The organism is Chryseobacterium sp. FR048, assembly GCF_056844665.1.
In genome coordinates, this window is record NZ_JBXDSE010000001.1 from 288,358 (window position 1) to 346,028 (window position 57,671).

56 protein-coding genes and 1 riboswitch (2 of these 57 only partly in view) are annotated in these 57,671 nt (G+C 37.3%); of the genes, 22 read left to right on the forward strand and 34 right to left on the reverse strand.

Going from position 1 to position 57,671, the window contains the following annotated elements; translation table 11 throughout:
• From AC106K_RS01270 to AC106K_RS01285, 4 genes are all read right to left on the reverse strand, one after another.
• Positions 1-525 carry the beginning of a glycoside hydrolase family 97 protein gene (locus AC106K_RS01270; RefSeq protein WP_482443004.1) on the reverse strand. The gene continues 1,632 nt to the left of window position 1, outside the view, so 525 of the gene's 2,157 nt are visible here — the first part of the coding sequence; the start codon lies at positions 523-525; the stop codon falls past the left edge of the window.
• A gap of 78 nt (positions 526-603) precedes the next feature.
• Complete coding sequence (locus AC106K_RS01275) at positions 604-1,725, reverse strand: SusE domain-containing protein (RefSeq protein WP_482443005.1); 1,122 nt, start codon at positions 1,723-1,725, stop codon at positions 604-606.
• 16 nt (positions 1,726-1,741) lie between these two features.
• Positions 1,742-3,310, reverse strand: a complete 1,569-nt coding sequence (locus AC106K_RS01280) for a RagB/SusD family nutrient uptake outer membrane protein (protein WP_482443007.1) — start codon at positions 3,308-3,310, stop codon at positions 1,742-1,744.
• A 19-nt stretch (positions 3,311-3,329) separates the two neighbouring features.
• Positions 3,330-6,173: a SusC/RagA family TonB-linked outer membrane protein gene (locus AC106K_RS01285; protein ID WP_482443008.1), complete on the reverse strand. Its 2,844-nt coding sequence runs from the start codon at positions 6,171-6,173 to the stop codon at positions 3,330-3,332.
• 330 nt (positions 6,174-6,503) lie between these two features.
• Between AC106K_RS01285 and metG the strand changes: the two genes are divergently transcribed.
• Complete coding sequence (metG, locus tag AC106K_RS01290) at positions 6,504-8,540, forward strand: methionine--tRNA ligase (RefSeq protein WP_482443009.1); 2,037 nt, start codon at positions 6,504-6,506, stop codon at positions 8,538-8,540.
• Between the two features lie 61 nt (positions 8,541-8,601).
• The gene (locus AC106K_RS01295) at positions 8,602-9,264 is read left to right on the forward strand and encodes a hypothetical protein (RefSeq protein ID WP_482443011.1); all 663 of its coding nucleotides are present in this window, start codon (positions 8,602-8,604) and stop codon (positions 9,262-9,264) included.
• A 210-nt stretch (positions 9,265-9,474) separates the two neighbouring features.
• On the opposite strand, the gene AC106K_RS01300 is transcribed toward AC106K_RS01295, so the two are convergent.
• The 7 genes from AC106K_RS01300 to AC106K_RS01330 all read right to left on the reverse strand — a co-directional run bounded on the left by AC106K_RS01300 (position 9,475) and on the right by AC106K_RS01330 (position 19,128).
• Positions 9,475-10,179: a class I SAM-dependent methyltransferase gene (locus tag AC106K_RS01300; RefSeq protein ID WP_482443013.1), complete on the reverse strand. Its 705-nt coding sequence runs from the start codon at positions 10,177-10,179 to the stop codon at positions 9,475-9,477.
• A 370-nt stretch (positions 10,180-10,549) separates the two neighbouring features.
• Entirely contained in the window at positions 10,550-11,362 is an 813-nt protein-coding gene (locus AC106K_RS01305) for a siderophore-interacting protein (RefSeq protein WP_482443014.1), read from the reverse strand.
• 114 nt (positions 11,363-11,476) lie between these two features.
• Complete coding sequence (locus tag AC106K_RS01310; protein ID WP_482443016.1) at positions 11,477-13,687, reverse strand: TonB-dependent receptor; 2,211 nt, start codon at positions 13,685-13,687, stop codon at positions 11,477-11,479.
• A gap of 330 nt (positions 13,688-14,017) precedes the next feature.
• Positions 14,018-15,610 (reverse strand): MFS transporter, encoded by a 1,593-nt coding sequence (locus AC106K_RS01315; RefSeq protein ID WP_482443018.1) that lies wholly within the window; start codon positions 15,608-15,610, stop codon positions 14,018-14,020.
• Positions 15,611-15,739: 129 nt separating this feature from the next.
• Complete coding sequence (locus AC106K_RS01320) at positions 15,740-16,858, reverse strand: HlyD family secretion protein (protein ID WP_482443019.1); 1,119 nt, start codon at positions 16,856-16,858, stop codon at positions 15,740-15,742.
• A gap of 24 nt (positions 16,859-16,882) precedes the next feature.
• Positions 16,883-18,193 carry a TolC family protein gene (locus AC106K_RS01325; protein ID WP_482443020.1) on the reverse strand — a complete coding sequence of 437 codons (1,311 nt, stop codon included), beginning with the start codon at positions 18,191-18,193 and terminating at the stop codon, positions 16,883-16,885.
• A gap of 89 nt (positions 18,194-18,282) precedes the next feature.
• Entirely contained in the window at positions 18,283-19,128 is an 846-nt protein-coding gene (locus tag AC106K_RS01330; protein WP_482443021.1) for a helix-turn-helix domain-containing protein, read from the reverse strand.
• Positions 19,129-19,201: 73 nt separating this feature from the next.
• On the opposite strand from AC106K_RS01330, the gene AC106K_RS01335 reads away from it, so the two are divergent.
• On the forward strand, positions 19,202-19,675 hold the full coding sequence (locus AC106K_RS01335) for an Mpo1 family 2-hydroxy fatty acid dioxygenase (RefSeq protein WP_482443022.1): 474 nt from the start codon (positions 19,202-19,204) through the stop codon (positions 19,673-19,675).
• A gap of 16 nt (positions 19,676-19,691) precedes the next feature.
• Here AC106K_RS01335 and AC106K_RS01340 read toward each other — a convergent pair whose 3' ends face one another.
• From AC106K_RS01340 to dnaA, 6 genes are all read right to left on the reverse strand, one after another.
• Positions 19,692-20,714 carry a hypothetical protein gene (locus AC106K_RS01340; RefSeq protein WP_482443024.1) on the reverse strand — a complete coding sequence of 341 codons (1,023 nt, stop codon included), beginning with the start codon at positions 20,712-20,714 and terminating at the stop codon, positions 19,692-19,694.
• Positions 20,715-20,717: 3 nt separating this feature from the next.
• A complete protein-coding gene (locus AC106K_RS01345) occupies positions 20,718-21,008 on the reverse strand; it encodes a hypothetical protein (RefSeq protein WP_482443026.1) in 291 nt (96 codons plus the stop codon).
• 6 nt (positions 21,009-21,014) lie between these two features.
• A complete protein-coding gene (locus AC106K_RS01350) occupies positions 21,015-21,713 on the reverse strand; it encodes an SAM-dependent methyltransferase (RefSeq protein WP_482443027.1) in 699 nt (232 codons plus the stop codon).
• 4 nt (positions 21,714-21,717) lie between these two features.
• On the reverse strand, positions 21,718-22,218 hold the full coding sequence (locus tag AC106K_RS01355; protein WP_482443029.1) for a Cif family virulence factor: 501 nt from the start codon (positions 22,216-22,218) through the stop codon (positions 21,718-21,720).
• Positions 22,219-22,222: 4 nt separating this feature from the next.
• Entirely contained in the window at positions 22,223-22,672 is a 450-nt protein-coding gene (locus AC106K_RS01360; protein ID WP_482443030.1) for a low molecular weight protein-tyrosine-phosphatase, read from the reverse strand.
• A gap of 126 nt (positions 22,673-22,798) precedes the next feature.
• Positions 22,799-24,253 (reverse strand): chromosomal replication initiator protein DnaA, encoded by a 1,455-nt coding sequence (gene dnaA / locus AC106K_RS01365; protein WP_047095010.1) that lies wholly within the window; start codon positions 24,251-24,253, stop codon positions 22,799-22,801.
• Positions 24,254-24,389: 136 nt separating this feature from the next.
• Here dnaA and AC106K_RS01370 point away from each other — a divergent pair, with 136 nt between their 5' ends.
• From AC106K_RS01370 to AC106K_RS01390, 5 genes are all read left to right on the forward strand, one after another.
• Positions 24,390-24,800 carry an acyl-CoA thioesterase gene (locus AC106K_RS01370; protein ID WP_482443538.1) on the forward strand — a complete coding sequence of 137 codons (411 nt, stop codon included), beginning with the start codon at positions 24,390-24,392 and terminating at the stop codon, positions 24,798-24,800.
• A gap of 226 nt (positions 24,801-25,026) precedes the next feature.
• A complete protein-coding gene (gene pheA / locus AC106K_RS01375; RefSeq protein ID WP_482443032.1) occupies positions 25,027-25,875 on the forward strand; it encodes a prephenate dehydratase in 849 nt (282 codons plus the stop codon).
• A 365-nt stretch (positions 25,876-26,240) separates the two neighbouring features.
• Positions 26,241-26,942, forward strand: coding sequence for a hypothetical protein (locus AC106K_RS01380; RefSeq protein WP_482443034.1), 702 nt, complete (start codon positions 26,241-26,243; stop codon positions 26,940-26,942).
• Between the two features lie 111 nt (positions 26,943-27,053).
• Positions 27,054-29,282: a DUF2339 domain-containing protein gene (locus tag AC106K_RS01385; protein ID WP_482443035.1), complete on the forward strand. Its 2,229-nt coding sequence runs from the start codon at positions 27,054-27,056 to the stop codon at positions 29,280-29,282.
• Between the two features lie 116 nt (positions 29,283-29,398).
• Complete coding sequence (locus tag AC106K_RS01390) at positions 29,399-29,839, forward strand: hypothetical protein (RefSeq protein WP_047095015.1); 441 nt, start codon at positions 29,399-29,401, stop codon at positions 29,837-29,839.
• A gap of 54 nt (positions 29,840-29,893) precedes the next feature.
• Here the strand turns inward: AC106K_RS01390 and AC106K_RS01395 are convergent, their stop codons facing one another.
• A complete protein-coding gene (locus AC106K_RS01395; protein ID WP_047095016.1) occupies positions 29,894-31,171 on the reverse strand; it encodes a replication-associated recombination protein A in 1,278 nt (425 codons plus the stop codon).
• Positions 31,172-31,272: 101 nt separating this feature from the next.
• Between AC106K_RS01395 and yidD the strand changes: the two genes are divergently transcribed.
• Both yidD and lgt read left to right on the forward strand, forming a co-directional pair.
• Complete coding sequence (gene yidD / locus AC106K_RS01400) at positions 31,273-31,524, forward strand: membrane protein insertion efficiency factor YidD (protein WP_482443037.1); 252 nt, start codon at positions 31,273-31,275, stop codon at positions 31,522-31,524.
• A 432-nt stretch (positions 31,525-31,956) separates the two neighbouring features.
• On the forward strand, positions 31,957-32,823 hold the full coding sequence (gene lgt / locus AC106K_RS01405) for a prolipoprotein diacylglyceryl transferase (RefSeq protein ID WP_482443539.1): 867 nt from the start codon (positions 31,957-31,959) through the stop codon (positions 32,821-32,823).
• A gap of 240 nt (positions 32,824-33,063) precedes the next feature.
• Here the strand turns inward: lgt and AC106K_RS01410 are convergent, their stop codons facing one another.
• Positions 33,064-34,581, reverse strand: a complete 1,518-nt coding sequence (locus AC106K_RS01410) for an NAD(P)H-hydrate dehydratase (RefSeq protein WP_482443039.1) — start codon at positions 34,579-34,581, stop codon at positions 33,064-33,066.
• A gap of 247 nt (positions 34,582-34,828) precedes the next feature.
• On the opposite strand from AC106K_RS01410, the gene mscL reads away from it, so the two are divergent.
• Entirely contained in the window at positions 34,829-35,209 is a 381-nt protein-coding gene (gene mscL / locus AC106K_RS01415; protein WP_047095018.1) for a large conductance mechanosensitive channel protein MscL, read from the forward strand.
• Positions 35,210-35,281: 72 nt separating this feature from the next.
• On the opposite strand, the gene AC106K_RS01420 is transcribed toward mscL, so the two are convergent.
• Both AC106K_RS01420 and AC106K_RS01425 read right to left on the reverse strand, forming a co-directional pair.
• Positions 35,282-36,241, reverse strand: coding sequence for a D-2-hydroxyacid dehydrogenase (locus tag AC106K_RS01420; protein WP_482443041.1), 960 nt, complete (start codon positions 36,239-36,241; stop codon positions 35,282-35,284).
• An 85-nt stretch (positions 36,242-36,326) separates the two neighbouring features.
• Complete coding sequence (locus AC106K_RS01425) at positions 36,327-36,737, reverse strand: LNS2 domain-containing protein (RefSeq protein ID WP_047095020.1); 411 nt, start codon at positions 36,735-36,737, stop codon at positions 36,327-36,329.
• Positions 36,738-37,226: 489 nt separating this feature from the next.
• Here AC106K_RS01425 and idi point away from each other — a divergent pair, with 489 nt between their 5' ends.
• From idi to AC106K_RS01445, 4 genes are all read left to right on the forward strand, one after another.
• Positions 37,227-37,736, forward strand: coding sequence for an isopentenyl-diphosphate Delta-isomerase (gene idi, locus AC106K_RS01430; RefSeq protein WP_482443042.1), 510 nt, complete (start codon positions 37,227-37,229; stop codon positions 37,734-37,736).
• Positions 37,737-37,738: 2 nt separating this feature from the next.
• Positions 37,739-38,209, forward strand: a complete 471-nt coding sequence (locus AC106K_RS01435; RefSeq protein WP_482443043.1) for a hypothetical protein — start codon at positions 37,739-37,741, stop codon at positions 38,207-38,209.
• A gap of 9 nt (positions 38,210-38,218) precedes the next feature.
• Positions 38,219-39,295: a glycine cleavage system aminomethyltransferase GcvT gene (gene gcvT, locus AC106K_RS01440; protein WP_482443044.1), complete on the forward strand. Its 1,077-nt coding sequence runs from the start codon at positions 38,219-38,221 to the stop codon at positions 39,293-39,295.
• A gap of 160 nt (positions 39,296-39,455) precedes the next feature.
• Entirely contained in the window at positions 39,456-40,073 is a 618-nt protein-coding gene (locus AC106K_RS01445) for a hypothetical protein (RefSeq protein ID WP_482443045.1), read from the forward strand.
• 62 nt (positions 40,074-40,135) lie between these two features.
• Here AC106K_RS01445 and AC106K_RS01450 read toward each other — a convergent pair whose 3' ends face one another.
• Positions 40,136-40,492, reverse strand: a complete 357-nt coding sequence (locus tag AC106K_RS01450) for an arsenate reductase family protein (protein ID WP_185287973.1) — start codon at positions 40,490-40,492, stop codon at positions 40,136-40,138.
• Between the two features lie 120 nt (positions 40,493-40,612).
• Here AC106K_RS01450 and AC106K_RS01455 point away from each other — a divergent pair, with 120 nt between their 5' ends.
• The 5 genes from AC106K_RS01455 (at position 40,613) to AC106K_RS01475 (ending at position 46,314) form a co-directional block, all read left to right on the forward strand.
• Entirely contained in the window at positions 40,613-41,080 is a 468-nt protein-coding gene (locus AC106K_RS01455) for an acyl-CoA thioesterase (protein ID WP_065397256.1), read from the forward strand.
• 191 nt (positions 41,081-41,271) lie between these two features.
• On the forward strand, positions 41,272-42,111 hold the full coding sequence (locus AC106K_RS01460) for a GLPGLI family protein (RefSeq protein ID WP_482443047.1): 840 nt from the start codon (positions 41,272-41,274) through the stop codon (positions 42,109-42,111).
• Between the two features lie 346 nt (positions 42,112-42,457).
• Positions 42,458-42,525: riboswitch (Fluoride riboswitch) on the forward strand.
• A 31-nt stretch (positions 42,526-42,556) separates the two neighbouring features.
• Positions 42,557-43,864: a voltage-gated chloride channel family protein gene (locus AC106K_RS01465; protein ID WP_482443048.1), complete on the forward strand. Its 1,308-nt coding sequence runs from the start codon at positions 42,557-42,559 to the stop codon at positions 43,862-43,864.
• Between the two features lie 258 nt (positions 43,865-44,122).
• Positions 44,123-44,998 (forward strand): LysR substrate-binding domain-containing protein, encoded by an 876-nt coding sequence (locus AC106K_RS01470; RefSeq protein ID WP_482443049.1) that lies wholly within the window; start codon positions 44,123-44,125, stop codon positions 44,996-44,998.
• A 380-nt stretch (positions 44,999-45,378) separates the two neighbouring features.
• A complete protein-coding gene (locus tag AC106K_RS01475) occupies positions 45,379-46,314 on the forward strand; it encodes a YeiH family protein (protein ID WP_482443050.1) in 936 nt (311 codons plus the stop codon).
• A gap of 76 nt (positions 46,315-46,390) precedes the next feature.
• Here AC106K_RS01475 and AC106K_RS01480 read toward each other — a convergent pair whose 3' ends face one another.
• From AC106K_RS01480 to AC106K_RS01520, 9 genes are all read right to left on the reverse strand, one after another.
• The gene (locus tag AC106K_RS01480) at positions 46,391-46,591 is read right to left on the reverse strand and encodes a hypothetical protein (RefSeq protein ID WP_482443052.1); all 201 of its coding nucleotides are present in this window, start codon (positions 46,589-46,591) and stop codon (positions 46,391-46,393) included.
• Between the two features lie 353 nt (positions 46,592-46,944).
• Positions 46,945-47,130, reverse strand: coding sequence for a hypothetical protein (locus AC106K_RS01485; protein ID WP_482443053.1), 186 nt, complete (start codon positions 47,128-47,130; stop codon positions 46,945-46,947).
• A gap of 80 nt (positions 47,131-47,210) precedes the next feature.
• Complete coding sequence (locus tag AC106K_RS01490) at positions 47,211-48,452, reverse strand: MFS transporter (RefSeq protein ID WP_482443055.1); 1,242 nt, start codon at positions 48,450-48,452, stop codon at positions 47,211-47,213.
• A gap of 73 nt (positions 48,453-48,525) precedes the next feature.
• Positions 48,526-50,091 carry a ribonuclease Y gene (gene rny / locus AC106K_RS01495; RefSeq protein ID WP_482443057.1) on the reverse strand — a complete coding sequence of 522 codons (1,566 nt, stop codon included), beginning with the start codon at positions 50,089-50,091 and terminating at the stop codon, positions 48,526-48,528.
• Positions 50,092-50,321: 230 nt separating this feature from the next.
• Entirely contained in the window at positions 50,322-50,609 is a 288-nt protein-coding gene (locus AC106K_RS01500) for a cell division protein ZapA (RefSeq protein ID WP_045495179.1), read from the reverse strand.
• Entirely contained in the window at positions 50,609-50,911 is a 303-nt protein-coding gene (locus AC106K_RS01505) for a hypothetical protein (RefSeq protein WP_047096899.1), read from the reverse strand. The genes AC106K_RS01500 and AC106K_RS01505 overlap by 1 nt, the downstream gene beginning before the upstream one ends.
• Positions 50,912-51,050: 139 nt before the next feature.
• Entirely contained in the window at positions 51,051-51,833 is a 783-nt protein-coding gene (gene porT, locus AC106K_RS01510) for a type IX secretion/gliding motility protein PorT/SprT (protein WP_185287966.1), read from the reverse strand.
• Positions 51,834-51,836: 3 nt separating this feature from the next.
• Entirely contained in the window at positions 51,837-52,568 is a 732-nt protein-coding gene (gene ubiE / locus AC106K_RS01515) for a bifunctional demethylmenaquinone methyltransferase/2-methoxy-6-polyprenyl-1,4-benzoquinol methylase UbiE (RefSeq protein ID WP_047096897.1), read from the reverse strand.
• Positions 52,569-52,571: 3 nt separating this feature from the next.
• Entirely contained in the window at positions 52,572-53,141 is a 570-nt protein-coding gene (locus tag AC106K_RS01520) for a hypothetical protein (protein ID WP_482443060.1), read from the reverse strand.
• 101 nt (positions 53,142-53,242) lie between these two features.
• Here AC106K_RS01520 and AC106K_RS01525 point away from each other — a divergent pair, with 101 nt between their 5' ends.
• Both AC106K_RS01525 and AC106K_RS01530 read left to right on the forward strand, forming a co-directional pair.
• Entirely contained in the window at positions 53,243-54,316 is a 1,074-nt protein-coding gene (locus tag AC106K_RS01525) for a 3-oxoacyl-ACP synthase III family protein (RefSeq protein ID WP_482443062.1), read from the forward strand.
• A 64-nt stretch (positions 54,317-54,380) separates the two neighbouring features.
• Positions 54,381-55,586 (forward strand): metallophosphoesterase, encoded by a 1,206-nt coding sequence (locus AC106K_RS01530; RefSeq protein ID WP_482443064.1) that lies wholly within the window; start codon positions 54,381-54,383, stop codon positions 55,584-55,586.
• 32 nt (positions 55,587-55,618) lie between these two features.
• Here the strand turns inward: AC106K_RS01530 and AC106K_RS01535 are convergent, their stop codons facing one another.
• From AC106K_RS01535 to AC106K_RS01545, 3 genes are all read right to left on the reverse strand, one after another.
• The gene (locus tag AC106K_RS01535) at positions 55,619-56,254 is read right to left on the reverse strand and encodes a hypothetical protein (RefSeq protein WP_482443065.1); all 636 of its coding nucleotides are present in this window, start codon (positions 56,252-56,254) and stop codon (positions 55,619-55,621) included.
• Complete coding sequence (locus AC106K_RS01540; RefSeq protein ID WP_482443067.1) at positions 56,254-57,006, reverse strand: polysaccharide deacetylase family protein; 753 nt, start codon at positions 57,004-57,006, stop codon at positions 56,254-56,256. Before AC106K_RS01540 ends, AC106K_RS01535 begins: the two co-directional genes overlap by 1 nt.
• A gap of 84 nt (positions 57,007-57,090) precedes the next feature.
• Positions 57,091-57,671, reverse strand: the 3' portion of a protein-coding gene (locus AC106K_RS01545) for an NAD-dependent epimerase/dehydratase family protein (protein WP_482443068.1). 385 nt of this gene lie beyond the right edge of the window; 581 of the gene's 966 nt are visible here — the last part of the coding sequence; the start codon falls outside the window, past its right edge; it ends in the stop codon at positions 57,091-57,093.

The window sequence follows — 57,671 nt, forward strand, 5'->3', positions numbered from 1 at the left end:
AGCCTTCATATCGGTTGGAAAATCAATTTCAGAATCTTCTTCTCTAATTACGAAATAATTAAGATTTTTCTGTTGTGGAAACTCATATCTGAATCCAAGACCATCATTAAACAATCTGAATTTTACTACAATACTTCTGTCTGTAGAAGCCTGATTAAGCGTAACGGCTAACTCGTTGTAGTTGTTGATATAATTTTTCTTTTCTCCAAGAACCGGCTGCCAGGTCTCATTCTTAGAGTCTCTTTTTTCATCTACCTTTGCAAAACCGTTGTTCAGGTCGTATTTTGCATCTTCCGGTTTGGCAATTTCGGAAGCAAATTTTATGGCTGTGTCTTTAAATAATCTCAATCCCAATTTAGAATCTTCAACCACTACTGCCCCATTGTATTTCAGGTTATAATAGGGTACTCCTTCTTTCAATTGAAAGTTCATTTCAAACTTCCCATCCGGAGATTTTAAAGATTGGGCTTTTACCCCCGCAAACATCATTGAGAGCAAAAGCGCTCCAACTGTAATTTTCTTCATAATGACTATTTATTAACTTAAAAAAATAAATAAAGTGCTGCGGTAAAGCAGCACTTTGCTTTTATAAACTTAATGTTCTTACAACTTTGTAATGGTTAACTTATAATATGCTGAATTATGTAAATCTAATTCGATTTTATAGTTTCCTGATTCCAGAACTTTATATCCCGGATCTCCAGTTACTGTATTTTCAGCGTTGAAATACGTTTGTACTGATTTTCCTGAAGCTAAAGCCTGATCGTCTTGCTTAGGCTGGAACTTCAATGCCCAATCATCATTTGCTCTGAATTTAAACACTCCTGTATTCGACAAAGCAATTGAATTAATCACATAAGTTTTAGTTGATGGGCTATATACAAAATCAGTATCTGATCCCCAGCCTGTAGGTGTGGCATCTCCAATAATACCAAAGTTGGCAATCACGGAAGAATAAGTATTGGCTGCCCAATCTGCCTTAATATAATAGGTTCCTGCAGCAGGAGCTTTTATATTGTCGCCATCAGCTTTTAATTTCCCTGTATGAGTTCCATCATCCCCTTTATTTCCTGGCCAATCCTGACTTATAGTAAATTTATATTTTCCATCTTCAGCACCTGCAACAGTATTGATCCATATAAATCCTCTGTATTTATCATTTTTCTCAGGCGAAAATAAGTTAGGGGAATTACCTGGTGCCCAATCTGCATATCCTGCTGCTCCGGCATAGCTCCCAGGAACATTTATTTTAGGATAAATAAGATCTGGATTTGGAGTATAGCCCGTCATATTTACCGTAATTACATTTGAATAATAGAATGTAGTACTGTTTAAAGCTGTTCTCATTCTTATTTCAATAGGTTTAGCCGTATCAGGAGCCACATTCAGCTGTGCTAAGATATTATTCAACTGTAAATGGGTAAGAGAAAAGTTCTTTTGATCTGAAGGTAAATCCTGTAATACGTTTGCAGAAAAATTGGTTCCTGCTACTGCAAATTGCAAAGCATTCGTAAATCCCACATTCGGATTAAAAGTTGGGTTCTCCCAAGTAAAAGTTAGTACGTTTTGGGTTGCTTTTGTTTCATCAAGCACTACTGAGTTTTTATCAGCAGCTATTTTTGCCTGTGAAATATTTTTTAACTCTATTTTATCCTCCTCTTTTGAACATGAGATAAGGTATAAACCAACCAGAGTAACTAATAAAACATTAAATATCTTTTTCATTTCTTAGTTTTTAAGATTAATAACCTGGATTTTGAGTTAAATTAGGGTTTGCCTGTAAAGCAGTTGTAGGAACCGGGAACACTTTATAATTGTCCGAAATAGAAGTTCCGTTTTTGACACCGCCTTTCCAAGGCCATAAATAAGACGCCCCAGTAAACAGTCCATATCTGATCAGATCCTGTCTTCTTACTCCTTCCAGGTTTAATTCACGTGCTCTTTCATCAAGAACAGACTGTAATGTGATTGAACCGACAGCGGCCGCTCCGGCTCTCGCTCTAACTTGATTTACATACGCTAACCCCTGTACGGTGTTCGCAGATGCAGCACCTCTAAGAGCACATTCAGCATAAATTAAGTAAGCCTCACTTAATCTGAATAAAGGAAAATCTGTTGATGAAAAAGCAGTAGCCCCACCTGTTCCATCAGAATTTTTATTCCAGAATTTATCTGAAGGGAAACCATTATTCCATGTTTTATAATCATCCATTTCCCATTGATGCCCCTGAGTCCAGAATAGTTTAGCCCTCGCGTCAGTACTTGCTTGAAGATCGGCAGCGCTATTACCAAATAGGCCATACCATGCTTTTGTAGCTCTGTGTCCAGCCCAGCCATCTGTTGCTCCAAAATCTGCAAGAACCATTGTTTCTGTACTTAAGCTTCCATTTACAAGATAAGTTGTATTCCCATAACTCTGACTTGAAACAGCGTCTGCAATTAATGGGAAAATAATCTCTTTTGAAGTATTATTATCTGCAGAGAAATTCTTTCTGTAATTAGATTCTAACTGATACCCTCCTTCATTAATTACTTTGCTTACATAAATAGCAGCATCATTATATCTTGCTGTCCCTGTATAGACTTCGGCATTTAAATATAATTTTGCCAATAACATTCTTACGACAGATTTGTTAGCTCTACCATATGAATTTGTTTGAGGAAGCTGATTTTCAATTGCCAAAAGTTCACTTTCCACATAATTGAATAAATCCTTTCTTGAAGCTTCCGGTAAAGGAACACTAGAATTAAAATTATCATCATTTACCAAAGGACCTTTTCCAAACAAATCTACCAGATAATAATAAGAAAGAGCTCTTAGGAATCTCAGTTCGTTGATAACCTGATCCTTATTAGCATAGTTTATATTACCATTTTTCATGATAAGAATAAGATTGGTAGCCTGAGGAACTGTATAATAAATTCTATCATATACATATTTGAAAAACTTATTATTACTGGTCCAGTTTGTAGTGGTAGTTAGCTGATCCAGTCCATTATCACCCCATCTGTTCTTCATTCCGTCAGCAGTGAAATCATTCAGGTTTACAATTCCTCTGATAAAAGGAGATTCTCCTGCATTGGCTCCCTGTAGATCAGACTTATCCGGTCCTTCAACACTGGAAAGAGCAAAACTTGCATATAGTCTTGAAAGTAATCCTTCAACTGCTTTTGGATCTTGTTGCAATAAATTTTCAAGAGTCAAATCATATTTTGGCTCCGTATCCAAATCATTAAGGCAAGATGTCGTTGCAAAAATCATCATAGAGGCAATTGCAATGAACTTTATTTTAAATTTAATATTTTTCATTTTCTTCTAATTTTAAATTTTAGAAATTAAAATTGAAACCAACTGTGTAGATTCTTGGTCTTGGATAAAAATTGTTATCAATGGCATTGAAGTTCTCAGGATCCTGTCCTTTATACTTGGTGATAACAAACGCATTGCTCACAGAACCATAGATTCTAACATTGGTACTGCCAAACATATTTTTAACAAGGTATCCAATTGTAGCATTATCCAGCCTTAAGAAAGATGCATCTTCCAAAAAGAAATCAGAAAAATAGGTATTGTCTGTCAAATTTATAAAAGGTGACGTAGAAGCATAGTTCAGTACATTATTTAATCCAACGTCATTTTGCGGAACGGCATATTGTTTAAAACCTTGAGCCAATTTTCTGGAATTAAACACCTTCCCTCCAATCTGTCCTCTGAAGTTAGCACTAAAATCCCAATTTTTATAATTTAATGAAGTACTGAAACCATAGGTCCAGTTAGGTCTTAAAGCTGTATAATATCTATCATCATTGTTAATTTTCCCATCTCCATTTCTATCAACATACACATCAGGCAAAGGGTTTCCATTACTATCATATACTTGTTGGAATACCCATGCAGAATAAGGCTGATAGCCCTGTACATGATAAGCTAACTGAGTTCCCGTTCCTACCGGAAGTCCTCCGTCTTGGGCTGAGATCACAGATTCCAGTTTAGTTACTTTTCCTTTATTATACCCCATATTCCCTGAAATACTCCAAGTAAAATTTTCTTGTTTTATTGGAGTTAGAGTTAAGTTTAATTCAACCCCTCTATTATTCATTTCTCCAACATTATCAATAAAATCATTAGTCAGACCCTGACCAGGTGGAATCGTTCTCTGGGCTAATAGGTTTGTCGTTTTTCTATCATAAATATCAAAACTACCTGTTAACAAGTTATTTCTAAATAATGTAAAATCTAATCCTCCATTAACGGTAGTAGTCGTTTCCCAAGTTAAACCATCATTAAAAGGACGGGCACTATAGGTACCAATTGCGGGAAAATATTGAGAGTTAGCACTTCCTATCTGGAAAAGAGGTCTCGAAGGATAGAATCCTGCGATTCCTGTTATATCTTGCTGCCCTGTTTTACCCCAGCCAAGTCTAAGCTTAAGTTCTTTTACCTGAGAAACATCTTTTAGGAAATTCTCTTCACTCATTTTCCATGCAAATCCTACTGCAGGAAAATACCCCCATCTATTCTCTTTTTTGAATAATGATGATGCATCTGCTCTGAATGTAACTGTAAATAAATATTTATTTAAAATATCTACATTCGAACGGGCTATAAATGATTGTAAATTTAAACTGTTGAAATACTTTTCTTCAGGGTTCAGCGGAGATTTAAGAGTAGGAACCCTTAATCCGGAAGCATCATCATATCTATAAGTATCTTTATCCCCTTCGTTTCTGAAGTTCTGATAAGAATATCCACCTTGAATCAGGAAATTAGAAATAAAACCTGAAAGCTTTTTATTATAGACCAAATAAGCATCCATCGTTTTATTCAAAATATTCTGCTTTTCACGATAATCAATACCAGGATTGAAAACATAGTGTGCAGAACCGTCTGTAGGAAGTTTGTAAGTCTGTATTGCATTATTACCAAAAACAGTCTTAAGATCTGACTCTGATGACTCAAGTCCTAAATTTAAAACAGCTCTAAGATCCGGTAAAAAATGCATTTTATAATCGAACTCTACATTCCCCAAAAACTTTTTTACTTTTTGAGGCGAAGTACGCTGCATCAAAGCTGCCATAGGATTGTCCTGTCCAATCTTTTTATATGGGTTTTTGTTGGTGTCAATATTTTGATAATACCCTCCAAAATCAACACCATAAGGAATGTTATTTGAATAAATTGGTAAAGTAGGATTAATATTGACAGCTCCTCCAATTGCAGCTCCTGCATCAATAGCATTTAGATCCGAGATAATACCTTTGGCATTAATATCCACTTTTAAATGGTTATCAAAGAAAGTAGGCGTTAATTTTAACGATCCGGAAAATCTTTCATAATCACTGGTTCGTACAACACCTTCTGTTCTGTTATATCCTAGTGATAACCTGATAGGAAGCTTTTTAAATAAATTCCCGGAAATACTTAAATTATTATCACTGGAAACCGATGTTCTATAGATCGCTTTTTGCCAATCAGTATCATAAATCTGACCAGGAATTGTAGGATTGTTTACATCTCCACCGACTCCCAATCTGTAATTATATTGAGGATAAAAAGTATTAATATAGTTTACAAAGTCTGAAGACTTCATCACATCCATATATTTAGTCACTTCTCCTACGGAAACATTGGTACTTAAATTGATCTTCAATTTACCACCTCCTTTTTTGGTAGTAATAATGATAACCCCATTTGAAGCTCTGGAACCATAGATAGCAGTAGCGGATGCGTCTTTCAATATTGCAAATGATTCAATATCATTCGGGTTGACAAGGTTAAGTGGGTTACCAACTCCAGCAGGATTACTTGAGTCCAAAGGAACGCCATCAATTACAATTAATGGATTATTTTGTGCATTCAGGGATGCACCACCTCTGATCCTTATATTGGGCTTCGAGTCAGGAGATCCTCCGTCATTGGTAATCCTCACCCCCGGAGCTTTACCATTGATCAGCTGGTCTGCCGAGACAATAGCACCTTTGTTAAAGTCCTTTTCAGAAACCGCAGTGATAGATCCTGTAAGGTCAGACTTCTTTTTAGCACCATACCCTATCAGTACCACCTCCTCAATCTTCTTCTCCTTGGTGACAGAGTCTTTAGTCTGCGCGTGCATTACTGTACTGGCCAGTAAAAAAGCGGGCGCAATTTTTAATACTGTTGTAAAATTCTTCACAATCTTATTTTTATAGTTTCGTTTCAGTCATATTCTGGCGTGAAGCCAGTTTTGCAATTTAAAAAAAAATTAGAATTATTATAAATTTAATATAATTTATGATAAAATTATGTATATTACGAAACCACTTTTAGTTAGTTATTTACCTATCAATAATTTACACGAAGTTATGCAATGCATACTATTTATTTTACATTAACAAAAAGTTAAACAAATGTTTAACTTAATTTCATATTCAACACCTGAAAAAGCGTTAAAACGTTTAAGAATTCCTCTAATAGTGGAATTCGGGAGATAATCCTTATCTTTGCAGTCAAAACTTTACTATAAATGTCAAACAGAAAGATGATTACGGCAGCTTTGCCTTATGCAAACGGGCCTGTTCATATAGGACATTTGGCAGGTGTTTATATTCCTGCGGATGTTTACGCAAGATTTCAGAGAAGATTAGGAAAAGATGTAGCGTTTATCTGTGGTTCAGATGAACATGGGATTCCTATTACCATAAGAGCCAAAAAAGAAGGAGTTACTCCTCAGGACATCGTTGATAAGTATCACGGAATCATCAAGAAATCTTTTTCTGACCTTGGAATTTCATTCGATGAATATTCCAGAACCACGTCTAAGAACCATTATGAAACCAGCCAGGACTTCTTCAAGGTTTTATATGAAAAAGGAAAATTCACAGAAGAAGTTTCCGAACAGTATTTTGATGAGCAGGCAGGAGAATTCCTTGCGGACCGCTATATTGTAGGAACCTGTCCGAACTGTGGTAACGAAAATGCTTATGGTGACCAGTGTGAGAAGTGCGGTTCTACCCTTTCTCCATCTGAGCTGATCAATCCGAAGTCAATGCTAAGCGGAAATGTTCCTATCCTTAAAGATACCAAAAACTGGTATCTGCCTTTGAATGAGTATGAAGACTTCTTAAATGAGTGGATCATTGAAGGTCATAAAGACGATTGGAAACCAAATGTTTATGGCCAGGTAAAATCATGGTTAAACGATGGTCTGAAGCCACGTGCGATGACCAGAGACCTGAACTGGGGTGTTCCTGTTCCTCTGCCTAATGCAGAAGGAAAAGTACTTTACGTATGGTTTGATGCACCCATCGGGTATATTTCATTCACCAAAGAATGGGCTGAGAAAAACGGAAAAGACTGGAAAGATTACTGGCAAAGTGAAGACAGTGACCTGGTACACTTTATCGGAAAAGATAATATTGTATTCCACTGTATCATCTTCCCGGCGATGATGAAAGCTCACGGAGATTACATCATGCCTAAAAATGTCCCTGCTTTTGAGTTCCTGAACCTTGAGAATGATAAAATCTCAACATCAAGAAACTGGGCAGTATGGGCGCATGAATATGTGGAAGATTTCCCTGGTCAGCAGGATGTTTTAAGATATGCTTTGCTTTCGTCAGCTCCTGAAACTAAGGATAATAACTTTACGTGGAAAGATTTCCAGACAAAGAATAATTCTGAGTTGGTAGGGATCTTCGGAAACTTTATCAATAGAGTGGCTGTACTTATCCATAAATATTATGACGGTGTTGTTCCGCAAGGTGATGTAAACAGTCCAGAGCTACAGGAAATCAATAAAGCAGCAAAAGAAATTTCAGGATTCCTTGAAAATTACGAATTCAGAAATGCTTTATCTGCATTAATGAATCTTGCACGTTTTGGAAACCAGTATCTTCAGACTGAAGAACCTTGGAAAACTATAAAAGACAGCCCTGAAAAAGCAGCCCAATCTTTATTTGTGGGAGCTCAGATTGCTGTTGCTTTAGCTCAGCTATGTGAACCGTTTATGCCTTTCAGTTCAGAAAAGCTATTGAATATGTTCAATGTAGAAAGAGTAAGCTGGAGTGATGTAGAAAACAAATCTGTTTTAATTGAAACAGGTCATAAGATCAATGAAGCCTCTCTTCTTTTCTCAAAGATCGAAGACAACGTAATCGAAGCTCAGATCCAAAAACTTGAAGACACAAAACAAAACAATAAAAAAACAAACCCTAACGCCAAACCTATGAAAGAAGAGATCACATTTGATGATTTTACTAAAATAGACCTTAGAACTGCAACCATTTTAGAAGCTGAAAAAGTAGAAAAAGCAGATAAATTACTGAAACTTACTGTAGATACAGGGGTAGATGTAAGAACGGTTGTTTCAGGAATTGCAGAAAGCTTCACTCCTGAAGAGGTAATCGGTAAACAGGTAATGATCCTGTTGAACCTTGCTCCTAGAAAAATCAGAGGAATCGAATCTCAGGGAATGTTATTATTAACAACAAAACCAGACGGAAAATTATCTTTCGTTACTCCGGACGACAGCAATGTTGAAAACGGTATTGAGATCGGATAATTAACATCATGATAAAGATAACAGGCTGTTTCATCCGAAGCAGCCTTTCTTATATATATTTATGGTCAATAGAAGTGTTTTAAGAAAACTTTCCAATCGTGAATTGGAAAATTACCTGCAGGAAGGAAACCGTTTTGTTCCCAAGGCCGTTCAAATAGCTTTTGAAATATTACTTGAAAGAGGACGTATTTTCACAGAACAGGAGAAAGTGGACATTCAGCGGTTAATTCAGCATAAAAAAGACGAGGAAGAAGCCAAAAAGAAGGAAGAAACAGAAGCATGGCAAGACCATGTTACAGATGATCCTCATGCTGTAAAGCTTTATTCCAGAACTGCGATCCTTGTGATCAGCATTTTCTTCAGTACAATTCCTGCATCCATTCTACTTTCTCTGAATCTTATAAAATTAAAAAAATATCCGGCTGCCATCCTTATATTGGTTTATGGATTTCTGTTCTTCATCCTTCAGAAATATATTCTGTTGTCCAATTTTGATTTCACCGGTCCTTCAAGGTTTAGCCCGGAAATAGGCATTATTGCTGCGGGAGCTATTGGGCTGATATTTCTATGGGTAACAACTGTTCCTAAAAAGCTTCCTTACCGTCCTGAATCTTACCTGCTCCCTGTCATCTTGTGTGCTGTAACTGCTGTCTTAATGTATCTATACTTTGAGGAATGGTTTTCCTATTATCCGTTTGCACAAGTAATCCGTCTTTTAAGATAAAGGAGCTTATTCCCGCTATCCACTTTTACTCCTCACGCCAATGCTTTCCCACTCACAAACCCTTATGCTCCCCAATCCATGCTGCGGGGTAACCGTTTCTATCGGGGCTAGGAAGAAGTACAAAATAAAAATTGTCACTCGGTTTACAGAATGACAATATATATGACTTGTTGAGCTTGCTTCTCTTTCGGTCAGCAATACTTCTAAGATTTATTTTTTGATCAGTTTTGCCAGATAAGAATCCTCATCCTTCATCACTTTCTCTATTTTGAATCCATTATTTTCAGCTGCATTTTTCAGTGTATTGAAATCAAGGTATAGCCAGGTGATTGGTTCCTCAGATTCTCCTTTATAATGAACTACATAATCCAGTTCACCATAATATCCGCCAGCCGGAATGTACACCCCGCCATCCTTATCACGGTCAAACATATAAAGAATATCCGTACTGTCTATTAAAATCTGTCCATCATCATTCAGTAAAGTATGCAGTTTTTGAAGATAGGTATCAATTTTCGCAAGGCTTTCAAAAACTCCGGTACCATTCATCAATAATAAAATGGTATCAAAACTTTCTCCTGAGAAATCAAGCATATTTTCACAAACCGCTTTTTTGATGCCTCTTAGCTTGCAAACCTCAATAGATTTCGGAGAAATATCTAATGCTAAAACATCCAGACCTCTTTCATTCTGAAGATATAAAGCATGAGAACCGGCCCCGGCACCAATATCCAGGACTTTTCCTTTGGATAGCTCCAGTGCTTTTTGCTCAATATCGTTCATTTCATCAAAATCTCTGAATAAATAATCTACCGGAAGTTCATCCAGTTCAGAAATTGACGTTTCAGTCTGCAGATCTTCAGGATTTTCATTGTGATAATAATCCCAGATCGCTCTGCCCATTAAATCTTTCATAGTGGCAAAGATACGGCTTCGGAGGGTAAAATTCAAAGTTTGAGATCCGGATTTTCGGGTGGTAGGATTTGCGTCGTTTTCGTTATTGTCTTATTTCAGAGATTCACTTTCTCTATCTATAGTTATATCAGCCTCGGTTTGGAATATTCTTTTTAATACTTTGTTTATGATATTATTATAACGCAACAGATCGCAAGATTTTTGTGGATACTTAATACGATCGCAAAGGCGTTTCACTCAGCAATCAAACAGCAATTGTCTTAGCTAAATGAAATGCCTTTGCGAACAAAATTATTGTCAAGTCTGATTAAAAAACTTTTGCGACCACAGCGTTAAAAATACTTGAGAATTTTCTTAACCCCAACCCAGGCTATGCTATCGATTCTTTTTCTTCACGTCTGTCTTCCTGTGATTCATTTTCGGCTTTACCTGCTTTCCAGTAAGAATAAGCATATAATTCCTGGGAGGTCCAGTTTTTCTCTTTTCGGAGATAGGTACGGATCTCTTTCACACTGGAGAATTCACAAGCTACGTACCCGAATTTCGAACCTTCCGGGATCTCTATACTTTTTACAGCATTTGAAATTTCACTGCTGATTTGTGGCTCAGCATTAAAAATCCATTTAAATTCAATATCAGCCTTCGTTTCAAGTTTCTGAACATCTTCTTTACCGTGAACCTCAATGATACAGACTCCTTTGGCGGTGGCCGGAAGGGTTTCCAGAATAGCACTCAAAACCGGAATGGCTGTAGCATCACCTACCAACAGATACCAATCTGCTGCAGGATAAAACTCTTTCCCATCCAGGCGCATCATGACTCCCAATTTTGAACCAACTTTGGCATTCCTCACCCATTGAGAAGCGGGGCCACCGTCTCCATGGTCTACAAAATCTATCATCAGTTCACTTTTCTCAAGATCAATTCCCCTGTGAGTATAGGTCCTGATGGCGGGAGCCACTTCTTTTGGGGGATACACCCATTCGTGATTTTCATCCAGTGTCGGAAAATGAACTTCATTCAGACCTGTAGGCGGAACAGCAATTTTATTATTGTCCCCCACAGTTGTATTGCTGAACTGCTGTACTTCAGGAGAATAAAGATAAACCCTGATAAAATGATCAGTGATGTATTCTTTTCTGGTCACTTCGGCAACAATCTGCCCTGTTGGAATTTTAGCCATAACTGAAATGTATTTTAAAATTAAAATCCGGTTTCCGATCAACATCAGAAACCGGATTTGTAGAAAGTATTGATTGCAGATTAAGACATTGGTTTCAATATCCTAATCCTGTTTTTAAAATTCAAATGTATAAGACATATTAAAGGTTCTTCCCCGTCCTTTATAATTAAACAGTTCCGGAAGTCCATACGTGGAATAAAGAACCTGAGAACGCTTGCTCCATATTGTCTGATAATCTGTATTAAACAAATTCTGAATTCCTAGGTTGAATTTACCCCAACTTAAACGATAACCTATCATCAAATCCGAAGTATTGTACCCTTCAATCACATTATTAAGCTCGTCCTTCTGTTTGAAATTCTGCAAAGACTGGAACCTGAACGACCAATTCTGCACATGATAACCGATATAGGTTACTAATTTTGAAGGAGAAGCATTTGAAATATCCTGTTTCTTCCATTCTCCTTTATTATCTACTTCAGACTTAATCAGCAGCCCGCTTGCTCCGAAATAGACTCCATTGTTTAAAGAATAGGAAACTTCAGCTTCGATTCCCATATTTCTTAATTTCAAATCATTAACCAAGATCTGGAATGTCTTCCTGTCAACGGTAACCGATTTATCTGAAGTACTTAAAAATCCGGCAATCTGAGCTCTCAATCCGCCTCTGTTGACACGGTATCCCACTTCAAACTGATTGGTTTTGATGGCCTGTAAAGGCTGGTCTTTTACATTGATGCTTGAAACGACATCCCAATTGGTCCCATTTAGTTTATAAGTACCGATTCCGTAGTATTTGGCAGGATCTGCAAGACTTACCCCTTGAGAGAATGTCCCCCAGGCCTGATGCTGCTCATTAAATTTATATAATAATCCAGCATTGGCTAAAGTAACGTTATAAGAGCTTTCACCTCCGGGAATTGCAGAAGCAGACTGTCCATAGCCCATTGCGATTTGCGTTTGTTGTTCTGACCCTACAAAATCATCTACTTTTACCTTAATGTTCTGATAACGAACCCCTCCGTTGATCTGTAATTTGGGAAGAATATTGTATTTTGCCTGAACATATCCCGCATAACTTTGGGAATGATTGACAGGGTATCTTCCTAAACGATATTTTGTTTCATTGGTCAATCCTCCGCTTGACATCGTCTTTGAAATATCATAAACTGACTGATTTCCTTCAAATTTTTCAAGGTCTACATCTACTCCGTAGGTTACATTCAAGCCTCTCCATGATTTTGATAATAAAGCCTTAAGCCCTGAATAATAGGTGTCCTGCTGTGAGGAAGACATGTAGGCAATACTGCTTTTCTCCAACTTTAAATTTCCGGGAAAAGGATAGAATCCCAGCTTCTCACCACGGGTAGCCAACTGTACATACAGATCCTGACCTCCAAGAATATCGTTTCCTGTATACGTGACTGTTCCCATATAACGTTCTGTCCCGATATTTTTATCAGAAGAGAATCCGTCTCTCATCTCAAGAAGTCCACCGTTCTTTTTAGTAAAAGCGCCTAAATTTTCACCCAGGAATAAACTTCTGTCCCCATTGAACTTAGAATTGTAATATTGTAATGAAGCTGTTATTTTATGTTTATTGTTGAATTGATACCCTCCTGTAGCCAGAACGTCTATCGACTGGTTATATTGAAGGTCGGTTTGTGTAATGTCTGTAAAAAGCTGTTTCTGGTCTGCTCCATACACTCCGCCGTTCTGCTGGTAGGCAACTCCCAGTCTTCCGAAGAATTTCTCACCTTTTCCGGCAATGGATTGTGCTGCACGGAAATCATGGTCATCTTTCCCCATAAATCCTGTACGTACCCCTAATTCGGTTTCACCACTGATTCCTTTTTTGGAAGGTGTTTTAGTGATAATATTGATGATCCCGCCGGTAGCATTTCCGCCATAGATTGAGCTCGCTCCGGAAAGTACTTCAATTCTTTCAATATTGAAAGCATCGATTGCATCCAGCTGACGGCTGATCGCACGGATACTGTTCAGAGAAACCCCATCGATCATTACTAAAGCTGAACGTCCTCTCATATTCTGTCCGTAGTTGGTTCTTCCCTGCGGGCCAATATCCATACTCGGAATCAAAATTGAAAGCATTTCTTTAATAGGTACCCCGTTTTTGGCCTGTTCCTGAATTTTTTCTTTCTGTACTACCCAAACTGTACCTGGAATTTCAGAGATCTTGGTAGGCTTTCGGGAAGCTACGATCACTACATCTTCAATACCTTTAGCGACTACAGAGTCTTTAGCAGTCTGGGAAAACAGTAGTCCAGATGCCATCAGACCTATGAATGCATATTGCTTTTTCATTCTATCTAATCAAAGTTTTTATAATCCTGCAAAAATAATTTTTATTTAGAAATAATAAAAATAAGAAAAGGTGAAATTTTTCATCTTTTTTATTTAAAGGTTGGAAGTGGGAAGAAGGAAGCTGGGAGTTATGGTTGTCGGTTAACAGCTATTGCTAAGTGTAAGAAATTTTACATAAAAGAAATTATGACAACTTCTATTTGTACTAATGACATCAATAACTTCCATCTTCCAGCTCCCTTTTTCCCAATTCCTTCCTCTATCCCTTAAAAAACGTAAGATCCCAATCCAACAAAGGACCAGGATCTCACTGTGAAAAACAAGGTATCTTCAGATCGCAGGCCCAGCTGCGTCTTTTATTTCTTCTAATAATTTTTTTCGTTCACGAAGTCTTCTTCTGGCAATAACGGATTTACCACCGAGAACTCTCACAAATCTGAAATACTGGAATCGTTTTGCTCCGAAATGGTGAGTCAACACATACAATAAGACTCCGAAACCAACCAAAATAATATACCCGAATATCTTTTTGGTCGCTATAATGATTGCATTAAGCTGAATTGCTTTCATATTGGCAGCAACATTCTGAGGGCTCACCGTCATTCCATCCATATAAACTGCAAGATCTCCTATCGCAGTAACCTGAAAACGATACTGGAACCACGCATATAGGGTTGAAAAGATCCCTACCGCAAGGAAAGTTCTCCAGACCAGCACAAGTCCTATGGCAGCAAGCATTTCATCCATTTCAAGCTTATCCAGGGTATAAAACCACACAGAAATGAAAAGAGAACACATTCCATAGCCTTTTAAAAACATAGGAAGATACCAGTTGTCATAGCTGAATTCCAATACCATAGAAAAATACATGATGATTGCATATCCCAACATTCCTGCGAATCCTGAGAAAATATACATTTTCAACGGTTTTTCTTTTTTGAACCAGAATATGGCGATCACACCGGCTACAATAATTCCCGGAATCATCAGTACGCTAAGTCTGGCATTCGTCACCTGGTCATATCCCAGTACTCCTACCGAAAAGGTATTCTGAATAGAAGCTGTTCCTAAAAACATTCCCAGCCAGAACAACATAAACAAACCATGCTGCACATTGTTCTTGGTAAAGATCTTGAATGAAAGATAAGGTCTCTTTAAAGTCAACTGGCGAATGCTGAGCAATGCAAAACTTACAAAAGCCGCTATACTGGCATTAATGATATTCTGTGAATTCCACCAATCCTGCTGTCTTCCGAATGAATATACATACGCTGAAAACATAAAGGTAGATATGAAAAGCAGAATACTCAGCCAATCGATATAATGTAGTGGAACTTTCAGAGCAAAATACTTATTATGCATAAAAATCCAATGGATCAATGCCAGGATAAGACACAGCACTGAAGTAAAAAGGTAATATTGCTGCCAGTTGTAAAGCAATGAAAACTCAGCGGAATAATACACCGCCACCTGATTCATCACCAGAACAAATGTATAGAACGCTCCATAGAATATCCCCCGATTCCCGATCATTACCATCAATGGGAGAAACAGTTCTATGGTGATCATCATTTTCATAAATCCGATCAGCAAAGAGGTAAATACGAAGATCATGGGCTGTAAAGTCGTGGCATTGATATACCCCATCAAGCCCAACAGTACTAATAAAAGCACCATCTTGTCTCTTACTTTGAATCTCATTTTGATTCTGAGAACAACAGGCATACAAGCCCCCATCCCTATTGTGGTCGCATAATTGGCCCACATAAAATATTCTGTCAACGCTCCGGTACCACTTACCAAATGGCTTATATTTCCCGTATACACCCCACCGAGAGGCATTACTACTGCAAGCAGCAATACGATCAGCAGCAGCTGTACAGGTTTGGGTACCCAGTCGCTATATAATCCTTTATTGTACATGATTTTTCAGATAATAGACTTTAGATAATAGATGTCAGATAATAGACATCAGATTTCAGATGGCAGACCTTCAACATTCGGGCTTAGCTTTCTTCGGCATAATGTCTGGAATCTGATACCTTTCATCTTTTAGTCTTTATTTATGTTCACGTTCATATTCATCCCTGCACTCAGCTTATCCAAATTTTCTTTTTTGTTGGAAGCGGTAAATTCTATTCTTACCGGGATTCTTTGCTGTACTTTGATGAAGTTTCCGGTAGAGTTATCTGTTGGTACACTTGAATATCTTGATCCTGTAGCAGCAGAAACGGCAGTTACTACTCCTTCAAATTTTTGTCCGCCCAATGCATCGGCTGTCATCGTTATTTTCTCACCAACTTTAATATTCGGCATCTGGCTTTCCAGGAAATTGGCCGTTACCCATTTCTGACCATTCAAAACAATGGTTGCCACCTGTTGCCCCGGCTGAATCAGCTGCCCTTCAGAAATCGTCCTCCTTCCCATTACTCCGTCATAAGGAGCTGTAATTACAGTATAAGAAAGGTTGATTCTTGCCATATCAAGAGCTGATTTTGTTCTTTTGATCTCAGCATCATTGATTCCTAATCTGCTTTTCACTTCGGTAGTTGAAAGATTAGCAGACTGCTTTTGATTCACCAGAGTTTCATAAGCCGCCTTTTGAGCATCATATTCAGTTTTTACCTGGTCATATTGCTGTCTTGTCACTGCTTCTGCAGCCAAAAGATTTTTATATCGGTTCAGATTCTGTTCTGCATTCCAAAGTCTTGCTTTAGCTCCTGCAATATTCGACTGCATTACATTGATATTGTTTGAAACGGTATTTACTGAAGAGCTGGTTGCTGTTTTCTGAGCCATTGCATTTTGATAAGCCGCTTCAGCCTGTCCCAGCTGTGTAAGAATTTCACGTTCATCCAGAATGACCAGAGTATCTCCCTTTTTTACTCTCTGGTGTTCAATAAATTTAATTTCTTTAATATACGCTGAAACCCTTGTATTGATCGGGTTGATAAATTCTTCTACCTGCGCTGCCTCCGTATACGTCTTATTTCCGATGTGGAAATATTCACGGATCAGCCAGAATAATCCGAAGCCAATCACCAGAAAAACTACGATATTGGAAATGATTGCCCGAACCTTATTTGTTTTATTTTTCTTTTTGTTGCCGTCTCCGCTTGGTCTTGCCGGAGTGGATGCTGTATTTTGAGTAGTTTGTTCCTTGTTTTCCATTGTGTTGATTTTCAGTTTAAAAAATTAAAGTGTTCCTGTAGATTTCAAAAGGTTATAGTATTGATACAAAACGTTGATTTCAGCGTTGGCGTAATCAAGCTCTGACTGCAGTTTCTGGTTTTGTGCGTCAATCATCTCCGCCTGCACTGCCAGTTGATTCAGATACTTGGCTTCTGTGATTTTGTAGTTTTCTTCAGCCAGTCGCTTGGAGTCATTCAGAATATCTGCCTGCTGAATCGCTTCCTGATATTTTGTATAGGCTGCATTTACTCCCATATCTACATTCTGACGAACCAGGGTCATTGCATCATTGGCCTGCGTCTTTTGCAGTTCACCTACTTTTACTTTTTCCTTTGTTCTATACAGATTATCTATATTGTAACTAAGAGAAACACCCGTCTGCCATCCTCCTGAATACATATCTAAGACAGGGTTTCTCGTAGTAATAGGTCTTTGTAAGGTATATCCACCAAATCCTGCCACTGTGGGCATATTATCTGTCTTGATGATTTCGATATTTTTATCGGCTACATCAATGTTCTTTTTAGCAGATTTCAGCAAAGGATTGCTTTCATGGGCAAGATCTGTGTAATACTCCATCCCTATTCCAGCTTCTTTGTTCTCAAGACTTTCAGTTGGGACGATCTCTGTATCAGCAGATAAGCCTAAAGCGACATTTAAATTATAATTAAGAATCTTTTTGTTGTTGGAAAGGGTAAGAATTCCCTGATCCAGGTTTTTGATGGCCAGCTCACCACGAATTACTTCATTTCTGGTCACCATCCCCTGCTGATAAAATTTCTGGATATTTTTAAGCCGTTCCTGAGCAAGTTTTCTGTTGTTCTGAAACACTTCTTCCTGATTCATGATTTTATACACGTCCAGATAGTTTGAAATCACTAAAAATTTCACATCCTGTTTATTTTTCTCAAGATCGAGTTCAGACAATTGCTCACGAAGTCCTGCCATTTCTATAGACTTACTCACCAATCCTCCCTTAAAGATCAGCTGGGTAGCCTGTACAGCATAAGAACTTCCGTAATGTGGCATCGGAACTTTTGTAGAATTTGAAAAATCTTTATCAATTGCTACTGCATCCCCCAAATAGAACTGGCTTGTAGAAGCCGTAATGGTAGGCAGTTTCTGAAGCTTGGCAACATTGATATTCTGTTTGGCAATATCAATATTCTGGGCAGAAACCTTCAGCTGCTGGTGATTCTGAACGGCCAGTTCGGCCACTTCACCTGCAGTCATCTGTTTGATCTGTTGGGAAAAAAACAGCGCAGGAAAAGCTGCTATCAAAACTGATAGTGCTGTTTTTATTTTCTTTGTCATTTTACCTTGTTTTACAGATGCAAAGTTAGGAGAACAACAAAATCAATCAAATGTTTGATTTTTGGAAAAAGATGTTCAAATGTAAGATTTTAGTTTTCGAACTGATGTCTGTATTGTCTTGGACTTACTTCCAGATGTTTTTTAAAAAAATGGGAAAATGCATATTGATCGCTAAAACCAAGGATTGAAGAAACCTCAGACACCGGTTTATTAGAAGAGTTTAAAAGCACCTTCGCTTCATTGATGACGATCAAAGCTATGATATGGCTTGCTGTTTTCCCTGTCACCTCCTTCACTACCGACGAAAGATGTCTGGTTGTAATCGATTGCCTTTCGGCATAAAACTCTACTGTTCTTTCCGTAAGATGATGTTCTGCAAGATCGGTAAGAAACACAAATACGATTTCTTCCTGTCTGGACATCTGGTTCATAGAATTGTTATCTTCTTTGGAAATAATCCCGGCCATCTGATAGCAGAAAACAGAGAAAAGATGTTCCACCATTTCTTTTTTATACAGCATTTCAGTCTCAGAATCCAGAATATATTTAAGAAAATTGACACTTTTCCAGACTACTTCCATTTCATTTTCAGGAAAAGGAACTCCTCTATTCATCTGTTGTCTGAAATAACGATATGTAATCAGCCTATTGAATTTCAAGGACAATGCGGAAATAAATTCTCTTTTATAGGAAACCATTCTGGACTGAAAATCATCAGTTACTGATATTACTTCATAAATGGTCTGCGGATCGGTGACCATAAACATATTGGCAGAAACCTCCAGATCACTGAAATGCTGACGAAGTTTTATGGTTCCGGATTTAATAAATATAAAAGCTGGGTTTTCGGGACGAAAAGGCTTGTCCACGGCAATTCTTTCGAAAATATTGCGTTCCGTAAAAATATCGACTCCAAATTTTTCCAGGGCAGACATAGCACAAATGTAAGCAATCTTATCACTGATTACAAAATTTTATTATTTTAGCGTTTATCAAATTCATGCTCCTATGAGAAAGGTTGATTTATTATTTGCAGAGTATAGCAAAAGCCATAGAAACGCAACCAACAAATTGATTCACTGGATCTGTGTTCCGCTGATCTTCTGGACAATTCTCGGATTTGTTTCTCTTATTCCGTCTCCTCATCTATGCGTCTCCTACTTCGGCTGTATCAGTATTGTAAGTATCATAGCCATCTTTCTTATCACTTTTTTCTATTTAAGGCTATCATTACGCATCAGTGTTATTATGCTCATTCTCACATTAGCGGCAGAACATTTCATCTATCTTACCAATATTTATTTTGAAAAACAATCCTGGATGGTTTATCTCTCAATTTTCATTATTACATGGATTTTGCAGTTTATAGGGCATAAAATCGAAGGGAAAAAGCCTACGTTTCTTAAAGATCTTCAGTTCTTACTGGTTGGCCCTATCTGGTTGTTAGGTTTTATTCTGAAAAAGACTGGAATCAGGTATTAATGGTAAGAATATATTTTTATTCTATTGGGCATTTTATATAAGACATCTTTATAGGAGTCGTCGGGTTAATATTCTTTAACTTAATCGTTTTACCAGCTTTAGATATTTCAGCTTTTGGAAAAGCATTTTTAAATATTTTAAAAGTTATGACTGCAGGTTCATTGCTCTTTATCTTATCAAGATCTTTAAAAGCGTCCAAGATTTCCTGACCGTCAAAAGTACAAAAGCTGTGATAATGTTGTTCATTTCCCCATTCAACCGCAACACTTTTCGGAATATTTCTTAACAGAGCATTTTCAAGGGGCGCATTTTCCGGTCCGATTGATTCGCTTTCAAAAGTATAGGCTAAACTCTCTAAAATTTTCTCAGAGCCTTCAATTTTTATTTTCCATACATATTTTTGAGTAATAATATCTGAATAATCAGACACCCTCCTTAGCAAAGAAAGGTCATAATCTTCCTCATTTAAACGTCCTGCATCGACCAGCATTTTTAATGTTCCCGTAATTTCTTTTGCCTGAAAACTCAGTATTAATTTTGGTCCAATTTTTTCAGATTCCGGTTGTTCAATTTTCAAAGAAATCTTTCCGCCCGATTGAATCTCTATCTTCAAATCTGTTTCGAACTCCTTATTTTCTAAAGAATTATCTATTTTTTCCAAAGGAAGCTTTGCATTTAATTGATAAAACTTATTTTCTTCAACAGAAAAATATTTAATCGTTAAAGAATCTGGTAAGAGTTCATTTTGTTTCCCAAAAAAAGCAGACTCCGATCCCTCTTTGGAAAAAATGGATTTAGGAGAATAAGGGTCTAATCTGGTTACAGTCTGATTAAAGCTATTGATTAAACCAGCATCAAGAATTTTCAGCATTCCGGATTGTTCATCTACCGAATTAGGCTTCACACTGATGATTTTTGCCGACCAGTAGAATTTATCAAGTTTCTTTTTTTGAAGTAAGGTAACTCCATAGAAAATAAGGCCTGCTATAAAAATACCCGCCAAACAAAAATTAAGATAATCTATGACCTTTTTTTTCATGCTTTAATGTTGATAAGCCCTTCCTAAATCTCCTAAATAAGACAATGTTACAAACGCCAGAAGGGAAGCTATTACAATAAAAAAAGTAAAATATCTGAATGATTTTTTATACATGGATTCTCCGATAAACCTATTAAGAATAACAGAGATGGCTGGAATAAAAAAGCAAACAAAAGCAAGATATAAGCCCTGTGCCATCTCAAACTCAAAGTCCAGATAATCCATATATTTCATAAGCAGCACCTGAATACAAAACAATAGAAAAACAGTAAGAAATGGGTTGTTCTTCATCATTATTTTTTATTTACCCAGTACAAATACAGCAGGTACTTTATGAAGTTCAGGTTTTTGTTTCTGCCAGTCCTTTATTGTTTTTGTTTTGATAAACTCATGTTCAGGATCATTAATATTGACAGCAATACAAAGCTTGGTATTGGGTGATAAAAACCTGGTCAAATCTTCAATAAGCTGGTTATTTCTGTAAGGCGTTTCCATAAAGATCTGAGAATAGCCGGTTTTCTGAACCAGACTTTCCAACTGTTGAATCTGCTTCTTTTTCTCTCCTTTGTCAATAGGAAGGTAACCATTAAAAGTAAATTCCTGTCCATTGAATCCGCTGGAAATTAATGCCAGAATAATAGATGAAGGTCCTGAAATAGGAATGACTCTGATATTCTTTTCATGGCACCATTTTACCATCAGGTTTCCCGGATCTGCAATACAAGGCAATCCTGCTTCTGACAGCAATCCGAAATCCTGCCCTTTCAACATCAGCTGTTGTGCTTCTTTAATATCTGCGTTTTCGGTATACTTATCCAATAAAAAGAGTTTCAAATCGGCCTGTTTTTTTTCAGGAGCAAAGAATTTAACTACCTTTCTGGCTGTTTTCTCATTTTCTACAAAGAAGTAATCCGTTTGCATAATATATTCCTTGATAACGGGTGCAAAATGAGTAATAGAGGTATTTTCTGATAAGTAGGCAGGGAGTAAAAAAAGCATTGTATTATTTTTTAGTTCTTTCGTTTAATGAAGGTTGTGGATTGTATTTTGCCAGGTCCATAGAAAAGGTAACGGAAGTGATCTTCCAGATACCGTTGATCTTCATAAGTGTCCAGATCTCTTTTCCCCAGTTTTCCATTTTACCATCATACCAAAAACTGTAATCGAAATTGGCAGAGGCTATGGCTCCGTCTTCAATGATTTTAATATTGTCGAATTTTTCTTCAGATTTATCGTCTTTAAAACTTTTGATAAAGGCTTTATAGTCATCTGAGAAGTAATGTTCCGCCTTAGGATTTTTCTCCAGGCGCTTAGCCTGTGTTCTGTCTTTGTAAATACCTGTCCAGAGTACAGGTTCCTGAAACAGAGATAAGAATTTCGCTTCATCTCTGGTTTTGATACATCCCATAAAGTCATCCATCACTTTACGGATCTCAGCTTCATCTTTGGTTTGGGCAAACGAAAAGTTAAAGCTTAATAAAAGCAGTAGCAGTAGTCTTTTCATAAGATTATTTTTGCAGTTGATTTTTAATGGCATTACATCCTTTATCCAATAGCTGGAAAACCTTTTCAAAATCACTCATATCACCCCAGTACGGATCCGGTACTTCAGTAGTTCCGTTGTCGCCTAAAGCTTCTAAGAATAATGATACTTTTTGTCGTTCCGTTTCATTTTTGGTTTTGGAGATCACATCTGTAAGAACGTTGGCATCCATACAGTATATTTTATCAAACGTCTCAAAATCTGCTCTTGTGATAGGTCTTGATCTTTGACGGGAAATATCGATGTTATGATTACCAGCAGTTTTAATTGCTCTTCTGTCAGGATGCTCACCTTCATGCATAGAAATTGTTCCTGCAGAATCCACCGTGAAGCTTTCCGGTAATTTTGTTTTCATGATTCCTTCTGCTAAAGGACTTCTGCATATATTCCCAAGACAGACCATCAATATTTTCATTTTCTTTTATTTAAGGATTGACAAGACCAAAATATAAAACTTCTCCTGTTTTATGTGACAAAACTAAATAAAAAATGAAGAATACATCGATTCTTCATTTTAATTTTATTTCAGCTTAGCAGTGATCTATTGTTTGATTCTCTCTGTAAGGTCTTTTACGTATTTTTTGATCTCTTTATCAATCTTGGATACATCCTTGATGGTATCGCAGGCATACATTACCGTTGAGTGATCTTTCCCACCCATTTCTTCACCGATTTTCGTAAATGTAGAATTGGTGAATGCTTTGGAGAAATACATAGCAAGTTGTCTTGGCAGTGCAATCTCTCTTTTTCTGGTCTTGGATAGCAACTGTTCTTTTTTGATCCCGAAATAATCGCACACCACATCCTGAATATAAGGAATGTTGATTACTTTTTTCTGGTTGGCTGCAATTCTGTTGATCGTTTCTTTCAGCAATTCAAGGCTGAGATCTCTCTTATATACTGTAGAGTAAGCAATCACAGAGTTGATCACCCCGATCAGTTCTCTTACATTGGTTTTGGCTTCAGCAGCTAAGAAATCAAGCATATCATCAGGAAGTGCAATTCCGTCTCTGCTTAGTTTATCTTCAATGATTTGTCTTCTTGTAGAAAGGTCCGGAGATTTGATCTCTGCAGAAAGTCCCCATTTGAAACGGGAAACAATCCTGTCCTGAATATCCATAATATCCGCCGGAGCTTTATCTGAAGTAAGGATAATCTGCTTTCCGTTTTGATGCAGGTGATCAAAAATATGGAAGAAGCTGTCCTGTGTTGCAGATTTTCCAGAAAGGAATTGAATATCATCGATTATCAATACATCCACCATCTGGTAGAAGTTTGCAAACTCTGTCTGCTTGTGAGCTTTCGCAGCAGAAATAAACTGCTGAATAAACTTTTCTGAAGACAGATAAAGAACCACTTTATCCGGAAACTGATTTTTCACTTCAAGACCTACGGCCTGGCCTAAGTGGGTTTTTCCAACTCCGTAACCTCCATATAAGAACAATGGGTTGAAAGCTGTCGCTCCCGGTCTTTTCGCTATGGATCTTGCTACAGTAGCTGCAAATTTATTACTTTCTCCTTCTACATAACTATCAAATGAATAGTCAGGCTTCAGGTTAGAATCTATGTTTACTTTTCTAATCCCAGGAACCACGAAAGGGTTTACAATATTGGCTGAGAATCCTTGTGGCATTGTTTCCTGTGTTTTAGGAGTAGGAACGCTTTGTCCCTTCATATTCATGGTAACCGGTTTTTCTTCCCCTTTTGGTCTGTTTTCCATTACGGAATACCATAGTTTCACTCCTTTTCCTATATTTTTCTTCAGGGCAGCAGAAAGTAAGGACAGGTAGTTGTCCTCTATATATTCCTTGTAAAAATCGCTCGGTACGATAAGTGTAAGGTTATTAGCTACTAATGAAAGTGGCTGCACCTTATCAAATAACATATCGAAAGATTTTTCAAGTTTTTTCAGGTCAGAATTATCTTCAGCCGCGTTCAGATTATCGCGCATAAACTGAAGGCATTTCTGCCATATCATCATTAAATTGTCATCCATTATTATGCCCTGATTATTCTTTTGTTTGTACTGTTTTTAGAAGGGAGACAAAGGTCCAATTTTTTCTTTTTAAAAAAAAATATTGCAGGTATTGATTATTTAAAAATATATTTGTATGTATAATTTAGCACTTAGAATGATACATACAACACACTCAATACGAGTACGTTACGCAGAAACAGATCCTATGAAATATGTCTACTACGGCAACTATGCCACATACTTCGAAGTAGGCCGCGTGGAGCTCTTCAGAAGCATAGGAATTTCATACGATGAAATTGAAAACCAAGGAATTTGGCTACCGGTTTCTGACTACAAAATTAAGTATATCCGGCCAGCTTTGTATGACCAAAAATTAGAAATTCATACATATGTAAAAAAAATTCCGGGGGTGAGAATTGAGTTTGAATATGAAATTTACAATGAGGAGCATATTAAAATAACGGAAGCTTCCACTACCCTATTCTTTCTGGATGCAAACACCAATAAGATTATCAAATGTCCGGATTTTCTGATGGAAATGATTGAAGCTAACTGGAAAGAATAGGTAATAGGTAACAGGTCGCAGATAACAGGGATTAGGAAAAACATTCTATGGAATGGTAAAAAGAATCATTGTCTTTGATTGAGGGGTTTATTATCCAAAAGAACTATTTCCTGTACAAACATAACTACCAATTATTAACCAGGAACTCTTTAAGTATTGAGCCGCATTTGTGAATTAATTCGCACCTTTGTACTTTATTGATCATACCTTATATATACTATTATTTATGAAGATTGCTTTTTTGGGGCCTCATGCCAGCTTTACACAGCTTGCCGCTGCACAGCTTTTTCCGGATGATGAACTTTTGCCACAGGCCAGTATCCTGGATTGTTTTAATGCAGTGGAAAGCGGAGAAGCGCTGAAGGCTGTTGTTCCTTTGGAAAATTCTATAGAAGGAACAGTCTCTATGACGTTGGACTATTTATATAAGACCCCGTCTATTAAAATTGAAGCAGAAGCTGTAATGCCTATCGCCCACCATCTGATGATTCATCCTGATAATTCTATAGAGGATATAGAAAGAATATACTCTCACCCTCAGGCCCTGGCGCAGAGTTTTCATTTTCTGGATACGCATTATAAGGAAATTCCTAAACAGGATTTTTCTTCTACTGCAGCGGCAGCCAAATATGTTTCGGAAAACAAGGAAACCAAAATAGCTGCTGTAGCCAATCAGTTTGCAGCCAATTTATATGGATTGAAGATCATCAACCGTAATATCCAGGATTTCGAACAAAACCACACCCGGTTTATTATTATCTCGAAGCAGCAGAATAAATATGACAACAGCCGACTTGAAACTTTAGGAGAAAAGTCAGGAATGCTGATCACTCTTCCGGAAGACCATCCGGGTGGACTGCATCAGGTATTGTCTGTCTTTGCATGGAGAAAGATGAACCTCAGCAAGATTGAGTCCAGAACTTTAAAAACAGGATTGGGTAATTATTTCTTCTTTATCAATGTCGTGGGACCATGGGAAGAGATTTTGCATGGAAATGCTCTCAAAGAGCTTGAATCGATCAATGCCGATGTTGATTTTCTCGGAAATTATAAGGAATTTCTTCTGGAAAGCTAAAGAAACCGGAAGTATTTTCACTCAAAAAACCAACACTGTCTCTATGGCAGTGTTTTTTTATGGAAAATTTTCTACAAAATCGCACTCATTTCACCCCAATAAACACCTCGCTTACAACAGCTTATAACTCATAAAAAATAACCCACACAAAAGGGATAATTATTTCTCATAAGCCCTTCTAATCCATAGGTTTACAAAGAAAACAATAATAATAACTCGTAAATTGATTATGTAGATATATCCACTAAAATATAAACATATGTTTAGAAATATCATACCATAATAACGTTAAAATTAAAAATTTCACAATGTAGAGTATAATTTTTATTGTATATTTGCTTAGCAACTAATTAAAAATCTTGATCATGAAAACTAAAATCTACAGCGTACTTTTAGCTTGTGCAGCTTTACCATTGTTTTCGCAAGTTGGTATTAACACCAGCACCCCAACAGCCACTCTGGATGTAAACGGAACTTTAAAAGTTCGTGACACCCCTGCCGCTACAGTAGTGACAGGATACCAAATTCTGGCACAAGACAATACTACTGCCGAAGTTTATAAAATGGATCCTCAGTTACTGATAGCATCCCCGGGGGTAAACAACACCGTATTTGCCGCTAAAAAGTCAACTACTCTCAGCGTTTTAACTGTATCATTTCCAGGAGGTTTCAAAGCAATGAACTTTAAAGCAGCTGATAGAAGCATAGGTAATGGCACTTTATTTGACGATAGCGAAAGTGCTTATGTTATCCCATCAGCAGGGGTATATGCCATTGGATTTACATTTAAATATTCAACAGGACTAGTAGCCTCCTTATTATCAGACGGTGGTATGGGAATAGCCAGAACCAGAGGTGGAACAAGTACCCTCATAGACAGTCGTATGTTCAGTGGTATTAATGTATTAGGAATTGGTTTATCAATAGCAGACACCACTATCAATTCACTATATTCTTTCCAGACAGGAGACAAAATTAATTTTGGAACCATAGAAACAGGTTTAGTTTCATTAGGAGCATTAAGCTCAAGTATTGCTTCATTCTATATCTACAAAGTATCCAACTAAGAAGAACATATTGTTAGTTATCTATACCGTTAGCCCATCACTTCCCTTGTGATGGGTTAATTTTTTACCGTATTTCAGCCACATTTCTTTATATTTGATAAAAACTATGAAATGAATGAATATCTTGCTGTCATATTAGTCGTAGTGATCATCATCGTTTTCAATACCCTGAATAACAAAATAAGGAAACTTGAGAAAGAAGTATCTGACCTTCATGCTAAAATCAATAAGGCCTCATCTCCGACTGAAACAGTTAGCGAAAAAATTCAGACAGAAGAAAATAAAGTTCCGCAACAGGTACAGTCTCATGAAGCTGACACCCCAAATGCACAACCTCAACAACGCAGGGAAACCACCCCATCTGTAGAAAAGGACTGGCTTGCTCCTGTATTTGATTTTCTGAAACAGAATGCACTTACCATTATCGGTATTTTCACCCTCGTTCTCGGAATCGGTTATTTTGTAAAATACGCCATTGATAAAAACTGGATCGGAGAAACAGCAAGAGCCGCAATAGGATTCTGTACCGGAGCCGGGATTATCCTGATCGGTCATTTTCTCAGAAAAAACTATGCAACATTTGCTTCTATTATAACAGGAGGCGGAATTGCCGTTCTGTATTTTACCGCAACCATCGCCTTTCGGGAATATCATCTTTTCTCTCAGAATACTGCTTTTGCTATAACAACCCTCGTCACTGCCGCATCAATCGTTCTCTCATATTATTACAAAAGTGAGGTTTTGATCATTTTCTCATTGATAGGTGGTTTTTCTGCTCCTTTAATGATCAGTACGGGACAGAGCAATTATCTTTTCCTGTTTATTTATCTAAGTCTTTTAAATGCCGGAATGCTTGCCGCCGCCTTTCTTAAACACTGGAAAAGCGTGGGATGGACAGCTTATATTTTCACCAGCCTTTATCTTTTTTCATGGACAGCCGATCGACCGGAACTTCTAAGTATTACCTTCTATATCGTCAGCTACATCATCTTCTATATTTTTGCGCTGCTTGATTATTTTAGGAAAAACACGCTTTCCACTTCAGATATTTTAATGCTTGCATTTATTAATCTTTCAAGCATTATCGGACTGGTTTACACCTTCAATCAATTACAATATGAACCGACCATTATTTTCCCGCTTATTTTCGCTGTAATCAATTCTATTTTCTTTTTTAAAGAATATGGAAGAAAAAACTTCGGAATTCCTTATTCTGTTTTTGCGGGGATAACAACCAGTCTTATCACCATTGCGGTAGCCTTACAGTTCCAAGCTCACCTCATCACCAGTGTTTGGGCTATAGAAGCAACCTTACTTCTCTTTATCTGGAAAAAGACAGGCCATAAGATTTTCAAAACTTTTTTCTTTGTACTTTTCCCTCTGGTAATGATCGCACAAACCATTACCTGGACTGAATATTTTGATACTGAAAAGCTAAGCGTTATATTTAATCCTGTATTTCTAACGAGCCTGGTAACCATAGCAACGACCATCATTAATTTATACCTATTAAAAAACAACGGACAGGAAACAGAGAGAAAGGCAAACAGCTTTTTTGAAAACTTTATTACAGTGATCAGCTATGGGGTAATATATACCGCTCTCCTGCTTGAGATCACTTACCACCTCTCCGATATGCCTTGGGCAGCCATTACCAATGTAGGATTGTTATTCAGTATCTATTACATTTTCATATTATTGCTATTCGGAAAAAAACTGAGCATCAATCATGATATTCAAACCGTATTAATCTATCTGTTCCTCTTTCTGTTGATGATCAATATCTCGGTTTCTACCTCATCGATGGTTACCGCTGTTTTATCAAAAAAAATACATTCCAGCTTTTATTGGCTGCACCTGCTTCAATGGATTCCTTTTGCTTATATAGGTTTCAGGATTATTCCAACCTCAGTATTCCACAGAAATACAATTTCATACTGGATGGTGTCTCTGACACTCGTTACTTCTGTAAGCTGTGAACTGCATCATTCATATGTTTTCATCGCTTCTCATGATGTTGCCCATTCTTATGAAATAAAAGAACACTTCAATATTCTTTATTTACCTATAATATGGACCATTCTTGCCAGTATTTTTATTTATACCGGTCTAAAAAAGAGCATTCCGGAGTATAGCAAGATCGGGTTTGCCCTGATTGGTCTTATGGTTTTAAAACTCTATACCTATGATGTATGGCAAATGGACAATATCTCAAGGATCAGTGCCTTTATTGCTCTGGGAATTATTCTGTTGTTCAGTTCTTTTGCTTTCCAGCGTCTGAAAAATATCATTAAAAATATGGTTGACAAAAAGGAGGAAACCACAGAAAATACGGACTAATTTTCAGATAAAAACTTTTTATTTATAAATAAAACTCAAAACAATTCAATATTTCATTCACATTTTATAAAAAATAACTATATTTATCACGTTTTTAATATTTACATATTCTGATTATGAAAAAATTACTCTACTCTTTTTTAATACTATCCTCTGCAACTTTATTTGCACAGCAAAAAAATCCTGCTGTGAAGTTTGCAGTAGCTGACAACGTAATTGGAACAGTTGACTTTTTCAATTCGAAAAAAAATATACTGCAGGTTTCAAAAGTATACAATACGGCTGCAAGTCTACCTACCGCTTTAAAGAAATACAGTTCGGTTTTCACCAAAGGAATAACTGAATACAAATTCAAAAACGGAGAGAACGGATTTGACAAAATGTCTCTGGCAGAAGTCAATGTTCAGAACAGTCTTCCGGCTGAAAACCCGGTATTGATAGAAGGATATGAATTTAACGATCCAAAAAGCACACAAATCTATCCACAAATCAACAAAAGATCAGAAATCAAAGATTACAACGGCAAGAAAACATTGTTTATCTACACTACCGAATAATATTTGTTACCATATAAAAAAGGATACCGTGATCACGGTATCCTTTTTTTATATCTAATATTTATTGTTCCATTTTTTCTTCAGCTCTTCATAGATTTTTTTCTCTGTGGCATTATTCCCAGGCTCATAGAACTTTACCTCTTTAATCTCCTCAGGCAGAAAATCCTGTTCTACAAAATTCCCCTGATAGGAATGAGCATATTTATATTCTTTCCCGTAATCCAGATCTTTCATCAGCTTTGTAGGAGCATTTCTTAAATGAAGAGGTACAGGCAGATTTCCGGTTTGCTTCACCAGCGCCAAAGCTTCATTGATAGCCATATACGCAGAATTACTCTTTGGAGATACCGCCAGATACACCGCTGTTTCACTTAATATGATCCGGGCCTCAGGATTCCCTATTACATTAACCGCCTGAAAGCAGTTGTTGGCAATCACCAATGCATTAGGATTGGCCAGTCCTATATCTTCAGCAGCCAAAATAAGCATTCTTCTTGCAATAAATTTAATATCTTCTCCTCCGGCAATCATCCTCGCCAGCCAATATACAGCTCCATTCGGGTCACTCCCCCGCATAGATTTGATAAAAGCAGAAATAATATCATAATGCTGCTCTCCGTTCTTATCATAAAGAGCCATTGTTTCCTGAAGCACCTCAAGAACATCTGTATTGATGATTTCAGTAGTATTTGAATTTTTATACTGATTCAAAACCAATTCCACAGAATTGATCAGCTTCCTGGCATCTCCACCTGAATATTGGATGAAAGCTTCTTTCTCAAGGATCTTAAAATGGGTTCCTTCATCTTTATTATACCTTTCGGAAGCAATATCGATAAGTTCCTCCAGTTTTTCATAGCTTAGGGCTTTTAAAACATACACCTGGCTTCTCGAAAGCAGAGCAGAAACCACTTCAAAGCTTGGATTTTCTGTAGTAGCCCCTATTAAAACAATCCAACCCTTTTCTACAGCATGCAACAGCGAGTCCTGTTGAGACTTATTGAAACGGTGAATCTCGTCGATAAACAGGATCGGTGATTTTCCTGAAAACAAATTCTGTTTCTTGGCATCATCAATGACGTCCCGTACATCTTTCACCCCTGATGACACTGCCGAAAGTTTATAAAACTTCCTCCCGGACTGCTCAGAGATGATTTCCGCCAATGTAGTTTTCCCTGTACCCGGAGGGCCCCAAAAGATCAGCGAATTCAGGGTATTGTTCTCGATCATTTTTCTGATCGTCCCTTTTTCGCCGGTAAGGTGCTCCTGCCCCAGTACTTCAGCCAGGGTTTTCGGTCTTAATTTTTCAGCTAATGGAATATTTTGATTCAAGTTAATTCTATTTTTTAGGTCAATATTTCAGATTTCCGATGTCTGAAACTTCTAACAAAATTAAACTAATTTTCATTTTTTTACCCTATTTTTGCATTGTTTTGAAACTTACATTCAATAAAATCATTACATTTCCTTTGGTAATTTTGATAAAATTTTACCAGTGGTTTATTTCGCCCTTACTTCCTAAAAATTGCCGTTACGAACCCACCTGCTCTCATTATATGCTGGAGTCACTTCGGGTACACGGTTTATTTAAAGGTTTCTGGATGGGATTTAAAAGAATCTTAAGATGCCATCCCTGGGGAGGAAGCGGTTATGATCCGGTTCCGCCCAAACATAATAATCACTAAACAAACGATTAAATCAATAAAAAAATGAGTAATATTTTTTTCAGAATTTACCTTGTCTTATTTGCCGTGATCACCCAGTGCCTTTTTGCACAGGAATATCCCGGCGGGCTCTCAGACGGTACTTTAGATGTCAACGGAAATAATGTTCCGGTAAAGATCTATTCTACTACAGAATTAGGAGATCTTGCCGCTTTTCCGGACAGAGACACGGATAAGAACCTTTCTTTTCTGGTAATCCTGAATGAATCCAATTTTGAGCCTGCTTATTACAACTATGGCGCCTCAACTTTAGCAAAATACAGAGATTCAAAATACCAGTTCTTTGATAAAAACTTTAAACTGATTGATACTCCTGTTACCAAGGAGAATATTACTACCTTCAAATATGCTGTAAAAGCAACAAAACCAATCACTGATTCAGATAAAGTGGAATTGAAAACCTCTTTTAAAATCTGGGATCCGTCAAAAGGAATTCAGCTTGGTCCTGTAACCCTGCATTTTTACAGTCTGATGTTTGTATTTGCATTTGGATTCGGATACCTGCTGATGACCAGAATTTTCAAAATAGATAACGTTAATCAAAAATACCTGGAACCTCTTTTCACATGGACTTTGATAGGAACAATTCTGGGTGCAAGATTAGGTCACGTTATTTTTTACCAGCCGGAGCTCTTCAAGGAAGATTTCTGGAGCGTATTTTTACCAATCAGTACCAAAAACGGTTTTAAATTCACAGGATTCTCAGGTTTAGCCAGCCATGGAGCTACCATTGCCCTGATTTTCACAACGCTTTATTACTCATTTAAGATCATCAAAAAAAATCCTTTCTGGGTATATGACCGATTGGGTATTGTAGTTGCTTTAGGAGGAGCTTTTGTAAGAATGGGTAACTTTTTCAATTCTGAAATTGTAGGTAAGCCGGCAGATCCTAATTCTCCGTTTGCTTTACTTTTCCCTCAGCAAAGCAGTGAATACGGACTTACTGTACCTCGCTATCCAAGTCAGCTATTCGAAGCTGTAGGTTATGTTGCCTTATTCATTTTATTATGGATCCTGTACAGAAAAACAAATAAAAAATACCAACAGGGATGGTTATTCGGACTATTCTTCATCATCCTTTGGGCGATCAGATTCTTTGTTGAATTCCTGAAAGAGCCACAAGGGGATGAATTTATCCAAATAGGAAATTTAAATACCGGACAGGTTCTTTCCATTCCATTTATGATCGCCGGAGTAATTATTATGATTGTTTCCAAGAAGTTTAAGATTACTGAGGAGGAGAATGGGAAACCGGAATAGGATGGTTTGGGCGAAAAGGTGAAAGAGCGGAAAGGCTAAAAAGCTAAAAAGGCAAAGGAAGCAGAGGAAGCGGGGATGATTGATGAAGGTTTTGTTTTGCTTTTCAAATATAATAAAGGCAAATTTGTAGAAATACAGATTTGCCTTTTTTAGTATCTTATCATTATTTTACTTTTCCTCCTTTTCGCTTTTTCACTTTTTTGCCTTTTCACTTTTCCGCTCTCCCACCTGTTTACCTCCTTAAAGATTCCTCCCCGTCTTCCTGTTCAGTTCTTCGAATACGCTTCCCAATTCATTAATAACATCTGTAGGAAGCATCGATTCTTTTGAATGTTTTTCCGAAGCAAATTCAGCGGCTCTTCCATGCAGCCATACCCCTAAAATACAAGTCTGTTCCCCGGAATACCCTTGCGCCAAGAGCGAGGTCAGAATTCCGGTGAGAACGTCTCCGCTTCCTCCTTTAGCAAGTCCGGCATTTCCGGTTATATTGTAGTATACGTTTTTTTCCGGGGTAACAATCTGAGTATGGTGATCTTTTAGAATAATATACAGATTAAGTTCCTGGGCCTTTTCTTTGGCCAGTTCCAGCCTTTTAAATGAGTTTTCCGTGCTGCCGAACAACCTTTCAAATTCTTTGGGATGAGGAGTGATAATTGTCTTTTGAGGAATTAATTTCAGATTCCCCGGAGATCTGGAAATAATGTTTAATGCATCTGCATCCAATACCAGCGGCTGATCATAAGTATCCAGGAATTTCAAAAATCCTTTTTCGGTATCCGGATCTGTACCAAGTCCCGGACCTATGCCGTACGTAAAGGCTGAATCATATTCAAAATCGGTTACGAAATCGTCTCCTCCTTTTATGAACATTGCCTCCGGACAGGAAGTCTGTATTATTTCATTGCCACATTTCGGTGCAAGGGTAAAAGTTAGCCCTGCCCCTGTTTTCAAAGCTGACCTGGTTGCCAGTACTGCTGCGCCGATCTTTCCATAGCTCCCTCCTACGATAGCAGCTTTACCATAATTTCCTTTATGTGAAAATTCAGGTCTTGGTTTAAAGATATGTTCAGCATCAATATCATCGATGACAAAATATTTTGTTTCTGCAATCTCCGAATATTCTTTAGCCAGATCAATATCCAGAATAACGGTCTTCCCGGTATATTTTCCGGTTTCAGGATGAAGAAAACTCCTTTTCCAGCATTGAAAACTCAACGTATAATCTGCTTTCAAAGCAACATCATTTTGAGAAGACATTTCATCAGCAGGCAATCCGGAGGGAATATCAATTGATATTTTAAGCTGTTCTTTTTGATTGAGCTGCTCTACCAGCCTCTTGTACCTGCCTGTCAGTGGTCTTGAAAGACCTGTTCCAAACAATGCGTCAATAATAACGGTTTTATCATCAAAATGATAAGATTCAATATCACTGAACTTTTTCACCGAAATTCCTGAAATATCCCGGAGTCTTTTCAGGTTCACCAAAGCATCATCAGAGAATCCCTCTTTAGGATCATGTACAAATACATCAACATCAAATCCTTTCAGATAAAGCATTCTTGCAACTGCCAGTCCATCGCCGCCATTATTTCCCTTTCCACAAAAAACCACCATTTTTTTATGATTCTTACAATATTCCGAGATCCAGCCGGCAACAGACATTGAGGCTCTTTCCATTAACTGAACGGAAGAAACAGGTTCGTGCGAAATGGTGAACTGATCCCAGCTTCGTATTTGTTCTGCAGTAAAGATTTTCATAAGACGTGATCAAACTTTTAAGCAAATTACAAAAGTTTTTTCATTACGGTGACACCCTGATAATAAAAACAGAACGGTAAGGTGAATGAAATAAAAGATCGATAAAAGGATGTTATTTTTAATAAAAAGATATGCACAAATTCAGGATAAAATTCTCTCTTTTTGAAATAAAAAACTATAAAAAGTAATGTTTTTTACATTTTTTAATTATATTTTTGTGTATATACTAATTAAAAAAATATAAATTATGGGATTTGTCAAAGAATTTAAAGAGTTTGCCTTTAAAGGCAATGTGCTCGACCTTGCTGTCGGTGTGATCATTGGAGCAGCATTTGGTAAAATTGTTTCGTCTTTAGTTGAGGATGTCATCACTCCTTTGATTTTAAATCCGGCATTAAAAGCAGCCGGAGCAGAAAACATTGCCAAACTTACGTGGAACGGGGTTGCTTACGGAAATTTTCTTTCTGCAGTGATCAGTTTCCTTTGTATTGCAATGGTTCTTTTCTGGATCATTAAACTAGCCAACAAAGTGAACAAAAAAGAAGCTCCAGCTCCGGCAGGACCTACTGAAGATCAAAAATTACTGACAGAGATCAGAGACCTTTTGAAAAACAAAAACATTCAATAGTCTACTGTTCATCAGTTTACAATAAAAAGCACCTCCTGTGAGGTGCTTTTCTTTATATATGATTTTATTTCATTACTGAATCTGTAAAATACTTGATATTTGCTCTGCCAGAGAAAGCCCGATTCTATCCTGTGCTTCCAGTGTAGAAGCTCCTGTATGTGGCGTCAGGGAAATCTTAGAATGATTAAGAATTTCTTTAGATGGCGTAGGCTCGTTGATGAATACATCCAATCCTGCAAATCTTACTTTACCGGAATCCAATGCTTCAATCAGAGCTGCTTCATCAATCACTCCTCCTCGGGAGCAGTTGACAATAGCGACTCCGTCTTTCATCAGGTCAAACTCTGTTTTACCGATCATATATCCGTCTTTCTGAGCCGGAACGTGCAATGTGATGAAGTCCGAATGTTTTAAAACATCCTGTAACGGTTCTGTTTCTATATCAACATTGATAAACTGGTTGTTGTAGAATTTCACTTTGATGCTGGCTTTTCCTACATTGTTATCTGCAGCTACTACCCGCATTCCAAGTCCTAAAGCGATTCTTGCAACTTCCTGCCCGATTCTTCCCATCCCGACAATTCCGATGGTTTTTCCTCTTAATTCGATTCCGGCAGCATACGCTTTTTTAAGTCCTGCAAACTCGGTATCTCCTACTAATGGCATTTTTCTGTTGGAGTCCTGAAGGAATCTGGCTCCTGAAAACAAATGGGCAAAAACAAGTTCTGCAACCGATTCTGAGGATGCAGAGGGAGTGTTGATCACATGGATCCCTTTTTCTCTTGCATAGTCTACATCGATATTATCCATCCCAACACCTCCTCTTCCGATAATGTCAATCGACGGACAGTTGTCTATAATATCTTTTCTTACCTGTGTAGCACTCCTCACCAATAGGGTACGGATCTTATGCTCATTAATATAATCTACTAAAAATTCCTGTGGAACTTTTGTAGTAATCACCTCGAATCCTTTTTCTGTTAATGCATCAATTCCAGATTGGTCCAGGCCGTCATTAGCTAAAACTTTCATAAATACAACTATGTTTTAAAAGTTGAAAGATTTAAAAATTAAAGGATACACTCCATTCAATTTTTAAATCTTTCGTTATATAAATTTATTCTTCGTCTTCTTTGAATACTTCAATGGTTACCTGTTTCTCTACCAGATCAGTAAATCTACCTTTATATCTTGTAGCTCTTACCAGATGGTTATCTATCCAGTGATAGTTCCCACCTCTTGGTTTACCGCAAAGCACACTGTGGTATTTGAAACCATGCTTATCCAGCCAGTCTATGGTGATTTGTTTCAGGTTTTCGGTTCTTGAGGTAAAAAAACAGATCTGATGACCTTCATCATACCATTTGTTGATTGTTTCCAGAGCGTCAGGATATGGTTCACAGGTCACCATTCTTTCCGGTTCTTCGTTGGGAACATCATCTGTAATGGTTCCGTCAATATCGATTAAATAATTTTTTATTCCGTCCTTTAGTATAGGACTAATGTGTTCTACGTATTCTAATTCCATCATTAAACATTAAGTAACAAAGTTAGCGCTTTTACAACTATCAGGCACATTAATCTTAGTTTATGTTAAAATTTTACTGCAAAAATCGTTATTTAATAAATAATATTAATATTTTATCAATGTTTTTGTTAGATATGGTTAAAAATTTTCATGAAGAGGTTGACATGGAAGGCAAAAAGGCGAAACCGTAGAATTGCAAATAGGCGTTTGCCAACGGACTTAAGCTTGAGCCATAAATAATACAGAACAAACTTTAAAAAGTGAAAATTCAGGTGTCCCATGTTGTAAGCTTGCATTTATATATAAGCATTTCCAAATCCAAGTTTCCTGATTTTATATTTAGCCATTAACTCTTTCAGCTATCTTTACCAGCATTTTATTTTGCTGTTTTACATTTTTGCCTTTTTACCCTTTTACCCGTCTACTCAAAAAACATGATGTTTATCTAAAAATTTCCAAAATACATTTATTACACTTACATTTGTAGAAATGGAAGAATTTGTAGTTTTAGTAAATCCTGAAGATGAAGTTATAGGTCTGATGGAAAAGCAGCAAGCCCACATCAATGGTTTGTTGCACCGTGCTTTTTCTGTATTTCTGTTCAACAGCAAAGGAGAAATGCTTCTTCAGAAAAGGGCCTCGGGAAAATACCATTCTCCTAATCAGTGGACTAATGCCGTATGCTCGCACCCCAGAGAGGGAGAAACTTATCTGGCTGGGGCTACCCGCAGATTGAGAGAAGAGCTTGGAATTGAAACCGAACTTTCAGAAAAGTTCAGCTTTATCTACAAAGCAGATGTAGGCGGTGGCCTTTGGGAACACGAGCTTGATCATGTGTTTGTAGGAAATCATGAAGCAGACTTCAATCTGAACCCGGAAGAAGTAGAGGAAGTAAGATTTATCTCTCCTGAAGATCTGGACAAAGAAATTTCCGAACATCCTGAGAACTTTACAGAATGGTTTAAAATCATTCTTGAAGAATATAAACACCATTTTTAATAATGAAAAAACTTCTTCTTTTCTCTGCTTTTTTATCAGGAAGCCTGTTCTTTGCACAAAAAACAATGACCTACGACAGCCCGAATTACTCCATCAATGTTCCTGAAGGCTGGAAATCTACCAATGACAGTGAGATTGTGAATATCTTTCCCACCAGCCAGATTGGAGCCATTACTATTTCTGAGTATCATGGCCTGGATCTTCCTAAAGCCGAAACGAAGAAATTTGTTCTTGCTTTGTACAAATCCGAAGATCAGGAAAATAAAGTAAAAGAAAGCCGGAGTAAAAAAGGATACACAGAGTATTATTACGAATATTTTGACCCGAAAGAAAAATTATTCTGGATTACCAGAGTCTTTCAAAAAGATAAGGAATTATACCTTGTCACCATCAACTGTGGCCAGAAATTCTGGAACGGAAACTATATGACCCTATTCAATGAGACTTTCAACAGTTTTAAAATAAAGAAATAAAAATTAAATATGAAGAAAACAGCATTGTACGACAAACATGTTTCTTTGGGAGCTAAGATCGTACCTTTCGCAGGTTTTGAAATGCCTGTACAATATTCCGGAGTAACGGAGGAGCACTTTGCAGTAAGAGAAAAAGCCGGATTATTTGATGTTTCCCACATGGGACAGTTTTTCATCGAAGGACCAGGTTCAAAAGATCTTTTGCAGTACGTAACTACCAATAATGTAGATGCTCTTGAAAACGGAAAAGCTCAGTATTCTTGTCTTCCGAACGAAAACGGAGGTATTGTAGATGACCTTATCGTTTACAAAATGGAAGATGACAAATATTTCGTTGTTGTAAATGCTTCAAACATAGATAAAGACTGGGATCATATCTCAAAATATAATACTTTCGGAGCTAAGATGACCAATGCTTCTGACGAAATGTCGTTATTGGCTGTTCAGGGACCTAAAGCTACTGAAATCCTTCAGAAACTTACTGATGTAAATCTTTCTGAAATCCCTTACTACCACTTTACGGTAGGAAGTGTAGCCGGAGAAAATAATGTGATCATTTCTAATACAGGATACACAGGAAGCGGAGGTTTTGAGATCTACTTCAACAACGAAAGTGCTGAAAAGCTTTGGGATGCTGTAATGGAAGCCGGTAAGGAAGAAGGAATTATTCCTTGTGGATTGGCTGCCAGAGATACCTTGAGATTAGAAAAAGGATTCTGCCTTTACGGAAATGACATCGATGATACTACTTCTCCTATTGAAGCTGGCTTAGGATGGATTACGAAATTTGATAAAGACTTTGTTTCTAAAGATGTGTTCGCAAAACAGAAAGAAGAAGGAGTTGGAAGAAAATTAGTTGGTTTCGAATTGACAGACAAAGGGGTTCCAAGACATGATTATCCTGTGGTAGATGCTGAAGGAAATGTAATCGGGAAAGTAACTTCAGGAACTCAGTCTCCAATGAAGAAAATCGGTTTAGGTCTTGCTTATGTAGACAAGCCTCATTTCAAACTAGGATCTGAAATCTTCATCCAGGTAAGAAACAAGAACATTCCTGCAAAAGTGGTGAAAGCTCCTTTTGTATAATTGAATATTCTTTTACATACAGAAAGCCGCGGATTATTCTGCGGCTTTTATTTTTTACAGGAAAAGTATCTTTCTTAAACCAGTTTAAGATTTATCAGAAAGTCCCTATTTATCTTTGTTCAGCTTAAAATTCCATATTAACCTGAAGACAAGATTTATTATGAAAATCAAAAATCTGCATTACTTTTCCGGAGTGACCATTACCTTATTTATAGGACTTCATCTGTTCAATCATTTATTAAGCATTCAGGGCATCAATCAACATATTGAGGTCATGAGTATATTCAGAAGTTTCTACCGCAACACAATAGTTGAAAGCCTATTACTGCTTGCGGTCATTATACAGATCATTTCAGGTCTTAATCTTGCCTTTACAAAGCGTAAGGTTGCTGTTTCAAAATTTGAGAAACTTCAGATCTGGTCCGGATTATATTTAGCGTTTTTCCTTATTATTCATGTATCTGCAGTATTAACCGGAAGATTCTACCTGCATCTGGATACCAACTTCTACTTTGGAGCAGCAGGAATCAATACTTATCCTTTTAATCTGTTCTTTATTCCTTACTACAGTCTCGCTATTTTATCTTTCTTTGGCCATATTGCTGCTATTCATTACAAAAAAATGCAAAACAATATATTGGGACTGTCTCCTTCAAAGCAATCGAAAGGAATTCTGGGAATTGGTATTCTTATAACGCTTATGATTTTTTATGGTTTTACCAATCATTTTAAAGGGGTTCAAATTCCTGAAGAATATAATGTACTTATTGGAAAATAATAAAACTGCCATGCTCAACAATTGAACATGGCAGAATATAATATAGCTTTTTATAGTTTTACCTATTGGCTTACCCCGAAAAATGACTGAAGTGCTTCTACATTCTTCTTATCGTTTCCTACAAAAATTTCTTTATCTGTCATGAAAACAGGGCGTTTTAGAAATGTGTAGTGATCAAGGATCAGTTCTTTGAAATCTTTTTCTCCTAAAGACTTCACATCCAGACCTCTCAATTTGATCTGAGTAGATTTTCTGCTGAACAAAGCTTCATAGGACTTTGTCAACTTATACATTTCCTCTAATTCTTCTGAAGTAACCGGCTGTTTTTTAATCTCACGAAGTTCCCAGTCTGTAAGGTCAAACTGTGCTAAAATCTTTCTGCAGGTATCACATGTGTTCAGGTAAAATACTTTCTTCATTACTATTCTTTATCTATTACGGTGTTCAAATTTTACACCATTATTGTTTCGTCTTTCAAAAGTAGGATTTAATCTAAAACTTTGGAAATTATTGAATAACTTTATTCAAATTTTATAAAGATGCAGAACAAACCTATTACTTTTCAGTTTATTTCAGAACCTTCAGATGTGAACTACGGCGGAAATGTACATGGAGGAAGTGTAATGAAATGGATTGACCAGGCAGGTTATGCCTGTGCCACTACCTGGAGCGGAAATTATTCTGTAACGGTCTATGTGGGAGGAATCCGTTTTTATGAACCTATCAAGATTGGTGAAGTAGTGAAAGTGGATGCTCAGGTTATCTATACCGGAACTTCCAGCATGCACATTGCCATCAATGTCTTCTCAAGAAATCTGAAACAGCCTACTTTCGATAAAAAAACCCACTGCATCATCGTTTTTGTTGCTGTAGATGAAAATGGCAAAAAGCTTCCGGTACCCAAATGGATCCCTGAAACAGAAGAAGAAAAACAACAGGAAATGTATGCCAAGCGCCTGATGGAGCTGAGAACTCAGATTGAAGATGAGATGAAACCGTTTTTGTAAGGGATGCGAGGTTCAAGAGTTTGAGTTTGAGAGTGGAAGTATTTGAGAGTTTGAGAGTTTAATGTTGTGGGATATAACTTGCAACTCGTAACCCACAACAAATAATAACTCGTAACTCGAACCCAGAAACAAAAAAATTGGCAAAAAAGAATAACCAGCAACCAGCACAAAAAAACAACCAACCACATTATATGAAACGTATTTTCACCTTAATCGCATTGCTTATTTTAGCTTTGGTTCAGGCTCAGACTCATCGGTTTATTTATCAGTTGCAATATAAGATGGATTCTACGGAAGCTCATCATGAAAAACAGAACATGATCCTGGATATTACTCCAAAAGAAGTCAAATTTTACGGACAAGATCTGGCCATCACCGATTCTTTAAATAAAAAATTCGGGATGAATTCCAGCTATACGGACATGTCCGGACAGGTAGTGAAGAGAAAAATCAATTCTTTTGACAATGAAAATTACATCAATATCAAACAGGGATACTATTCTTTTAAAACCACAGACAAAATCAACTGGATCATTTCTGATGACACTAAAAAAGTAGAAAACTATACTTTACAAAAAGCCACTACCCGATTTGGAGGAAGAAGCTGGACTGCCTGGTTCTGTAAAGATATTCCTTTCAATGAAGGTCCTTTTAAGTTCAGAGGATTGCCCGGTCTGGTCTTTGAGCTTTCGGATACCAAAAACAATTTCATCTACACCCTTGTAAAAAGCCAGAAACTTCCGGAAGTCTATTCCACCGAGAGTTTTGTAGAGGCTAACTTCGGAAATAAAGCCGTTCCGATCAATGAAAAACAAAAGCATAAGCTGGCTATGGAGTTTTACAACGATCCTTTCGCTTTTGAAAGAAATAATTTCAGCAAAAACAATAATGATTTAAAGATCAACATCAACGGAAAGGAGATTCATAATGTGGATGAACTGAATACCCAAACAAAAAATATGCAGGAAGTGATCAGAAAGTATAATAACCCGGTTGAGATTGATAAAGCAATGCATTATCCAATATATTAAACAGAAATATCATGAAATTACCAATAATAGTTACATGATTGGATTATTTTTGAATATTAATGTTGTCAGGATATTCAGTATTACATTAGTTTTTGGTGATTTTTTGTTTTTAAAAGAGGAAATTGGCGATTTTATAAGATGTTTTGGGTATTGATTATGGGTAGGATAGTTTTTTAAGTTTTGGCTGAAGCCAATGGAAGGTTTTTTATAATGAAAGCGGGCTAAAGCCCGCTCCTATTGATCTAGCCAAGCAGATATTGAGATTTAACGGCAAGATCTTTTATCTTTTATCTTTTATCTTTTATCTTTTATCTTGTATCTTGTAATCATAATTCATATCTTTGTACCATCAAAAGGAAATGGTGTTCTTCCTTACCCAACCGCTTTACAAAAGCTGATGACGCCTGATTGAGAGATTATTAATGAATAACTAATCAGGATTATTATGTCAAAAAATCAACGGACACTTGGTAAAAAAGCTATTTTTCATACTCATTTTTTCTTCAGAAGATTTCCGGCACTACCTTATATTTTAAAATGGCTGGTAATCAGCATGATCATTGGAGCTTTAGTGGGAACAGCCTCTGCAGGTTTTTTGCTTTCTCTGGAATGGGCTACAAAGTTCAGAGAAAATCATTTGTGGCTGATTGCATTGCTTCCCGTAGCAGGTTTTCTGATCGGCGCTTTATATTCCTATTGGGGGAAAGATGTTGAAGCAGGAAATAACCTTCTGATCGATAATATTCATGAGCCGAATGGAACCATTCCGTTCAAAATGGCTCCATTTGTTTATCTTGGTACAATTGTTACCCATTTCTTTGGCGGATCTGCAGGTCGTGAAGGAACAGCGCTCCAGATGGCAGGTGCTATTGCCGACCAGCTAAGTAAACCTTTTAAACTTGACAAAAGTGAAAGAAGAGTATTAATCATCTCAGCCATAGCAGCAGGATTTGGTTCGGTTTTCGGAACTCCCCTGGCCGGCGCTGTTTTTGGACTTGAAGTTTTTCTGATCGGAAGAATACGCTATAACGCCATTTTCCCTGCTTTTGCTTCAGCAATATTGGCTGATTGGGCAACCAACCTGTGGAAAGTAAAGCATACTCATTATCATATTGATCTTATTCCTAAACTGGAGTTTTTACCCATTTTGTACAGTATTCTGGCAGGTATTGCCTTTGGGATCTGTGCTGCTGCTTTCAGCAGGATTATTCATTGGATGGGCTCTCTTTTTAAATCAAAAATTAAATATCCGCCACTTCGTCCGGTGATTGGAGGAATTATTATTGCCCTAGCTGTTCTTGCGATGGGAACTACCCGATATATCGGATTGGGAGTTCCGGTTATTCTAGAATCTTTTGAAAAACAGCTTCCTTTATATGATTTTGCTTTAAAGATGATTTTTACAATCGTTACGCTTTCGGCAGGATTCAAAGGTGGAGAAGTAACGCCTTTGTTTTTTATCGGAGCTACTTTGGGGAGTGCTTTATCCCTGTTTATCCCATTGCCATTCGGATTATTGGCCGGAATGGGATTTGTGGCCGTATTTGCAGGCGCCACGAATACACCTCTAGCCTGTATGCTGATGGGTATTGAATTATTTGGAGCTGAATGCGGAGTGTATGTCGCCATTGCCTGTGTTGTTTCCTATCTTCTTTCCGGCCACAACAGTATTTATACCAAACAAAAGATCGGGGAAGCCAAAAACAGGAGGTATGAAAGTCAGCAGGACAGATCGATTTCGGATTTTTTGTAGTTAAGAGTAGAGAATAAAGAGACAAGAACCAAGAATAAAGAATAAAGAGTAAAGAATGAAGAATTGGGACTGGGGGACTTTAACAAGCAACATTATTATAGATTAACGAACTTACACAATCAACAAAAGCTATTCACTACACTCTACAACTCTCTAATCCTCCCACTCTCAAACACTCTAACTCTTCCACTCCCAAACATTCAAACTCTCCATCACAAATCCCCTTAGCTTTACAACTATAATCCGTATTTTTGCCTCATGTTCGATTACAGGTTAAAAGTTTTTCATACGGTAGCTTCCAGGCTCAGTTTTACGAAGGCTTCAGAAGAGCTTCACATTTCGCAGCCGGCAGTTACAAAGCACATCAAAGAAATAGAAACACAGCTAGGATCTAAGTTATTTGACAGGAAAGGAACTTCCATTCAGCTTACCCAAAGCGGAAAAATCCTTTATGAATATGCTGAGAAGATAAGGAACATCTATCGTGACCTGGAATTTGAGATCAGCCAGATCAATCAACAACACAAAGGAAAATTGATTATTGGCGCAAGTACCACTGTTGCCCAATATATTCTTCCTGAAATTCTGGCCAAATTCAACAGCTATTATAAAGACATCAAGATCGAACTTCTTACAGGAAATACGGAAGCCATCTCCACTCTTTTAAAAGAGGAAAAAATTGATCTGGGCATCATTGAAGGCGAATCTCAGTCTGCTTATTTTGATTATCAACCTTTCAAAGCTGATGAAATTGTATTGGCAGCTAAATCAAGTCATTCTCTAGCTCATAAAACGCTACACCTCAAAGATCTCTATGATACAGACCTGGTCTTCCGCGAACAGGGCTCCGGAACATTGGAATTTATACAAAACCGTTTAAAAGAGAAAGGGATCAACATTCATGAATTAAATACCGTCATGCAGCTAGGCAGCAGCGAAAGTATTAAAAATTACCTTCTTCATTCAGATGCAATGGCTTTTCTTTCGATCAGTACCATTCTTAATGAATTAAAAAACAATACATTGACTGTTATTGACGTCAAAAATTTCAGTATTGAAAGGGATTTCCATTTTATTCTTCCGAAAGGGGAACAGTCTGAGCTGATACAGCTTTTCCTGAGGTTTGCGGAATAGTTTTTTACAATGGTAGGTTTGTTTTTGAAAGGAAAATTTGGCGATTTTATAAAATATTGGGAGGGGTATTGTTTAAAAGCAGATATGTTTTTAAGTTTTGGCTGAAGCCAATGGAAGGTTTTTTATAATGAAAGCGGGCTAAAGCCCGCTCCTATTGATCCAGCCAAGCAAATATTGAACTTTACCGACAAGATCTTTTTACTTTTTACTTTTTACTTTTTACTTTTTACTTTTTACTTTTTACTTTTTATCTTTTCTCTTTTTTCTTTTTTCTTTTATCTTTCATATTTATAACTTATAGTTATCACACATAACAAAATACAATCAACTTTATAATACTATATTCCGGAACTTTGGTGCAGATTTTAAAAGTTCGCATTATGAAAGATTTCATTCAGCATGAAATGACACGGAAAATAGTTTTTATAGTACTGGCGGTTTTATGTTTAACTCCGTTGGTATCTTCTCCCATAGCTCTTGCACTAGGTTTTGCATTGGCCGTTTTTATCGGAAATCCTTTTGAGAAACATCTTCATAGATATATTCACCTGCTTCTGCAGATTTCTATTGTAGGACTGGGTTTTGGGCTTAAACTGGATGAAGCACTTCACGCCGGAAAGACAGGGCTGATGCTCACCGTAGTAAGTATTGTTACAGTAATGGTTCTTGGGTATTTTTTAGGAAAAGTATTTAAACTGGAAAGGCCACTTTCTTATCTTCTGTCTGCCGGAACAGCTATTTGTGGGGGAAGTGCCATTGCAGCGGTTTCTCCTATTATTAAGCCCAGTACCAAACAGATTTCTCTTGCTCTGGCTATCGTTTTTACGCTCAATTCCATCGCTTTATTCATTTATCCCGCTATCGGACATCTGCTGAATCTTTCGCAGGAACAGTTCGGGTTATGGTGTGCCGTGGGAATTCATGACACCAGTTCTGTAGTGGGAGCCGCCGGAAAATACGGAGATGAAGCTTTAAAAGTGGCAACTACCGTGAAACTTGCCCGTGCCTTATGGATCATTCCGGTTTCTGTGATCACGATGTTTATTTTTAAAAGTAAAGATTCAAAAATCAAAATTCCATGGTTCATCGGATACTTTATTGTAGCAATCCTGCTGAATACTTATTTTCCTTTTCTTGACCGTTTCAGCAGCTCAATCACTGTTCTGGCAAAATCAGGATTAAATCTCACTTTATTTTTCATTGGTTCTACGCTCTCGCTTCAGACCCTGAAAACGATAGGTGTCAAACCTTTACTTATGGCTGTGCTTCTTTGGGTAACCATCAGCGTTGGCAGTCTCCTTTACATCATCCATTAAAAACAGCAGCACCCTCTTGAAATCAAAAGGGTGCTGCCTATTAAATGTGGAAATGTTTATTTCGTATTAAAGCAAATTACATAGCTGCCTCGCCACAAGTATACACCTGCGGGCAAGCGATGTATTGAGAACAGTATTTAGGTCCTGTTACCGCTCCTGAGCAGCTGCATCCGCAAAGAGACAGATTTATTTCAATATTTGCCCAGCTGTCAAGGCCTCCTGTAATATTTTTAAGTTCCTGCTTTCTTAGTTTTTTAGCATTTTTCATAATGTTCATGTGAATTAGTTTGGATTAAACAATATAGTTTTAGTTACTTCCCAAAGTTAAACAAATATTAATTATACGCAACAAAATTTAATATAAATTTCAATAATATATTGATTTTAATCTAATTATCATATCAAAAATCAGGAATACCGCATGCCCATTTATTAAACAAATTTAAATTACCTGTAAAACCCATCTTCTTTCACCGCCTTTATAAATGATGAGTCATCTGGACTGGGAACCAAGAATTACTATTTTGCAAACCTCAATAACTTCCTTCTTCCAGCCTCCAACTTCCTTACCTAAAAAGCAAAACCTTCCGGTTTCCCGAAAGGCTTATATCAATAAAGGATATTCTCCCATTAGCAGGTCATTACCTGCAGACATCTTTTATATTTCACACAATATGACGGACCTGTCACTGCACCGGTACAGCTACAGCCACATTTCGAAAGATCCGGGATTACTTCACCCCCTACACCTCCTGTAATATCCCGAAGGTCATTTCGTTCCAACTTTTTAGCATTTTTAAAAATTTTCTGTGACATGATGATTTGATTTTGGTTAAACAATATAATGTAATCAGTTTGTTTTCATATCATTAAAACGCAAATGGCTGAAAATTATTTCATTCTGTGAATTCAAGGTCTTTGTCGTGAGTTTCCGAAATGGTCAATGAAGAATAAAAAGCAAGCCCGAATACCACCACTCCTACGATGGCTGCACTTTCCACTACTGAGAAGCTGTTTTTAAGAAAATCAAAAGCAAAGATCATGACAGGAACAAGTCCTCTTACCATATTCGGAACGGTGGTAGTTGCCGTGTTTCTGATATTGGTCCCGAACTGCTCAGCTGCCAGAGTAACAAACATAGCCCAATAGCCTGTTCCAAAGCCCAGCCATACACAAAACAGGTAATATTTCGTCTCTGTATTGGTATTTCCGAACAGCATAATGGCCACTCCGATTAAGGTGAAGATCAACATATAGAAGATCGCCATTTTACGGGATTTTAAAGCATGAGAAATAAAACCACTCAACAGATCACCCACAGAAATCCCTACGTAAGCCCACATAATTGCTTTTCCGGGGTTAAGATCCTTTATACCCAGTTCAGGCGCAAATTGATTGGCTAAAACGGCCAGAATCCCTATACAATACCAGGTGGGTAATCCTACTGCAATGCACTTTACATATCTTGTCAATCGGTCTTTATTGGTAAAAAAGGAGAGAAAATTTCCTTTGGAGACATTTTTATGCTCTATATTCTTATAAATTCCGGATTCGGAAACACTTATTCTGAGTAATAACAACAAAATCCCCATCACACCGCCGATGATATAGGAAATGTTCCATCCTCCGGCTAATTCTACCGTTAATTGGGCCACTACTGCTCCCATCAATCCAAAACCGGCCACAACGGAGGTTCCGATGGCTCTTAAATTCTTCGGCAGACTCTCAGAAACCAGGGTAATTCCGGCTCCAAGCTCTCCGGCCAACCCTACACCTGCTATAAACCTTAAACCCGCATATTGATATACTAAATGCTCTTTCGGAAAATAAGGCAGGAAGCCACAGGCAATATTGGCAAGTGAATAAACCAGAATGGAACCGAAAAGTACTGAAAGTCGCCCTTTCTTGTCTCCGAAAATTCCCCAGAAAACACCGCCAATAAGAAGCCCTACCATCTGACAGTTCAGAATGAAAGTTCCATCTGCATCCGGATTGAGCCCCAATGCTTTTAAACTTGGAATTCTTACAATTCCGAATAAAAGGAGGTCATAAATATCTACAAAATAGCCTAAGGCAGAAATGATAACGGGAATAGAGAAAATGTACTTCAGTTTTGAAGACAGGGATAGTTCTTGCATTTTTAAGTTTTGATAAAAATAAAAAACCTTTCAATTTCTTGAAAGGTTTTTATAAAATATCTTGATCCGATTATTATCTTGCAATATTCACGGCTCTTGTCTCTCTGATTACGGTTACTTTTACCTGTCCCGGATAAGTAAGCTCGTTCTGGATCTTTTCAGAGATGTCGTATGATAACTGAGAAGCTACTTCATCATTTACCTTTCCGCTCTCTACCATTACTCTAAGCTCTCTACCGGCCTGGATCGCATAAGCGCTGGATACGCCGTCGAAGCTTAATGCAGCAGATTCAAGGTCTTTCAGTCTCTGGATGTAAGATTCCAATACCTGTCTTCTTGCTCCCGGTCTTGCTCCTGAAATAGCATCGGCTACCTGAATGATCGGAGATAATAAAGACTTCATTTCAATTTCGTCGTGGTGAGCACCGATAGCGTTTACTACTTCCGGGTTTTCACCGTATTTCTCAGCCCACTGCATCCCTAATAAAGCGTGAGGCAATTCTGATTCCTGCTCAGGAACTTTACCAATATCGTGTAAAAGACCTGCTCTTTTAGCCAGTTTTACGTTTAATCCTAGTTCAGCAGCCATCGTTGCAGCGATGTTGGCAACTTCTCTTGAGTGCTGTAGTAAGTTTTGTCCGTAAGAAGAACGGTACTTCATTCTACCTACAATCTTGATCAGTTCCGGATGTAATCCGTGGATTCCTAAGTCAATGATTGTTCTCTTACCTACTTCAATGATCTCCTCTTCAATTTGTTTTCTGGTTTTTTCAACCACTTCTTCGATTCTTGCCGGGTGAATTCTACCGTCGGTTACCAATCTGTGAAGGGATAGTCTTGCGATTTCTCTTCTTACCGGATCGAAACATGAAAGAAGGATCGCTTCCGGAGTATCGTCAACAATAATTTCTACTCCTGTTACCGCTTCTAAAGCACGGATATTTCTACCTTCTCTACCGATGATTCTACCTTTCACTTCATCTGATTCAATATTGAAAACAGATACTGAGTTTTCGATAGCCTGCTCGGTTCCGATTCTCTGAATCGTCTGGATAACGATTTTTCTCGCCTCGTTTTTAGCATTCATCTGAGCTTCTTCCATGATGCTCTGAACGTGTGCCTGAGCTCTGGTTTTAGCTTCAGCTCTCATGGTTTCTACCAATTCTGCTTTTGCCTCATCGGCTGTATAATTAGAAATTTTCTCAAGAATTTCAACCTTTTTTGCGGTTGCTGTATCCAATTCCTGTTGTTTTCTTTCTAAGATCTCGTTCTTTTTAGAATAATCAGCGATCTGCTTATCTAAATCTTTTTCAAGTTTACCTACCTTGCTAAGTTCGTCATTCCATTTATGCTCCTTCTCTTTTGCTCTTTTTTCAACCTCCTGCATTTTCTTTTCACGGGACTGGATGTCTGCATCGTGTTGAGATTTCAGTTCCAGGAATTTTTCTTTAGCCTGAAGGTTCTTTTCTTTCTTTATGGATTCAGCCTGTACGTTAGCTTTTTCTATAAGGTTTTCGGCATTTTTCTTGGCATCATCTATGATGAATTTTGCTTTAGTATTCAGAGAGCTTTTGGAAAAAAATAGTCCCGCTACTGCTCCGATTACCAAACAAACAACACCTACTATAACTTCTATCATAATGTATATTGAGTTTTAATTGTATTCATATCCTTTAAAATAAAAAAGCCCACAATAATCCAGAGATTGAGAGTAAACTCCTAATCAACACGATTTGAACTGATTTCCACTGTCTGTAATCCGGAAGACCGGCACGCCATTCAGTAGACATTTGTTCGGTAATTGTTTAGCGTTGAGTTTACCTTTAATGTGTTAGAATCATTGTAGGCAGTCTGTTCAGGAAAAAAAATCTATTTCCCGATTTCATTCAACGATTGATTGATCTGTTGTAATCTCTCGTTGGTAGAATTAATATTTTTTTCGTAGTTAAGAGATACTACTTCCGCATTGGTTCCCAGTTTCAGGGCACACATAGCCAAAGCATCCTGTTTATCTCTTACATCGAAATTCTGTTCAAAATCTTTAATCATATTTTCAATCTGCTTCCCTACTTTACGCAAAGTTTCTTCCTCTGCTGCGGGTACGTTCAGCGGATATACTCTTCCTGCAATGTTGACGGTTATTCTCCTTACCTCCATTATAATCCACTGTTTTGAAGCTGCGCAATACAGAAATCAATTTCTTTCACCAATCTGTTGATATGATTTTTCATTAACCTATTGTGTTCAGGATTTCCTGATATTGCTGAATAAAGTTTTATATTTTTTTGTTCTTCTGCTAATACCTGATTTCTTCTTTTCTCCTCATCATACTTCTTCTTCAACTCTTCGTGCTCAATATTTAATTCTGCTAAGTTTTCTGTAAGACTTTTATAGTTCTTTTGCAGAGTAGAAATTTTTCTCTCTAATTCTGAAAAATTGTTTTCTAAATCTTGAAGCATTTCAGGTTTGTATATTCTAACTAGAAGCAAAAATAAAAAAATAATAACACTAACAAAAATAAAACGCTCTATATTTTGAAATACCAACAAAAAAGGAGGTACTGAAGCACCTCCTTTGTATTTTTAACCGGATATTTTCTTATTCAAATTTCAGAACAAACATCACAGCTCTGGTCTGTAATGTAGAGACTGCAGAAGCCCAGTAAGGAGGTGTAGTGGCATTATCCGCTACTTTCTCATTGTTCATGAAGAATGTTCCTCTGATCCCCGGAGTCAGTTTAAATTTGTTGAAATAAAACTGGATTCCCATTTCTGCAGACCACGCAAAATTGTGAGTTGTAGATCTGAAAATTCCCTGCATATTATCATCCGTAGAAGTTGCATTAGACTGTAGGTTTACGACATAGTTTACCCCAGCAGCAATATAAGGCCTTGAATTGTACCATCTCTGCCCATGAAGTTCCAAAAGAACAGGCACATCGATCAATGTAGATTTGATTTCTCTTACTTTATCTTTGTCCTGTAAAGGGAATGGCATGAAAGGAGGATTCGTAAGAGATCCACCTGCATAGATGTCATTAGATTGCGTATTAAAAGTCAACTGTCTTTGAGCAAACTGTAAACCCGGTTCTATTCTTAGATCAAGATAGTCGTTCAGTCTCCATTTTGCAATCAGCCCGGCACCGAAACTATAACTTTCCTTAGAGGTTACAAGGTTTTCATTATCGTTCATCCCATATCTTGGATGCAGTACGATGCGGTAATCCAGTCTGTTCCCGTTCAAATAAAACCCCCAGCTGAATTTTTGTTCGTCGAAATCTTCCAACTTATCCATTCTGTTTCGGGTTCTGAATTGCGCATTTGCAAAAATGGCAACATTTACTGAGGTTAAAACCAGTGCTTTTAATAGAAATTTATTCATAGGTTACTTTGTTGCTTTATAAATTGTGGCTATACCTAAACTTAGTTTTTTATATTCTACTTTCTTAAATCCCGTATCTAAAAGAATTTGCTTCATCTTCTCCCCGAAAGGAAAAGCATTTACAGAATCCGGAAGGTATGTATACGCCCTATTATCTTTGGAAACCAGTCTGCCTATGGCAGGCAATATATTTTTGAAATAAAACATATAAAATGGCCCCATGAACCCCTCAACCTTTGAAAACTCCAGTATATAAACACTTTTGTTATCTTTAACTACTCTTCTTAATTCTGCCAAACCTTTGGTAAGGTTTTCAAAATTCCTCACTCCAAATGCAACGGAAACAGCATCAAATCTATTGTCCTCGAAAGGTAAATTTTCTGCATCTCCTTTTTGCATGGAAATTTTGCCGTCTAATTTAAGTTTTTTTATTTTAATAACGCCAACATTCAGCATTTGTTGTGATAAATCTAAACCAACAACCTTAGAACCGGTTCCTTTTTCAATGGTAATTGCCAGATCTCCCGTTCCTGTAGCCACATCCAGCACTTCCTGCGGATTGTCATTTTTCATCCATCTTACCAGTTTATTTCTCCATAAAACGTCAATTTTCATGGATAGGACATGGTTCAGAAGGTCATACTTCGGTGCAATGTTGTCGAACATATCCTCTACCTGGCTCTTCTTTGTAGCCTCAGAGTTGTAAGGCGTAACTTTGGTAATATCTTTTGTCAAAACTTAAAACTTGTAATATTCTTTATAATAATTTAGGTAATCCTGCTTTCTGAAGATCTTTGATCTTGATTCCACTTTCTGAATGTTTTTGATTACTTTATCGTAATCTTCATCTACATTGTAATAAAAGTCTTCTGTGTAAAGCTTATTAAAACGCTGTGCTCCCCCGTAATATTGCTTTCCATCAATAATGGTCTTGCCAAGCATCATCAGTAACGAATCTTTTTTAAGGTTGTACCCATAATACTGATCGTTCACATAATAATCCTGATGCGCAATATTGAGCAAACCGCGAAGTTTGTTCACTTCAAATGCCGAATCATAAAGCATTTTCTTATTCTGATCGAAAACCTGAATAGAGTTTTTCCCTTTCTTCAGATCCACATGCACGTACTGCCCCGCTGAAATGATTCCTTCTGAACCGTTATTGATTTTAAAGTAATACGTATTCGGGGTAGGATTATCTACAACATAATAATTCTTCTTGGCTAAAAAAAGGAAGTAGATCCCAAAGGCACCGATAAACGCCACAACTGCAATGAGTAAGCCTTTTAAGGACGGATTGTTTTTCATAGATTGTAAAGTACAATTTTTGCAAATTTAATAATATTTTTAATTCTCCGTTATTAATATTAATTATTAACTTTGCAACTTTAAAAAAATCATATAAACGAATGCCGAATACGATCATTATTGGCTCTGGATCTTATATTCCGAACAGAGTTATTGGTAGGGATTATTTCATGAATTCCGAGTTCTACACAGAGGATGGTGTAAAGATTGAAAAGCCTGTGGAAGAAACTATTGCGAAATTTGTAGAAATTACAGAAATCGAAAACAGGAGATTCATTGAAGATGATCTTTCCAATTCACAAATCGGATATGAAGCCGCAAAAATTGCCCTTGAGGATGCAAAAGTAGACGGCGAAGAACTGGATTATATTATTTATGCAAGCAATTTCGGGGAAGTTACTGAAAATGGATATGCCGATTTCATGCCGACAATGGCTGCAAGAGTAAAGAACAAACTGGGCATTAAAAACAGAAAATGTGTAACGTATGACATGATTTTCGGATGTCCGGGATGGGTGGAAGGTATGATTTTAGCTGACAACCTTATCAAAGCTAAAGTTGCCAAAACCATCCTTGTTATAGGAGCTGAAACTTTAAGCCGTGTAACAGATCCGCATGACAGAAACAGAATGATCTTTGCTGATGGTGCCGGAGCAGTAGTAGTAAAGGCTACAGATGAAGAAAATGTAGGAATTATCGCCCACAACACAATCTGCGACAATGGCCCTGAACTGAACTACCTTGAAAATCAACCTTCTATCAACAAAGAAGTAGATCAAAAGCGTCTTTATGTAAGAATGTTAGGTAGAAAAATCTACGAATACGCTCTTAAAAACGTTCCCGTTGCGATTAAAGACACCATTACAGATGCAGGTCTTTCTATTGAAGATATAGACAAAATCTTAATTCACCAGGCCAACGCTAAAATGGATTACGCTATGATCGAGAGACTTCACAAGCTTTATGATGTGAAAGAATATGATCATGCGATCTCTCCAATGACCATTCAGGACCTTGGGAATACCTCTGTAGCAACCATTCCTACGATGTATGATTTAATAATTAAAGGAAAAATGGAGGGTCAAACGTTTAAAGATAATGGTAACATTGTGATGACTTCGGTAGGTGCCGGAATGAACATCAATGCTATCGTTTACAGATTTCCTAAGAAATAATATTTAAACCATTTAAAATATAAAGGCACAGGGAAGTTATTCTTTGTGCTTTTTTTGATCAGACATGCAAAAGAATTTTTTAATCATCGCCGGAATCTTCCTTTTTCTGGAAGTATATATTTATCAGGCCATCAGAACGCTTACCGATAATTCCTGGATAAGAATCGGCTATTGGGTCATCTCTCTAATTGTATATGGAATTTTTGCCTATGAAGTCACCCATTACCAAAGATCAGACAGGAGCATGGTAAGAGCACAGATCATGATTTCATTATTCCTGATCTTTATTCTTCCTAAAATATTTGTGGTTTTATTCTTACTGATTGATGACATCGTCAGAATCGGAGGCTACCTGGTCGGTTTCGCCAAACCCTCGGAAAATTTCTTTCCGGAAAGAAGGAAGTTCCTGAGTCTTGTAGGACTGGGAATGAGTGGTGTCCTTTCAGCTCTTTTTATCGACGGAATCACATTTGGAAAATACCGTCACAAGGTGAGAAAGATAAAAGTAAAGTTCCCTAATCTGCCTCAAAGCTTCAAAGGCTACAAGGTAATCCAGATCTCCGATGTTCATAGCGGAAGCTTCTCTGACCCGAGCAAACTGCAGCACGCTGTTGATCTGATCAACGAACAGAAACCGGATCTTGTCTTATTCACAGGAGATATGGTGAATAATGTGGCCGACGAATTCAAGCCATTCATTCCTCTTTTTTCACAAATCAAGGCGAAAGACGGCAAATTTGCAGTGCTAGGAAACCATGACTATGCCGACTATGTAACCTGGGATTCTCCGGAAGCCAAGAAAAAGAACCTTGACACCCTGATCGATTATGAAAAACAGGCTGGATTTGACATGCTGAGAAACGAACACAGAATAATAGAAAGGAACGGAGAAAAACTCTATATTCTTGGGGTAGAAAACTGGGGATTAAAGCCATTCCCGCAGTTTGGTAAAATTGATGATGCTTTAAAAGGAGTTCCGGAATCTGCTACAAAAATATTAATGAGCCACGACCCTACCCATTTTGATTACGTGGTCAAAAAACATCCGGGAAATATCCACCTGACCCTTTCAGGACATACACACGGAATGCAGTTTGGGCTGGACCTTAAAAATGTGAAATGGTCACCGGTACAATACCGTTACCCGAAATGGGCAGACCTTTATGAAAGTGAAGGAAAGTTATTATACGTCAACAGAGGATTTGGGGTACTGGGATACCCGGGAAGAGTGGGTGTACTTCCTGAGATTACTCTTTTTGAACTCTCCTAGTTTTTTATAACAACAAGATAAGAGCATTTGGTTTAAAGATATTTTTGAGCAAACAATTCAATAAGTATTTTTGAATCAAGTGCTTTTTCGTCTAAAACATTTAAAACTTCACGAACTTTCGGATATTCATCTACAAATTCAAGTCCTTTTACTTCTTTAATACCAAATTCTTCCATTATTGACCTGAACCATTCTTCATCTATTCCCCAATACTTTACATATTTGCTTTCATCAACAAATATTTCTATAAGGGCTTCTTCGTCATGATAAATGAGTCCATAGCTAATAAAAGCATCCTCGGTTAATTCATATTGATATTGAGTTATAAAATCTAATGTATCTTCTTTACTTTGATAGTTTCCATAATTAAGCTCAAAGTCCACATGCCCGAATAGAAAAGCAACCTCATCAGGAAGCGTCTGTGCTAATGCAGTAATCAAATGCCAGAGCTTTGAATTATCTATATTAATTTCCGCATAAAATCTGAAGCCCAGGGATGCATGCTCCAAATCATTATCATCTTTAAAATTCAAAGTATATCCTTCAACAATATTTGCCTCTTTACTTTCTTTCCATCTTTGAAAAACAGAAGGATTGTTTCCAGGAAGCTCATCCTCATTTATAAAACGAATAGTTTTGGGTAATTGCAGCATTTGTTTTGTCTTCATTAAAATATATAATCTTTCATACGGGAAGTGGCCATATCCCTCTCGTTGAGAAAAGTAAGGAGGGCATCTAATTTGTCCTCCATTTTTTTGCCCGAAAATAAACTTCGGTAAAAGGGAATATCAAAGCGGTACTTCTTAAAGTCGGTAAACTGCCAGGAATTAAGATAGATCAAAACAAACTCATCATTCTGCAAAGTTTCCAGCACCATATTCTGATAAAACTTCATAGGCAGGATCTGGAATACAAAATCATTGTAGGGCAACTGGCTGTAAGGAGAAATACTTTCAGGAACTATACTCAACCCGTCCTCTTCCGTGATTTCGGTATCTCTTTCGAGGCGTTTGAAGGGAAAAAGGATGTTGGCATTATCAATATTGGAAACGTAATTAAACTCCAGCATCTTTAGACTCTCCTGCGAAACTTTCACATCTTTCTGACGGATTCCTCTGATCTGTTTTTCCAGAAGATCCTGAATATTCTTCTTGGCATTTTCAATTTCTTCCAGATTAGAGCCTTTGTTATAAAAAGCAATTTCATGCCCTTTGGATGAAATTGCTTTTATAAGATTCTGCAGTTTTCCTGTAAGAGAAACCTCCACAAAAAAACTAGCTTTAATGTCATGAAGATCTAAAATTCTAAGAATAGCTTTGGTATTATCTTCTGAAATTTTCAGCCTTTCTTCATCAGTGATTTGGGAACCGTTTTGAGGTTCCGCTTCAATATTTGTGATGTTAAAAGTCAACAACACCATTTAAACTAAATTTTATATAAATATTACAATTAATTAAAAATCAGATGTTAAAACTATTTTTAATTAAACAATTACTTTACATTATTAATTCTTCGCTAATTTTACCTTAAGATTTTTGATCATATCTTTTGTCATTTCAGAAATTCCGAAATCGTAAGTCAATCCCCAGTCTTTTTTAGCAACTGAATCATCAATAGAAGCCGGCCATGAATCTGCAATGGCCTGTCTGAAATCCGGATTGTACTCGATGGTAAAATCCGGCATTTCTTTCTTGATTTCTTCTGCCAGTTCTTTTGGAGTGAATGACATTCCGCCCAAGTTATAAGATGAACGAACCGTCAAACTTTCTTTTGGAGCTTCCATCAGTTTCAATGTTGCATTGATTGCATCATCCATATACAACATCGGCATACCTGTATTTTCAGAAATGAAACTTGTATATTTTCCTTCTTCAATCGCTTTGTAGAAAATCTCAACTGCATAGTCGGTAGTACCACCTCCCGCCGGGGTCTTCCATGAGATCAATCCAGGATACCTGATACTTCTCACATCTACTCCGTATTTGTCGAAATAGTACTCACACCACTTCTCTCCTGCCATTTTAGAGATTCCGTACACGGTTGTAGGATTCAGAACCACATCTTGCCCTACGTCATGTTTTGGAA

What these genes read in the sequence shown, in the direction of transcription:
- idi (WP_482443042.1), top strand. Translation starts at nt 37,227, where the DNA reads ATGGAAGAATTTGTAGTTTTAGTAAATCCTGAAGATGAAGTTATAGGT.
- metG (WP_482443009.1), top strand. Translation starts at nt 6,504, where the DNA reads ATGTCAAACAGAAAGATGATTACGGCAGCTTTGCCTTATGCAAACGGG.
- AC106K_RS01500 (WP_045495179.1), bottom strand. Translation starts at nt 50,609, where the DNA reads ATGGAGGTAAGGAGAATAACCGTCAACATTGCAGGAAGAGTATATCCG.
- AC106K_RS01325 (WP_482443020.1), bottom strand. Translation starts at nt 18,193, where the DNA reads ATGACAAAGAAAATAAAAACAGCACTATCAGTTTTGATAGCAGCTTTT.
- AC106K_RS01345 (WP_482443026.1), bottom strand. Translation starts at nt 21,008, where the DNA reads ATGATGAAGAACAACCCATTTCTTACTGTTTTTCTATTGTTTTGTATT.
- AC106K_RS01455 (WP_065397256.1), top strand. Translation starts at nt 40,613, where the DNA reads ATGCAGAACAAACCTATTACTTTTCAGTTTATTTCAGAACCTTCAGAT.
- AC106K_RS01535 (WP_482443065.1), bottom strand. Translation starts at nt 56,254, where the DNA reads ATGAAGACAAAACAAATGCTGCAATTACCCAAAACTATTCGTTTTATA.
- AC106K_RS01280 (WP_482443007.1), bottom strand. Translation starts at nt 3,310, where the DNA reads ATGAAAAATATTAAATTTAAAATAAAGTTCATTGCAATTGCCTCTATG.
- AC106K_RS01520 (WP_482443060.1), bottom strand. Translation starts at nt 53,141, where the DNA reads ATGAAAAACAATCCGTCCTTAAAAGGCTTACTCATTGCAGTTGTGGCG.
- mscL (WP_047095018.1), top strand. Translation starts at nt 34,829, where the DNA reads ATGGGATTTGTCAAAGAATTTAAAGAGTTTGCCTTTAAAGGCAATGTG.
- AC106K_RS01355 (WP_482443029.1), bottom strand. Translation starts at nt 22,218, where the DNA reads ATGAAAAGACTACTGCTACTGCTTTTATTAAGCTTTAACTTTTCGTTT.
- AC106K_RS01385 (WP_482443035.1), top strand. Translation starts at nt 27,054, where the DNA reads ATGAATGAATATCTTGCTGTCATATTAGTCGTAGTGATCATCATCGTT.
- AC106K_RS01390 (WP_047095015.1), top strand. Translation starts at nt 29,399, where the DNA reads ATGAAAAAATTACTCTACTCTTTTTTAATACTATCCTCTGCAACTTTA.
- AC106K_RS01350 (WP_482443027.1), bottom strand. Translation starts at nt 21,713, where the DNA reads ATGCTTTTTTTACTCCCTGCCTACTTATCAGAAAATACCTCTATTACT.
- pheA (WP_482443032.1), top strand. Translation starts at nt 25,027, where the DNA reads ATGAAGATTGCTTTTTTGGGGCCTCATGCCAGCTTTACACAGCTTGCC.
- AC106K_RS01315 (WP_482443018.1), bottom strand. Translation starts at nt 15,610, where the DNA reads ATGTACAATAAAGGATTATATAGCGACTGGGTACCCAAACCTGTACAG.
- AC106K_RS01475 (WP_482443050.1), top strand. Translation starts at nt 45,379, where the DNA reads ATGAAAGATTTCATTCAGCATGAAATGACACGGAAAATAGTTTTTATA.
- AC106K_RS01275 (WP_482443005.1), bottom strand. Translation starts at nt 1,725, where the DNA reads ATGAAAAAGATATTTAATGTTTTATTAGTTACTCTGGTTGGTTTATAC.
- AC106K_RS01530 (WP_482443064.1), top strand. Translation starts at nt 54,381, where the DNA reads ATGCAAAAGAATTTTTTAATCATCGCCGGAATCTTCCTTTTTCTGGAA.
- AC106K_RS01485 (WP_482443053.1), bottom strand. Translation starts at nt 47,130, where the DNA reads ATGTCACAGAAAATTTTTAAAAATGCTAAAAAGTTGGAACGAAATGAC.
- AC106K_RS01300 (WP_482443013.1), bottom strand. Translation starts at nt 10,179, where the DNA reads ATGAAAGATTTAATGGGCAGAGCGATCTGGGATTATTATCACAATGAA.
- AC106K_RS01340 (WP_482443024.1), bottom strand. Translation starts at nt 20,714, where the DNA reads ATGAAAAAAAAGGTCATAGATTATCTTAATTTTTGTTTGGCGGGTATT.
- AC106K_RS01330 (WP_482443021.1), bottom strand. Translation starts at nt 19,128, where the DNA reads ATGTCTGCCCTGGAAAAATTTGGAGTCGATATTTTTACGGAACGCAAT.
- gcvT (WP_482443044.1), top strand. Translation starts at nt 38,219, where the DNA reads ATGAAGAAAACAGCATTGTACGACAAACATGTTTCTTTGGGAGCTAAG.
- AC106K_RS01490 (WP_482443055.1), bottom strand. Translation starts at nt 48,452, where the DNA reads ATGCAAGAACTATCCCTGTCTTCAAAACTGAAGTACATTTTCTCTATT.
- AC106K_RS01320 (WP_482443019.1), bottom strand. Translation starts at nt 16,858, where the DNA reads ATGGAAAACAAGGAACAAACTACTCAAAATACAGCATCCACTCCGGCA.
- rny (WP_482443057.1), bottom strand. Translation starts at nt 50,091, where the DNA reads ATGATAGAAGTTATAGTAGGTGTTGTTTGTTTGGTAATCGGAGCAGTA.
- AC106K_RS01445 (WP_482443045.1), top strand. Translation starts at nt 39,456, where the DNA reads ATGAAAATCAAAAATCTGCATTACTTTTCCGGAGTGACCATTACCTTA.
- AC106K_RS01470 (WP_482443049.1), top strand. Translation starts at nt 44,123, where the DNA reads ATGTTCGATTACAGGTTAAAAGTTTTTCATACGGTAGCTTCCAGGCTC.
- AC106K_RS01505 (WP_047096899.1), bottom strand. Translation starts at nt 50,911, where the DNA reads ATGCTTCAAGATTTAGAAAACAATTTTTCAGAATTAGAGAGAAAAATT.
- AC106K_RS01525 (WP_482443062.1), top strand. Translation starts at nt 53,243, where the DNA reads ATGCCGAATACGATCATTATTGGCTCTGGATCTTATATTCCGAACAGA.
- dnaA (WP_047095010.1), bottom strand. Translation starts at nt 24,253, where the DNA reads ATGGATGACAATTTAATGATGATATGGCAGAAATGCCTTCAGTTTATG.
- AC106K_RS01480 (WP_482443052.1), bottom strand. Translation starts at nt 46,591, where the DNA reads ATGAACATTATGAAAAATGCTAAAAAACTAAGAAAGCAGGAACTTAAA.
- AC106K_RS01295 (WP_482443011.1), top strand. Translation starts at nt 8,602, where the DNA reads ATGGTCAATAGAAGTGTTTTAAGAAAACTTTCCAATCGTGAATTGGAA.
- AC106K_RS01435 (WP_482443043.1), top strand. Translation starts at nt 37,739, where the DNA reads ATGAAAAAACTTCTTCTTTTCTCTGCTTTTTTATCAGGAAGCCTGTTC.
- AC106K_RS01380 (WP_482443034.1), top strand. Translation starts at nt 26,241, where the DNA reads ATGAAAACTAAAATCTACAGCGTACTTTTAGCTTGTGCAGCTTTACCA.
- AC106K_RS01335 (WP_482443022.1), top strand. Translation starts at nt 19,202, where the DNA reads ATGAGAAAGGTTGATTTATTATTTGCAGAGTATAGCAAAAGCCATAGA.
- AC106K_RS01460 (WP_482443047.1), top strand. Translation starts at nt 41,272, where the DNA reads ATGAAACGTATTTTCACCTTAATCGCATTGCTTATTTTAGCTTTGGTT.
- AC106K_RS01410 (WP_482443039.1), bottom strand. Translation starts at nt 34,581, where the DNA reads ATGAAAATCTTTACTGCAGAACAAATACGAAGCTGGGATCAGTTCACC.
- AC106K_RS01540 (WP_482443067.1), bottom strand. Translation starts at nt 57,006, where the DNA reads ATGGTGTTGTTGACTTTTAACATCACAAATATTGAAGCGGAACCTCAA.
- AC106K_RS01420 (WP_482443041.1), bottom strand. Translation starts at nt 36,241, where the DNA reads ATGAAAGTTTTAGCTAATGACGGCCTGGACCAATCTGGAATTGATGCA.
- AC106K_RS01370 (WP_482443538.1), top strand. Translation starts at nt 24,390, where the DNA reads ATGATACATACAACACACTCAATACGAGTACGTTACGCAGAAACAGAT.
- AC106K_RS01360 (WP_482443030.1), bottom strand. Translation starts at nt 22,672, where the DNA reads ATGAAAATATTGATGGTCTGTCTTGGGAATATATGCAGAAGTCCTTTA.
- AC106K_RS01450 (WP_185287973.1), bottom strand. Translation starts at nt 40,492, where the DNA reads ATGAAGAAAGTATTTTACCTGAACACATGTGATACCTGCAGAAAGATT.
- AC106K_RS01310 (WP_482443016.1), bottom strand. Translation starts at nt 13,687, where the DNA reads ATGAAAAAGCAATATGCATTCATAGGTCTGATGGCATCTGGACTACTG.
- AC106K_RS01465 (WP_482443048.1), top strand. Translation starts at nt 42,557, where the DNA reads ATGTCAAAAAATCAACGGACACTTGGTAAAAAAGCTATTTTTCATACT.
- AC106K_RS01425 (WP_047095020.1), bottom strand. Translation starts at nt 36,737, where the DNA reads ATGGAATTAGAATACGTAGAACACATTAGTCCTATACTAAAGGACGGA.
- porT (WP_185287966.1), bottom strand. Translation starts at nt 51,833, where the DNA reads ATGAATAAATTTCTATTAAAAGCACTGGTTTTAACCTCAGTAAATGTT.
- AC106K_RS01305 (WP_482443014.1), bottom strand. Translation starts at nt 11,362, where the DNA reads ATGGCTAAAATTCCAACAGGGCAGATTGTTGCCGAAGTGACCAGAAAA.